48 protein-coding genes (1 of these 48 running past the window's edge) are annotated in these 57,671 nt (G+C 59.1%); 19 read left to right on the top strand and 29 right to left on the bottom strand.

Annotated features, from left to right (window positions below):
- The first annotated feature begins 330 nt into the window (after positions 1-330).
- Positions 331-1,632: a YXWGXW repeat-containing protein gene (locus ACNA0I_RS19400; RefSeq protein WP_415807675.1), complete on the top strand. Its 1,302-nt coding sequence runs from the start codon at positions 331-333 to the stop codon at positions 1,630-1,632.
- Between the two features lie 313 nt (positions 1,633-1,945).
- Positions 1,946-3,364: a short-chain fatty acid transporter gene (locus ACNA0I_RS19405; protein WP_415807676.1), complete on the top strand. Its 1,419-nt coding sequence runs from the start codon at positions 1,946-1,948 to the stop codon at positions 3,362-3,364.
- Positions 3,365-3,455: 91 nt separating this feature from the next.
- Here ACNA0I_RS19405 and ACNA0I_RS19410 read toward each other — a convergent pair whose 3' ends face one another.
- The 4 genes from ACNA0I_RS19410 to ACNA0I_RS19425 all read right to left on the bottom strand — a co-directional run bounded on the left by ACNA0I_RS19410 (position 3,456) and on the right by ACNA0I_RS19425 (position 7,713).
- Positions 3,456-4,004 (bottom strand): hypothetical protein, encoded by a 549-nt coding sequence (locus ACNA0I_RS19410; RefSeq protein WP_415807677.1) that lies wholly within the window; start codon positions 4,002-4,004, stop codon positions 3,456-3,458.
- Positions 4,005-4,204: 200 nt separating this feature from the next.
- The gene (kdgD, locus tag ACNA0I_RS19415) at positions 4,205-5,110 is read right to left on the bottom strand and encodes a 5-dehydro-4-deoxyglucarate dehydratase (protein WP_415807678.1); all 906 of its coding nucleotides are present in this window, start codon (positions 5,108-5,110) and stop codon (positions 4,205-4,207) included.
- Between the two features lie 63 nt (positions 5,111-5,173).
- Positions 5,174-5,929 carry a FadR/GntR family transcriptional regulator gene (locus tag ACNA0I_RS19420; protein WP_415807679.1) on the bottom strand — a complete coding sequence of 252 codons (756 nt, stop codon included), beginning with the start codon at positions 5,927-5,929 and terminating at the stop codon, positions 5,174-5,176.
- 230 nt (positions 5,930-6,159) lie between these two features.
- Positions 6,160-7,713, bottom strand: a complete 1,554-nt coding sequence (locus ACNA0I_RS19425; protein ID WP_415807680.1) for an argininosuccinate lyase — start codon at positions 7,711-7,713, stop codon at positions 6,160-6,162.
- A 390-nt stretch (positions 7,714-8,103) separates the two neighbouring features.
- Between ACNA0I_RS19425 and ACNA0I_RS19430 the strand changes: the two genes are divergently transcribed.
- Both ACNA0I_RS19430 and ACNA0I_RS19435 read left to right on the top strand, forming a co-directional pair.
- Positions 8,104-8,274, top strand: coding sequence for a hypothetical protein (locus ACNA0I_RS19430; protein WP_415807681.1), 171 nt, complete (start codon positions 8,104-8,106; stop codon positions 8,272-8,274).
- Positions 8,275-8,736: 462 nt separating this feature from the next.
- Positions 8,737-9,246, top strand: a complete 510-nt coding sequence (locus tag ACNA0I_RS19435) for a sensor histidine kinase (RefSeq protein WP_415807682.1) — start codon at positions 8,737-8,739, stop codon at positions 9,244-9,246.
- Here ACNA0I_RS19435 and ACNA0I_RS19440 read toward each other — a convergent pair.
- The 5 genes from ACNA0I_RS19440 to ACNA0I_RS19460 form a co-directional block, all read right to left on the bottom strand.
- A complete protein-coding gene (locus tag ACNA0I_RS19440) occupies positions 9,228-9,872 on the bottom strand; it encodes a UbiX family flavin prenyltransferase (protein WP_415807683.1) in 645 nt (214 codons plus the stop codon). The two genes, ACNA0I_RS19435 and ACNA0I_RS19440, sit on opposite strands and share 19 nt — an antisense overlap.
- An 81-nt stretch (positions 9,873-9,953) precedes the next feature.
- Positions 9,954-10,937 (bottom strand): Bug family tripartite tricarboxylate transporter substrate binding protein, encoded by a 984-nt coding sequence (locus ACNA0I_RS19445; RefSeq protein ID WP_415807684.1) that lies wholly within the window; start codon positions 10,935-10,937, stop codon positions 9,954-9,956.
- 69 nt (positions 10,938-11,006) lie between these two features.
- Positions 11,007-12,071: an isocitrate/isopropylmalate dehydrogenase family protein gene (locus ACNA0I_RS19450; RefSeq protein WP_415807685.1), complete on the bottom strand. Its 1,065-nt coding sequence runs from the start codon at positions 12,069-12,071 to the stop codon at positions 11,007-11,009.
- 116 nt (positions 12,072-12,187) lie between these two features.
- Entirely contained in the window at positions 12,188-12,607 is a 420-nt protein-coding gene (locus ACNA0I_RS19455; RefSeq protein ID WP_415807686.1) for a cupin domain-containing protein, read from the bottom strand.
- Positions 12,608-12,669: 62 nt separating this feature from the next.
- Positions 12,670-13,530 (bottom strand): amidohydrolase family protein, encoded by an 861-nt coding sequence (locus ACNA0I_RS19460; RefSeq protein WP_415807687.1) that lies wholly within the window; start codon positions 13,528-13,530, stop codon positions 12,670-12,672.
- A 225-nt stretch (positions 13,531-13,755) separates the two neighbouring features.
- Between ACNA0I_RS19460 and ACNA0I_RS19465 the strand changes: the two genes are divergently transcribed.
- Positions 13,756-14,634 carry a GntR family transcriptional regulator gene (locus tag ACNA0I_RS19465; protein WP_415807688.1) on the top strand — a complete coding sequence of 293 codons (879 nt, stop codon included), beginning with the start codon at positions 13,756-13,758 and terminating at the stop codon, positions 14,632-14,634.
- Between the two features lie 10 nt (positions 14,635-14,644).
- Here the strand turns inward: ACNA0I_RS19465 and ACNA0I_RS19470 are convergent, their stop codons facing one another.
- From ACNA0I_RS19470 to ACNA0I_RS19485, 4 genes are all read right to left on the bottom strand, one after another.
- Positions 14,645-15,652 carry a Bug family tripartite tricarboxylate transporter substrate binding protein gene (locus ACNA0I_RS19470; RefSeq protein ID WP_415807689.1) on the bottom strand — a complete coding sequence of 336 codons (1,008 nt, stop codon included), beginning with the start codon at positions 15,650-15,652 and terminating at the stop codon, positions 14,645-14,647.
- 70 nt (positions 15,653-15,722) lie between these two features.
- Entirely contained in the window at positions 15,723-17,060 is a 1,338-nt protein-coding gene (locus tag ACNA0I_RS19475; RefSeq protein WP_415807690.1) for an NAD(P)/FAD-dependent oxidoreductase, read from the bottom strand.
- A gap of 39 nt (positions 17,061-17,099) precedes the next feature.
- Positions 17,100-19,100: a hydantoinase B/oxoprolinase family protein gene (locus ACNA0I_RS19480; RefSeq protein ID WP_415807691.1), complete on the bottom strand. Its 2,001-nt coding sequence runs from the start codon at positions 19,098-19,100 to the stop codon at positions 17,100-17,102.
- A complete protein-coding gene (locus ACNA0I_RS19485; protein WP_415807692.1) occupies positions 19,097-21,160 on the bottom strand; it encodes a hydantoinase/oxoprolinase family protein in 2,064 nt (687 codons plus the stop codon). Before ACNA0I_RS19485 ends, ACNA0I_RS19480 begins: the two co-directional genes overlap by 4 nt.
- Before the next feature lie 140 nt (positions 21,161-21,300).
- Here ACNA0I_RS19485 and ACNA0I_RS19490 point away from each other — a divergent pair, with 140 nt between their 5' ends.
- The gene (locus tag ACNA0I_RS19490; protein WP_415807727.1) at positions 21,301-22,212 is read left to right on the top strand and encodes a LysR substrate-binding domain-containing protein; all 912 of its coding nucleotides are present in this window, start codon (positions 21,301-21,303) and stop codon (positions 22,210-22,212) included.
- A 534-nt stretch (positions 22,213-22,746) separates the two neighbouring features.
- Here the strand turns inward: ACNA0I_RS19490 and ACNA0I_RS19495 are convergent.
- Both ACNA0I_RS19495 and ACNA0I_RS19500 read right to left on the bottom strand, forming a co-directional pair.
- The gene (locus ACNA0I_RS19495; protein WP_415807693.1) at positions 22,747-23,622 is read right to left on the bottom strand and encodes a GNAT family N-acetyltransferase; all 876 of its coding nucleotides are present in this window, start codon (positions 23,620-23,622) and stop codon (positions 22,747-22,749) included.
- A gap of 135 nt (positions 23,623-23,757) precedes the next feature.
- Positions 23,758-24,336 (bottom strand): TetR/AcrR family transcriptional regulator, encoded by a 579-nt coding sequence (locus tag ACNA0I_RS19500; RefSeq protein ID WP_415807728.1) that lies wholly within the window; start codon positions 24,334-24,336, stop codon positions 23,758-23,760.
- A 264-nt stretch (positions 24,337-24,600) separates the two neighbouring features.
- Between ACNA0I_RS19500 and ACNA0I_RS19505 the strand changes: the two genes are divergently transcribed.
- From ACNA0I_RS19505 to ACNA0I_RS19515, 3 genes are read left to right on the top strand one after another with little or no spacing between them, the layout of a single operon-like run.
- The gene (locus tag ACNA0I_RS19505; protein WP_415807694.1) at positions 24,601-26,058 is read left to right on the top strand and encodes an efflux transporter outer membrane subunit; all 1,458 of its coding nucleotides are present in this window, start codon (positions 24,601-24,603) and stop codon (positions 26,056-26,058) included.
- A complete protein-coding gene (locus ACNA0I_RS19510; protein ID WP_415807695.1) occupies positions 26,055-27,674 on the top strand; it encodes an MFS transporter in 1,620 nt (539 codons plus the stop codon). Before ACNA0I_RS19505 ends, ACNA0I_RS19510 begins: the two co-directional genes overlap by 4 nt.
- A 21-nt stretch (positions 27,675-27,695) precedes the next feature.
- Positions 27,696-28,745 (top strand): HlyD family secretion protein, encoded by a 1,050-nt coding sequence (locus ACNA0I_RS19515; protein WP_415807696.1) that lies wholly within the window; start codon positions 27,696-27,698, stop codon positions 28,743-28,745.
- A gap of 116 nt (positions 28,746-28,861) precedes the next feature.
- Here the strand turns inward: ACNA0I_RS19515 and ACNA0I_RS19520 are convergent, their stop codons facing one another.
- From ACNA0I_RS19520 to ACNA0I_RS19540, 5 genes are read right to left on the bottom strand one after another with little or no spacing between them, the layout of a single operon-like run.
- Positions 28,862-30,385 carry an amidase gene (locus ACNA0I_RS19520; RefSeq protein ID WP_415807697.1) on the bottom strand — a complete coding sequence of 508 codons (1,524 nt, stop codon included), beginning with the start codon at positions 30,383-30,385 and terminating at the stop codon, positions 28,862-28,864.
- A 9-nt stretch (positions 30,386-30,394) separates the two neighbouring features.
- On the bottom strand, positions 30,395-31,375 hold the full coding sequence (locus tag ACNA0I_RS19525) for a Bug family tripartite tricarboxylate transporter substrate binding protein (RefSeq protein WP_415807698.1): 981 nt from the start codon (positions 31,373-31,375) through the stop codon (positions 30,395-30,397).
- 19 nt (positions 31,376-31,394) lie between these two features.
- Positions 31,395-32,723 carry a D-serine ammonia-lyase gene (locus tag ACNA0I_RS19530; protein ID WP_415807699.1) on the bottom strand — a complete coding sequence of 443 codons (1,329 nt, stop codon included), beginning with the start codon at positions 32,721-32,723 and terminating at the stop codon, positions 31,395-31,397.
- A gap of 9 nt (positions 32,724-32,732) precedes the next feature.
- Positions 32,733-33,710 (bottom strand): Bug family tripartite tricarboxylate transporter substrate binding protein, encoded by a 978-nt coding sequence (locus ACNA0I_RS19535; protein ID WP_415807700.1) that lies wholly within the window; start codon positions 33,708-33,710, stop codon positions 32,733-32,735.
- Positions 33,711-33,760: 50 nt separating this feature from the next.
- Entirely contained in the window at positions 33,761-34,897 is a 1,137-nt protein-coding gene (locus ACNA0I_RS19540; RefSeq protein WP_415807701.1) for an NAD(P)/FAD-dependent oxidoreductase, read from the bottom strand.
- Positions 34,898-35,086: 189 nt separating this feature from the next.
- Between ACNA0I_RS19540 and ACNA0I_RS19545 the strand changes: the two genes are divergently transcribed.
- Positions 35,087-35,677 (top strand): helix-turn-helix domain-containing protein, encoded by a 591-nt coding sequence (locus tag ACNA0I_RS19545; RefSeq protein ID WP_415807702.1) that lies wholly within the window; start codon positions 35,087-35,089, stop codon positions 35,675-35,677.
- A 67-nt stretch (positions 35,678-35,744) separates the two neighbouring features.
- Here ACNA0I_RS19545 and ACNA0I_RS19550 read toward each other — a convergent pair whose 3' ends face one another.
- The 3 genes from ACNA0I_RS19550 to ACNA0I_RS19560 all read right to left on the bottom strand — a co-directional run bounded on the left by ACNA0I_RS19550 (position 35,745) and on the right by ACNA0I_RS19560 (position 38,263).
- A complete protein-coding gene (locus ACNA0I_RS19550; RefSeq protein WP_415807703.1) occupies positions 35,745-36,752 on the bottom strand; it encodes a zinc-binding alcohol dehydrogenase family protein in 1,008 nt (335 codons plus the stop codon).
- A 118-nt stretch (positions 36,753-36,870) separates the two neighbouring features.
- The gene (locus ACNA0I_RS19555) at positions 36,871-37,389 is read right to left on the bottom strand and encodes a lipocalin-like domain-containing protein (RefSeq protein ID WP_415807704.1); all 519 of its coding nucleotides are present in this window, start codon (positions 37,387-37,389) and stop codon (positions 36,871-36,873) included.
- Between the two features lie 43 nt (positions 37,390-37,432).
- Positions 37,433-38,263: an SDR family oxidoreductase gene (locus ACNA0I_RS19560; protein WP_415807705.1), complete on the bottom strand. Its 831-nt coding sequence runs from the start codon at positions 38,261-38,263 to the stop codon at positions 37,433-37,435.
- Positions 38,264-38,363: 100 nt separating this feature from the next.
- Between ACNA0I_RS19560 and ACNA0I_RS19565 the strand changes: the two genes are divergently transcribed.
- The 4 genes from ACNA0I_RS19565 to ACNA0I_RS19580 all read left to right on the top strand — a co-directional run bounded on the left by ACNA0I_RS19565 (position 38,364) and on the right by ACNA0I_RS19580 (position 42,942).
- Positions 38,364-39,254 carry a LysR family transcriptional regulator gene (locus ACNA0I_RS19565; protein WP_415807706.1) on the top strand — a complete coding sequence of 297 codons (891 nt, stop codon included), beginning with the start codon at positions 38,364-38,366 and terminating at the stop codon, positions 39,252-39,254.
- 89 nt (positions 39,255-39,343) lie between these two features.
- Complete coding sequence (locus ACNA0I_RS19570; protein ID WP_415807707.1) at positions 39,344-40,363, top strand: ABC transporter substrate-binding protein; 1,020 nt, start codon at positions 39,344-39,346, stop codon at positions 40,361-40,363.
- A gap of 135 nt (positions 40,364-40,498) precedes the next feature.
- On the top strand, positions 40,499-41,893 hold the full coding sequence (locus ACNA0I_RS19575) for an HdeD family acid-resistance protein (protein WP_415807708.1): 1,395 nt from the start codon (positions 40,499-40,501) through the stop codon (positions 41,891-41,893).
- Between the two features lie 62 nt (positions 41,894-41,955).
- A complete protein-coding gene (locus tag ACNA0I_RS19580; protein WP_415807709.1) occupies positions 41,956-42,942 on the top strand; it encodes an Lnb N-terminal periplasmic domain-containing protein in 987 nt (328 codons plus the stop codon).
- A gap of 17 nt (positions 42,943-42,959) precedes the next feature.
- On the opposite strand, the gene ACNA0I_RS19585 is transcribed toward ACNA0I_RS19580, so the two are convergent.
- On the bottom strand, positions 42,960-44,087 hold the full coding sequence (locus ACNA0I_RS19585; protein WP_415807710.1) for a metallophosphoesterase: 1,128 nt from the start codon (positions 44,085-44,087) through the stop codon (positions 42,960-42,962).
- Between the two features lie 387 nt (positions 44,088-44,474).
- Between ACNA0I_RS19585 and ACNA0I_RS19590 the strand changes: the two genes are divergently transcribed.
- On the top strand, positions 44,475-45,488 hold the full coding sequence (locus ACNA0I_RS19590) for a LysR family transcriptional regulator (protein WP_415807711.1): 1,014 nt from the start codon (positions 44,475-44,477) through the stop codon (positions 45,486-45,488).
- On the opposite strand, the gene ACNA0I_RS19595 is transcribed toward ACNA0I_RS19590, so the two are convergent.
- Genes ACNA0I_RS19595 through ACNA0I_RS19610 form a run of 4 tightly spaced genes read right to left on the bottom strand, consistent with a single transcriptional unit; the run spans position 45,450 to position 52,193 of the window.
- Positions 45,450-45,758: a DUF2149 domain-containing protein gene (locus ACNA0I_RS19595; RefSeq protein ID WP_415807712.1), complete on the bottom strand. Its 309-nt coding sequence runs from the start codon at positions 45,756-45,758 to the stop codon at positions 45,450-45,452. The two genes, ACNA0I_RS19590 and ACNA0I_RS19595, sit on opposite strands and share 39 nt — an antisense overlap.
- On the bottom strand, positions 45,758-46,264 hold the full coding sequence (locus ACNA0I_RS19600; protein WP_415807713.1) for a MotA/TolQ/ExbB proton channel family protein: 507 nt from the start codon (positions 46,262-46,264) through the stop codon (positions 45,758-45,760). The genes ACNA0I_RS19595 and ACNA0I_RS19600 overlap by 1 nt, the downstream gene beginning before the upstream one ends.
- A 20-nt stretch (positions 46,265-46,284) precedes the next feature.
- Entirely contained in the window at positions 46,285-50,217 is a 3,933-nt protein-coding gene (gene cobN / locus ACNA0I_RS19605) for a cobaltochelatase subunit CobN (RefSeq protein ID WP_415807714.1), read from the bottom strand.
- Complete coding sequence (locus ACNA0I_RS19610; protein ID WP_415807715.1) at positions 50,217-52,193, bottom strand: TonB-dependent receptor domain-containing protein; 1,977 nt, start codon at positions 52,191-52,193, stop codon at positions 50,217-50,219. Before ACNA0I_RS19610 ends, cobN begins: the two co-directional genes overlap by 1 nt.
- 215 nt (positions 52,194-52,408) lie before the next feature.
- Here ACNA0I_RS19610 and ACNA0I_RS19615 point away from each other — a divergent pair, with 215 nt between their 5' ends.
- Both ACNA0I_RS19615 and ACNA0I_RS19620 read left to right on the top strand, forming a co-directional pair.
- Entirely contained in the window at positions 52,409-53,206 is a 798-nt protein-coding gene (locus tag ACNA0I_RS19615) for an alpha/beta fold hydrolase (RefSeq protein ID WP_415807716.1), read from the top strand.
- A gap of 154 nt (positions 53,207-53,360) precedes the next feature.
- A complete protein-coding gene (locus ACNA0I_RS19620) occupies positions 53,361-54,359 on the top strand; it encodes a Bug family tripartite tricarboxylate transporter substrate binding protein (protein ID WP_415807717.1) in 999 nt (332 codons plus the stop codon).
- A gap of 46 nt (positions 54,360-54,405) precedes the next feature.
- On the opposite strand, the gene ACNA0I_RS19625 is transcribed toward ACNA0I_RS19620, so the two are convergent.
- Positions 54,406-55,356: a LysR substrate-binding domain-containing protein gene (locus tag ACNA0I_RS19625; RefSeq protein WP_415807718.1), complete on the bottom strand. Its 951-nt coding sequence runs from the start codon at positions 55,354-55,356 to the stop codon at positions 54,406-54,408.
- A gap of 239 nt (positions 55,357-55,595) precedes the next feature.
- On the opposite strand from ACNA0I_RS19625, the gene ACNA0I_RS19630 reads away from it, so the two are divergent.
- Positions 55,596-57,452, top strand: a complete 1,857-nt coding sequence (locus tag ACNA0I_RS19630) for a CocE/NonD family hydrolase (protein ID WP_415807719.1) — start codon at positions 55,596-55,598, stop codon at positions 57,450-57,452.
- Positions 57,453-57,591: 139 nt separating this feature from the next.
- A protein-coding gene (locus ACNA0I_RS19635) for a cell division protein (RefSeq protein WP_415807720.1) crosses the window boundary here: on the top strand, positions 57,592-57,671 show its beginning. 418 nt of this gene lie beyond the right edge of the window; only the first 80 of its 498 coding nucleotides appear in the window; it begins with the start codon at positions 57,592-57,594; the stop codon falls past the right edge of the window.

A 57,671-nucleotide genomic window follows, 5' to 3' on the forward strand; every position in this document is an offset into this window, starting at 1 on the left:
ACTCCGTCACGAATATGTGCATTCGTCACGATTAAGTAATTTCTAAACGATTACAGAATCGAACGCAGCCCCTTGCTCTATGCCTAAATAGGCGCGTCTGTGCATTACCGGCACGACGTTAAAGGAGCTACCATCATGAGAACCCTCGCCATATTGTTCATCGCCGTCACCACGTTGGCAGGATGCATTGTGGTGCCGCATCACCACAGAGGCGGGCACGATCACTATCGTGGCGGTCGGGGCTATTATTCTCAACCGGGGCCCCCACCGTATTACTACCACTCTGGCCCTCGCTACTATAGATACTGATTTTCCCCACGGGAGATCATCATGAATACATTAAAACGACTATCCGCTGGCGTCTTGATATCGGGCTCGCTGCTCGCCACGCTGGCTGCACCGCTACCGGCCGCGGCGGCCGATGTCTCGATCAGCATCGGCGTCAACGCATGGGACGCGCCGCCACCACCGCTGCCCGTCTACGATCAGCCGATGATTCCCGGCCCAGGCTATATCTGGACGCCCGGCTATTGGGCGATTAATCATGGCGGGTATTACTGGGTGCCTGGCGCCTGGATCATGCCGCCTTTCATCGGCGCACTCTGGACGCCGGGTTATTGGGGTTTCGTCGGCAACCTCTATCGCTGGCATCCGGGTTACTGGGGCCGCCAGGTAGGCTATTACGGCGGCATCAATTATGGCTTTGGCTATATCGGCTCGGGATACCACGGCGGCTATTGGAAGAGCAATCGCTTTTACTACAACCGCGAGGTCAACCATATCGACGTGCATCGCGTCACGAACGTCTATAACCGCAAGGTCGTGGTCAACAACGTAGATAACCGTCGTATCAGCTACCACGGCGGCAGGGACGGCATTCAACGCCGCCCCACCGACAGAGAACGGCAAATCGACCGCGAACATCGTCGCACCGTCGAGGCGCGCGAACGCCAGAATCAGCGACGCGATGACGATCGCGATCATGCGCAACGCGGTGATCAGCGTCCGGGGCAACCAGGACGAGGCGACAACGATCACCGTCCGAACGGGCAGCCTGATCGGCGCGATTTTCAACAGAACCAGAATGCCAACCGTGGCGATGATGGACGACGTGCTCAAGAGCAACGTCAGCAACAGGAACGCCAGCAACGGCAGGATGAGCAGCGCCAGCAGCAAGCTCGTCAACAGCAACAGCGAGAACAACGCGAGCAACAAGGTCGCCAGCAGCGGCAGGAAGAACAACGCCAGCTGCAGGATCGTCAACAGCGGCAGAACGAACAACGTCAACAGCAAGCTCGCCAACAGCAGCAACGAAAGCAACGCGAGCAACAAGATCGCCAGCAACGGCAGCAAGAGCAGCGGCAGCAACAGGCGCGTCAACAGCAACAAGAGCAACGTCAACAACAAGCTCGTCAACAGCAACAAGAGCAACGTCAACAACAAGCTCGTCAACAGCAACAAGAGCAACGTCAGCAACAAGCTCGTCAACAGCAGCAAGCGCAGCGTCAGCAGCAGGCGCGTCAACAGCAGCAACAAGCGCAGCGTCAGCAGCAATCGCGCCAACAACAGGAGCGCCGAGGTGGTGGCGGCGGCGGTGGCGACCACGGAGGCGGTCGAGGCAACCGGGATTAGAACACCTGAATGACCTCAACCCCGGGGCAACCCCATGGCATATTCCTCCAGCAGATGACAGGCCCAGACGCTACGCAACTGGGCCTGTCGTCAATCAATCGGAATATTCGCGTCCTGATCAGCTTGGTCCATCTTTCTTGCGGACTTGCTCCACACCCTGCGAATCGTCCGTTATAGCGCTTTTGTCATATCCATCTCCAATACGCACATTACTTTCTGATGTACATTCGCGAAGCACAATTTCCGGGGCATGACCATCGCCCCTGCAATAAGCGTGCGGAAACACAGTAATTATGTAATTGGAGATGTTGGTATGGCTGTTTCAGTACAGGAAAGCCGGTCCGCCCGGTTCGCCATGCGTTGTGCCAGTTGGGCAGAACGCTGGTTCCCCGATTCCTGGGTATTCGCCACGGTTGCCGTCTTGATCGTCGTCGTAGCCGCGTTGGCGATGGGAGCTCCCGCTGCCGCTGCGGCCAAGGCATTCGGGGATGGATTCTGGAGCCTGATTCCGTTCACCATGCAGATGGCGTTCGTGGTGATCGGGGGCTATGTGGTGGCGAGCTCCAAACCCGCCTCGCGTTTGATCGACGTTCTGGCGAGAGTGCCCCGTAACGGCCGCTCTGCCGTTGCATGGGTGGCCTTCATCTCCATGCTGGCCTCGCTGCTGAACTGGGGATTGAGTCTGGTATTCGGCGGGCTGCTGGTTAAAGCGCTGGCTCGCCGCACGGACATCAAAATGGATTACCGTGCCGCCGGCGCCGCCGCCTATCTGGGCTTGGGCGCGGTGTGGGCGTTGGGCCTGTCATCATCGGCAGCACAATTGCAGGCCAACCCGGCCAGCTTGCCGCCGTCGATACTGGCCATCACCGGTGTGATTCCTTTTACCGAGACCATTTTCCTGTGGCAGTCGGGCGTCATGCTCCTGGCGCTGGTGATTGTTTCCATCATCGTGTCGTATATGACTGCCCCCGGCGACCAGAGCGCCAAAGACGCCGCAGCCTGCGGCATCGATCCGGTCGTGGTGGTGCCCGAGCTGCCCAAGCGCACGCGCCCGGGCGAATGGCTGGAATACAGCCCGTTCCTGATTCTCGTTCTGGTAGCCCTCGCGGGTGGATGGCTTTGGCACGAATTCGCGACCAAGCCCGCCATCCTCGCCATCTCGGGGCTGAACACCTATAACCTGCTGTTCCTGATGGCGGGCGCGCTGCTGCACTGGCGGCCGCGCAGCTTTCTGGACGCCGTCGCTCGCGCCGTGCCGACCACGACAGGTGTGCTGATTCAGTTCCCGTTGTACGGCTCCATCGCCGCCATCATGACGACAGTACAGGGCGCCGACGGATCCACCCTGGCCCACCACATTTCAGATTTCTTTGTACAGATCGCCTCGCACGATACCTATGCGTTGCTCATGGGTGTGTATTCGGCGATATTGGGGTTCTTCATTCCGTCAGGCGGCGGAAAGTGGATCATCGAGGCCCCGTACGTCATGCAAGTCGCCAACGATTTGCAGTATCACCTGGGCTGGGCGGTACAGATCTATAACGCTGCCGAGGCCTTGCCCAACCTGATCAACCCGTTCTATATGCTGCCGCTGCTAGGCGTACTGGGCCTGAAGGCGCGGGACCTGATCGGATTCACGTTCGTGCAGTTGCTGGTGCATATCCCGCTGGTGCTTGGCTTGCTATGGCTGCTCGGCGCAACGCTGAGCTATTTCCCGCCCATGCAGCCCTGACCGGGCCTCAAAAGCCGAAGCCGTGATGCACCCCAAGGGCATCACGGCTTTCGTCGGTTTGGACAAGACGTACGGCCGCCTTGTCCCAATTTTAGCGCCCCAGCATAGGCGTGTTGTGAGATTGCTGCGAGAAATAGGCTGCTGTAACGACTTGGTCCTCGTAATGTGAAATCGATGCTATCAAGCCCGATGCTGCACCTAAAAGCGCAGATCGGCCCATTCGAGTCGACGTATCACTTCCCGCCAAATACAGATCAGCAAAGAACGGAAGAACCCCGCCATAAGCCATCGCCTTGACGATCCCGACGCGAGCTACCGGGCCCATCAGCGATGCACCAACGACATAACCTGCGGTAGTCGCAACCGACCCCACAGCGGCAGAAGCGATATACATCCCCTCTGATCCGCCCACGGCAGGTCCCAGGGCGCTCGCACCACCAGCACTAGAGATCTCATGTAACGTGAGCTCACGCATAACTCCTCCACATTTCGCTAATAAGAAAAATTTAGCCTCGAAACCTCTGAGGAATACAAAGTCGTCGCACGACTGCGAACAACTGAGGCATTTTGAAATGGGCAGTGTAGGCGTATGAGTCCTATCGACGACGCGAACGCTCGCATCCCCATAAAAATCAGACATTGCTCCATCATTCCTTTGCACAAGGCCTCATCACAGCGATAGGATCTGATCATTCTTCGGCTAACACTGCTCCTGGTCGGTCAAGTGAAGGATTTGTCCCGCTCCAGCAGACATCCTCAGCCAGGCACACCACAAAAAAGCCCTCCGTTTTACGGGAGGGCTAGTTCGAGCCTGCATTACCACAGGCGGCTCATGTGGGCTTACTTGCCGGCGCGTTCGATCAGCGCCTTCAGTTGCGCTTTCTCTTCAGCCGTCAGGTTGGTCAACGGCGCACGAACCGGCCCCGGCTTGTGGCCGATCAATTCAACACCGGCCTTGATGATCGACACGGCATAACCCTTTTGGCGATCACGCAGTTGGGCGAACGGGAAGAAGAAATCGTCCAGGATCTTGGCCATGGTCGCATTGTCGTTGGCGTTCAAGGCGTTGTAGAAACGCAGAGCCAACTCGGGCACAAAGTTGAACACGGCCGACGAGTAGGTGCTCAGGCCCAGACCGTTGAAGCCCTGGGCGAACAATTCGTGCGTGGGCATACCGCCGATGTAAGACAGGCGATCGCCCAGCTTGGCCGTGATGTGGCGGACCAGATCGGTCTTGCCGGTGCCGTCCTTGAAGCCCACCAGGTTGGGGCAAGCATCGGCCAGACGAGCCACCGTGTCAGCCGTCGCCACCGAGTTGGCACGGTTGTAAATGATGACGCCCAGGCGGGTGGAATCGCACACGGCTTTGACGTGTTGATAGATCCCTTCTTGGGGCGCTTCCATCAGGTAGTGAGGCAGCAACAGCAGACCGTCGGCGCCAGCGTCTTCGGCACGGCGGGCGATGTCTTTGGCGATGGCGGTGCCATAGCCGCAACCGGAAATAATGGGGACATTGCCAGCAACCGACTTGGCGGCGCGGGTGACCTCGCCGATTTCCTCGGGGGTCAACGAGAACATTTCACCGGTGCCGCCCGCGGCAAACAGCGCGGCGGCGTCATAGCCCGACAACCAGCCTACGTGTTCCTGGTAGCTGTCCAGGTTCAAGCTGAAATCGTCTTTGAAGTGGGTGACGGGAAACGACAACAGTCCGGAGGCGATGCGGGTCTTGAGTTCTTGCGGTGTCATGTGATCCTCACTAGGTCATAATATGAATTCTGAACAAATCATATTATGAATTTTGAAAACAAGTCAATCGACTTCGACGGGTGTGGGGTGCGCACTACGCCGGGTCAGCAAACGATAGCGCTGGATCCCGATCAACAGGTGCCGTCGCATGGCGTCCCGCGCCCGGTCGACGTCACTGGCAAAAATCGCATCGGCGATTTCTTCGTGTTCGGCCAATATCGTGTGGTCCCGGCTGGGCAGCGGGTCGATGCCCCCCATTACCGTACGCAGCTTGACCCGCGGGATCATCCGGCGCCCGATGTGCTCTAGGAAGGTCTTGAACCGGCTGTTATTGGTAGCCGCAGCGATCGCCATATGAAAGCGAAAATCCGATTCATCGGTCGATTTTCCCTCGGCAATCAATTGTGCAAACTGATCCAATTCAGCCTGGATTGCCGCCTCTTGCGCCGGAGAGCTGCGAGCGGCTGCCAGACCGGCCGCCTCAACCTCGATACCGATGCGCAATTCCAGTTCCTCGATGATGTCCGAGATTTTGTCACTGGCGTGCGAAAACAGGGTCAGGGTTTCGTCCGACTGCTGCGGTCCCAGCACAAACACGCCCGCGCCCTGGCGGGACTCCAGCAAGCCATCGGCGCGCAGGGTCGCCACGGCCTCGCGGATCACGGTCCGGCTAAAGCCGAATTTCTCCACCAGGACTTGCTCGGTCGGCAGCTTGTCGCCCGGCGCGTAGATACCGCCTTCGATCTGGGCACGCAGCTCATCCGCGACCTGAGACGAAAGCGTCTTTTTCTTCGTCGGAGCGGGGGGGCTGGCTTTCAAGGTATTCTCCTGCAATGCGGCGTCGTAAGCCGTCATATTACTGGGAAAACCATGTCATATGACAAATTTCACATCAACGGAAATCACGAATTTTAGTTAACTAAAAACCCCGTCAGGCAGATGACGGGGCTCCCCCGCACTTCTCACCGAAATCTCTCCTGCGCCGCCATCCCCGTCCATGAGCAGAGCGGCTAACCCGCCTGGACGACGGGTGGCCACGCACCGCACAGTCACTGCGCCGGCGCAGTCGCTGCCAACTGGTCGAATTGCCGATCCAGATCCGCCAGGGAATTCTTGATGTGATCGCGACGCGCTTGTATCCACGCCGCCTGGGCCGTCAAACGCTCATTTGCCTCTTTCAGCATCCGTTGCATTTCCGCCGGCTGCGGGCCGCCCGAGGTGTGGCGGTTTTTCACGATCGCCACCGGATCCAGTGTCGAGCGAAACTCGGCTTCGCTCATCTGCAGCTCGGCAGGATAGTCTGTGCCCTTCACCGCCTCAGCATAGATCCGGCGAGCCTGTTCATACGGAAAATCCAGGGGCTTGATGTTATTGGTCTTGGCATAGTCCACTACCTCCGAGGCAAAGTGATGGCCAACCCGGAATGGCAGCTTGTATTTACGCATCAGCACATCGGCCAGTTCCTGGGATGCCGTCCAATCGCTGTTGAGCTCTTCCAACGCCCGTTCCGGGCTCACCACCAGGGCTTTCAAGACGCGATCCCAGCGCTTTAACACGACGATGGCGCTATCGACCATGGCGGCATTCTGCTTGTCGTCTTTCGGGTCACTCATGCCCGGTGTGATGTTATGCGTCTGCCAGACCGGCCCCATCGCCAATGTCACCGCCGTCGAGGCGTCGCTGCGCGTGCTGTTCAGCAAACCGGGATTGCGTTTCTGAGGCATCGCGCTGGATACATAGGTATTGCCGCTGCCCTCCTGCAACAGGATCCATGGTCGCGGCTGCGCGTACTGCGTCATCACGTCCTCGATAAAGTTGCCCGTATGCAAGGCGATGCTGGTGACGATAGCCCCCACTTCGACCGGTTGATCCATCGCCGATATCTGCGCCGCATCGTAGGCGTTGTCCACCACCGCCTCAAAGCCCAGGTACTGGGCCATACGTTTGCGATCCAGCGGCCAGCTCGTGCCATTAAGCACCGTCGTCCCCATGGGGGAACGGTCAATCCGCGCGTAGGCCTCGCGAATACGCTGCGCGTCACGATCCAGGCCCGCTGCATGGCCCAGCAAATAATGGCCGTAGCTATTGGGCTGCGCCGCCACACCGTTCGTATAGTTGGGCACGACGGTATCGGCGTGTTTAGCCGCCAGATTCACCAGCGTCGTCGAGGTGGCATTCAGTTGATCGGCCAGCTCCAGCAGTTTGTCGCGCAGGATCGCGCTACGGTAGGTCGCATGCATATCCTGGCTGGATCGTCCGGCATGCAATAGCGTGATGTCCTGCCCCGCCGCCTTGATCAACAGCGGCTCAAACGTAATCACGGTGGAGGGCCGTTTTGCGCCGGGCTGATTACCGTCGTTGATGACCTTGGCAACACCTGCAGCCAGGCGGGCGCCCAGCGCCTTATCCAGCAGTCCCTCGTCGGTATTGATCACCGCGGTGGCTTTGTTGATTTCCCCCAGCCAGAAAAAGGGATCGCGCGCGGGCGCTTTGTTGGTCGCCGCAGCCTCGGCTTTAGCGGGCGCCGGCTGCTGTGCCCAGACACCGCTACTGGCCAACGAAAAGATAAACGCGACACTCAAAATAACGGGGGTATGTCTCATCCTTTGCTCCAAGAATCCGCGTCGCTCCTACCGAGAGGGGAAGCGGCATAGCCGCAAGACCGCGGGATTGGTCTGATTTGAGTCCAATACTGGCTAAACGTCCAGGCATTAATTTAATGCGGATAGCATCTCGGGAACAGGCGCTCAGCGTGTCTACTGATTCCCGTCCAATCCAACGCCCGAGCAAGTCATTATGCTGGCAAAACTGGCTTCAACCCGCCCTATCCTCTTTGGGCGAGTCCCCCACTCTTGCCCGAATAGGTCTGTCTCACGTAAAATTCCCTATAACAAAACCCGCCAAGGCTCTGCGCACAAACGTACCCTCAAACCGGCGGGTTACTTTTTTGGGCCGCCAGGGCTCTCAATGCCGAACGCATTGACGGGCAGGCGATGAAACGCCCCTTTGGCAAACCTGCCACTACTCACGCTCAGCAGGTCATACAACTGCAACGCCGCGGCATGATCGTTGATGATCCGACAGCCGCTGCGTTTTCCCTGCAGCACCTCAATTACTATCGCTTGAGCGCTTATTGGCTCCCTTTCGAGGCCGATCACGCGTGAATTCACCATCACTCCACTACTGCCCCGCAAGAAACCCGCAGAACTCGCCCCCAGCTTCAACACGGCTCCCGCAAGCTCTACAACGCGTTAGCCTTTCTCTTGCATTGCATCGATCTGATCTCGCCCAGTCATTGTTGGCGAACACGTCTAAAACATCTCATCACCTCGCATGACGTCTCCATGTCGAGTATGGGGTTTCCTGCAAACTGGCACACTCTGCCTATATGGCAGGACAGAGGGGACTTCACCGCTGCATCGCTATCATCAACGGGCTAATACATTCCGACGGGGTGTTGATGCAAGGACCTGCCGCAAAGCCTTCAGGCAGCCCACAATCTGCAATCTCTGATCGATGCGTCGACCCAGCAATATGAAGCAAATGTGGATTTCTCGTCTGAAACGGAGCTTTTCCCATTTCATGGTGCAAAATTTCGCTTTATGCCTCTTTTCCCACGCCCGACTATGAAGCTCGGCATCACGTCCAAGTTGTTTCTGGCAGTCCTCGTCTCGTGCGCGATCGTGCTGCTGATCAACAACTTTGCCTCGCGTATCAGTTTCCAGCGCGGCTTCCTGGGCTATCTGAACGAACAAGGGGAAAGCCGCATGCTGTCGGTCATACCGCGCATCGCCCAAGCCTATCAAGCCCATGGCAGCTGGGATTTTCTGCGCACCGACAATCTGCAGCCCTGGTTTGAATTCATGCGCCCCGATCCCCTTCCGGATCAGCCCCGGCTCGCGCCGCCAGTGTCCGACCAAACGGGAGCCATCCTGCGTTTCGCGCTGCTGGATCGCGACTATTCATTCATCGTTGGCAATCCTGACGCCAATCGCAGCTCCATCCTGCGTCCGGTCAATGTGAACGGAGATACCGTGGGATGGATGGCCCTCGTGCCCTTTCAACAAGCGGTTTCGGCAGGCGATGTACGTTTCTACGAGTCCATCGACGGCGTAGGCTACCGTTTTGAGTCTTGATCGGCTTGATCGTCATCGTCATCGATATCGCCGATCTCCACCGCATTCGGCACCTCGCCCCAGCGCGGCATATTAGGCATGTCCAAGCCAAAACAATCCAGCGCGCGTCCCAACGATTGATCCACAATGTCCTCGATGGACTTGGGATTCGTATAAAACGCCGGGACAGGGGGATGGATGATCGCCCCCATCTCCGTTGCCGTCAGCATATTACGCAGATGACCTGCATGCAGCGGCGCCTCGCGCACCATCATCACCAGCGTACGGCGCTCTTTCAGCACCACGTCGGCTGCGCGCGTCAGCAGCGACGTCGTCACGCCGGTGGCGACCTCGGCCAGACTGCGTACCGAACACGGAGCAATCAGCATGCCCATCGTGCGAAATGAGCCGCTGGCGATTGCCGCTCCAACATCGTTAATGGGATACACGACATCTGCCAAGGCATGCAAATCTCGCCGGCTCAGCTGAGTTTCGTATTCGCGCGTCATTTCCCCGGCCCGCGACACCACCAAGTGAGTCTCGATGCCGAGCTCACGCAGCACTTGCAGCGCGCGTATACCGTAAACCACCCCGGTCGCACCGGTAATGCCGACAATCAGGCGGCGGGGGGAATTGGACTGCTTCATTATTCAGGGAGCCTTGGGGGAACGAGATTGCGCACGGACGAATCCAGATACTTTAACGTATTTGAAGTTCCCCGCTTCAGCCTAGTCTTTCGTCACCCCGGCACTCTGCACCACGGCGCGCCAGCGATCGGACTCCTGAGCGATAAATCGCCCGAATGCCTCCGGACTGCCTTTTACGGGCATCGATCCCAGTTGCGCCAGACGTTGCCGGGTTTCCGGTTCGTCCAGAATCAGATTCACCTGTTCGTTCAAGTAGGACACAATGGGCTTTGCCACCCCTGTCGGCGCCAACAATCCATACCAGACCGGTGCATTGAATTGCGGATACCCCGCCTGGGCAAACGTGGGCACGCCAGGCAATGCCTCCAGCGGCTGATCGCCCGTCACCGCCAGAACCTTCACCTTGCCGCCTGCGACTTGCGGCACTGCCGAGGGTGCGGTATCGAACATGGCCTGTATCTGCCCACCGATCAGATCCACCATCGCGGGGCCGCTGCCCTTATAGGGCACATGCTGCATATCGAGCGTGTTCTGCGATGCAAACAGATACCCTGCCAAATGCACGGAGGTCCCCGCGCCACCAGAGCCGTAGTTGACCTCGCCAGGATGCTGTTTGGCATACGTGGTAAACGTCTTGACGTCTTTGAAAGAACTGGTCGCGCTGACCAAAAGCACTGTCGGCGAGTTCGCGATATGGGCAATGGGAGTGAAGTCCTGCGTCACGTCATAACGCAGTTTCGGATACAGAGACGGGTTGATGGACAAAGTCACCTGGCCGAATAACAACGTGTAGCCATCGGCCGCCGCACGTGCAACGAACTCGTTGCCGATATTGGTACCTGCACCGGGACGATTTTCCACAATCACGCTGGCGCCTAGCCTGTCGTTCAAGCGCGAGGCGATATAACGCGCGATATTATCGCTGCCGCCTCCCGGAGAAAACGGCACGACCACCGTCACCGGGCGTGCCGGATACCCATCCGGCCCATTACCCGCCATCGCCACAACAGGCGCAACCATCCCCAGTGCAGCACATAGTGCCGCACGCAAACGTGCAATATTCATTGATGTCTCCTCACTCAACCGGCAGGTGGCTCGAACGGCCACCTTGACGGCGATATGCTTAGTTCAGAATCACAACTGTTTGGCCACTGCGGCGCCAAACGCTTGAGTCCCTATGCTGCCGCCAATATCCGGCGTACGCGTGGCCGGATCGTCCAACACCCGATCAACGGCGGTATGGATCGCCTGCGCGGCCTTTGCGTAGTTTTCCAATTGGCGGTGCTCGCCCACCCAATCCAACAGCATCGCCACTGACAGAATCATGGACGTAGGATTGGCCTTGTCCTGTCCCTGGATGTCGGGCGCCGAGCCATGTTGAGCCTGTGCGCAACATAGATCATCGCCTGCCATTACCGAACCCGCCAGGCCCAGGCTGCCCGACAGCTCGCTGGCCAGATCGGAAAGGATATCGCCATAAAAATTCTCGGCCACCAGTACGTCAAAGCGCTCCGGCGATTTCACCAGATGCGCGGTCGAAGCATCGACCAGCAGATCATCCAATGCCACCTCAGGAAACTCCGCTGCGACGTTGCGTACGCACTCCAGAAACAGCCCGTCCGTCATGTGAAAGCTATTTGCTTTGTGGATAGCGGTCACTTTTTTTCGGCGTTTCATCGCCAGCTCGAAAGCACGACGGGCAATACGCTCGCTGCAATGACGCGTGATCTTGCGCACGGACAATGCCATATCGGGCGACGGCATCATTTCGCCCCAACCGCGCGCCATATTCCTATCCGGATAGAAACCCTCGGTCGCCTCGCGCATGATCACCAGATCCATCTTGCGGCCCGCGCGCATATTGCTGGGGATACTCTCACGTGTACGCGCCGGCCGGACGTTGGCGTACAGATCCAGGCCCACGCGAAATGTGCCCGAAATATTGCGACCACCCTTTTCCGGGGCGGGATAGTCTGCATGCGATTGCGTGCCCAGAATAATGCCATCGTAGGCGCGCGCGCCCTGCAGCACCTCTTCACGCAGTGTCGTGCCATGTTTTTCCAGGCTGACAAAACCCACATCCTCGTACACGAAAGAGAGGTCCAGGCCATAGCGCTGATCAGCGGCCTTGAGCACGTTAACGGAGGCTTCGACAATTTCGGGCCCGATACCATCACCGGGCAGCACCAAGAATTTCATGTTCCTATCCTAAAAAATAACCGCTTATTTGTTGTGCTTGCAGCGTCATGCGCATCCTCACCCTGAACGAGCCAGGCACCGTGACCATTCACGCCGCCCAGGGCAGTTCCAGGTGATTAGCCTTGGCTGCCATGCTCCGCCGCAATGGGCCGCGTTTCGCCGCTGTCTACCAATGTGCGAGTGGCATTCTGCGAGCCGTAAATCCACAGAATCTTCATAGGCTCGGTCTGCGATGCATTACGAAATCGATGCGGCACCCCTGGCGGAATAAACGTGACGTCCTGCGCCTTGACCACGAACTCCTCGCCATCGATGTCAAAGATCGCATTCCCCTCGACCAGCATCACACTTTCCTCGCAGTTGTGATGATGAAAAGGAATCTGCGCGCCGCCCTGAAACTCGGTATAGCCGGTAATGAACGCAGTCGCACCGACGTCGCGCGTGACCAGCGGCGTCGTGCTCGCACCACCGCCTCGGTCATGTTTTTGAACCGTTTCCGGTTGGATCAGCACCGCATTGGAGCTTGTCTTGATCATGAGTACATTCCTTTAAAAAACAACCCGTGCATGACGCTTACCTGCACGGACACATAGCCAAATCAAAGATCGAAGCCATAGAGACGCGCAGGGTTGTCGACCATCAACGCGTTGAATTGCTGCGGGTCCGAGACCCACTTGCGTAACAACATCAGCATGGCCGCCACGTCCACCTCTCGGAACGGCTCGATCTCCGGCACTGCGCCCTTGCGCTGGCCATTCCCGCCGGTATGCGGCCAATCGGATGCCCATACCAGGCGATCCGGCGCGATCTCCAGGCACTCGCGCACCATGGACGCCAAGTCAGCGTACTCGGCCACCTGCGACACCCGATACGGCGCCGAAAGCTTCATCCACACATGACGGCAGGGCAATAGCAAGGCCAGCGTTTTCATCGATGCAGCACCGCCGCCAAAATGATCCAGTACGACAGGCACTTTCGCATTCCGCAACACCGGCGCCAACACAGCCAACGTATCGCTATCGACGTGCAATTGCACATGCCAGCCACGCCCGCTGATCCGATCTGCTGCCGACTGAAAGCTCTGAATCAACACCGACGGATCCATGGCGGCATGCACATGAAAATTCAAACGCACGCCTCTTACCCCTTGGTCCTGCAACGCATCCAGCTCCGATTCAGGCACGGTGGCGGGATCCACGACAGCAACGCCACGAGCCCGCTCCACGCCCAACGTTCGCAATGCCTGGCACATGGCGCGGTTATCCAGTCCGTAGCAACTGGGCTGCACCAGCACTGCTCGCTCAATGCCCAGCGAGGACTGCCACTGCCGTAACGCCTGGACTGGTGCCGCCGCGGGGGTATAAGCCCTGCCGGCGTCATAGGGATAGCGCTCGGGGCAAAACACATGCACGTGGCAGTCACAGGCATGGGCTGGCAAAACGGTCACAACAGAGGACATGTGAACTGCCTAATCAAGGGAAGCGTCTCGGCTGAGCGCTCCGGGGTATCGGCCCTGGAAACAATCGAGTGGTCTTTTGTTAAAATAAAGTACCATTCATTCAAACCCCGGCGCAAGCAAATTTTGAAACCGAACCATCGCCCCGGACGAACCCGGCATCGTCAAACGTGCGCCTCTCGCTGGCACTGAGATACGATAGGCAGGCATTCCCTTTCCATTGAGCGCATGTCCCAATCCCTTCAGTCTCAACTCGCCACCGATATCCTTCAGCGGATCAATGCTCAGTCGATGCCGGCAGGGACACGTTTGTCCGAACGCAGTCTGGCCGAGGCACTGCGGGTGTCTCGATCCCCGGTGCGCACGGCGCTGCGGCAATTAGCCGACCAGGCATTGATCGATCCCCATCCCGACGGCGGATTCGTAGTTGGCGCAGGCGCGCTCCAGGTCAAACCCACGGCCCTGATCAGCACGTCCGACCAGGAAGACCTCTACCTGCGCATTGCGCAGGAACGGCTCGATGGCAAGCTGCCCGCGCGAGTATCTGAAAATGAATTGATGCGCCGCTACGAGGTCACGCGCAGCCAGCTCACCGACATACTGCGCCGCATTTCAAACGAAGGCTGGATGGAACGGTTGCCCGGCCATGGCTGGGCCTTTACCGAGGTCATGACGTCGTCGGTCGCTTATGCGGACAGTTATCGATACCGCATCCTGGTCGAGCCGGCCGCGATTCTGGAACCTACGTTTCGCATCGACGAAGCTGGGCTGAAACAATGCCGCCAGGAACAACAATCCCTGGTCAACAGCGAAGTGCATCATGTATCGCCAGCGCAGATTTTCGACGCCAACACGCGGCTGCACGAAACCATTGCGGCGTGCTGCGGCAACACTTTTATTCTGGATTCACTGCGGCGCATCAACCGCGTTCGCCGGTTGATGGAATACCGTAAAGCCGTGGACCGGCAACAGGCGTTGCGCCGTTGCGAGGAACACCTGGTGTTGATTGATCTGCTGCTGGCGGGGCAACTGGAAAAAGCCTCCAGCATGATGCGCACCCATCTGCGGGACGCTGCCCGCGAAAAGCGGGCAGTGGTATCGGCGTAGCGGAAAAGCTTTAAACGTGGATGCCCGCGACCTGGACCAATTTCTTCCAGCGCTGGCTTTCCTGGGCCATGAACGCAGCCGTCTCTGCCTGGGACATCTTTGGCATGAGCGGCGTGCCCTGGCGTTCGAAATTTTCCACCAGTTGCTTATTATCCCGTGCGGCCTCGAAAGCCTGTCCCAAGCGGTCCACGATACTTTGCGGCGTCCCTGTCGGCGCCCACAAGCCGTTCCACGTCACAATCGTGAAGTCTTTCTTCAACAGCTCGCTCAGCGTCGGGATATCGGGAGCTACCGAAAGCCGTTCGCCATTGGTCGTGGCAATCGCCCGCAAACGTCCAGACTGCACCAGTGGCCCCACCACGGACCATGGATCCACCGCATACGTCAACCGGCCGCCGATGACATCCGCCATCACCCCCTGCGAGCCTTGTTTGTAAGGCACGTGCAACAGATCGGGATACCCCAATTCCGCCGCCAGGCTTTTGCAGATGATGTGGCTGGACGTCCCCACACCGTTCGAGGCATAGCTGTCGGTCTGCGGGTTCGCCTTGATATGGGCTGCCAAGTCATCCAAGGTATGGATCTTGCTCTCGGCCGAGACCACCACAAACACCGGCACACTGATCGTGACTGCAATCGGCGCAAAATCCCGCGCAGGATCATAAGGCAGGTCGGCATACACGAACGGCGCGATGACATAAGGTGTCGCCGCGCTATACAACAGGGAATAGCCATCCGGCTCGGCGCGTGCGATGACATTGGCGCCCAGATTGCCGCCTGCTCCCGCGCGGTTTTCAACCACGACGGAAGCGCCTTTTATGGCTTTCGCGACCACCTCCGCGTAAACGCGCGCTGCAATATCGGTACTGCTGCCTGCTGAAAATGGCACCACGAATTTGATCGGACGGTCTGGATAGTTCGCTGCATTAGCGGGATTGGCCAGGGCCAAACGCCCGCCCCCCAAAACCGCAGGTGCAGCGGCAAGTGTGCCCAAAAACGCTCTTCGGCTATAACGCATCGTTGTATTCCCCTTGTTGACGTGATCACTGCTAAAAACCGAGCTGCTGCACCATGGCGGCAGCGGTCATTCAATACAGAATGCTGGGTTGCAAGCGCCGTCCGTCTATCAAGCGCTCATACGAAAAATCATCCAACGCTATCTCGGCACGCCCATGTACCATCCATTGCGCCAGACTTCGCCCCGCTCCCAATGACGAGCTGAAGCCATGGCCGCTAAAGCCGGTACATAGAAACAAGCCAGGCAAACGCGAAACCTCTGAAATGATGGGAATGCCATCCGGCGTGTTGTCGATCATTCCCCCCCAGGCCTTATCAATCAGATTCGGTCCCATGCCTGAAAACAAAGCCGCCGCGTCCTCATAAGCACTTCTGACCAGATTCATATCGGGCTTCGGATCGAGAATCCGGTGGCGGGTATAAGGCGACTGGTTCAAATAGAAATAGCGAAACTCATCCCAGAGCTGGGCAAAGAATTTGCGCCCCAGAGAAACATTGACGTTCGCCTTTCTGGCTTGATACAGCGACCGGAACGTCATCCCGTAACGCAGCAGATCGGGCACCACGTGCATGGTGCCGCGTCCGCTCTTGGCCAGAGTCAGACCGCCATCCTCCCGATCACGAAATGAGAACTGCGTCGCACGGGCGGGCGAGCGGCCGCCGGTGTCGAACTGCAGGCTCTTCGATGCCGACGAATGTACCTGCAGGATCGGCAGCCGCAGCCGATGCTTCCTGCAAAACATGGAGGACCATGCACCGCCAGCCAAGACCACTTGCTTCGCTCGCACGATGCCCTTTTCTGTCTGGACGCCCGCAATACGGCCGCCCTCGATCAGCAACTCATTTACGGCGCACTGCTGAACGATTTTTGCGCCCTGCTCCTGCGTATGCTTGGCTAACAACGGAATCGCCCGAGACGGCTCGGCATAGCCATCCCGCTCGGTGAGTATCCCTCCGATCCAGGCGGACTTTCCCCACGCATGCGTAGCGTTGGCTTCGCGCGCGCTCAACATCTTGGACGGAACACCGCGCGCGGACGCCGCGCCATGCCATCGTTCCCAGGTTTGCAGTTCCTTGGGGTTATCGGTCACGAACACTACGCCGGTCTCGCGAAATCCCACATCCGCACCGATGTCGGATTTCAGATGACGCCACAGATCCACACTGAGCTTTGCCATCTCCAACTCGCGGATATCCCGCCCGAGTGTGCGGCACCAGCCCCAATTTCTACTGCTTTGTTCCGCCGCGACCCATCCCTTCTCGATCACTGCGACGCTGGCGCCCAATCGCGTCAGTTCATAGGCCGTCGCGATCCCCGCCGCTCCCGCTCCGATCACCACGACATCTGCCGATGGCGGTGGCGACTGAGCCGTATCCACGCGCAAGAGCGCTTGCTTCAGTTGTTGCATGACAATGGCTGCCTGATAGAGTTCTTGGTCGCTCAGACATCACGCGTCTGCGGCTTGCAATTGGGGATAGGCCCTCTGCATCTGCTCGAATATCTCGTCGATCAGTTCAGGCCGTGTGTCGCTGGCGTCTTGCCGCACTCGCTGGTCCACCGCGTCAAAGATCTTTATCTTGAGAAAATGCCGCCAGATCGGCGCCACACCTGCCAGATGCTGAGTCAGCTTCGCATATCGGGCCGGTGTCCATACCGATTCGAACGCCGTTCTGCCATCGCCGTAGTCATAGTGCGCGCCGTTCGGAGCCTGATCGGCAGATAGCTGAGCGCGCAGCGCTTTGGTTTCGTCCCGGCGAACTTCGTCACCGTCGATCACCACGCCGTACTGCTGACGGGCGTTACCGACCGACACATAACCGCAACGCACATCGTGCAGCACTTGCTGAGGATCCCGCTCAAAGGGCGAGCCATAGCCGCCGCCTCCGCAGCCATCCAATCGAATCACATCACCGGGTTGGCATTGAATAAAATCGTTGACGCCCAGATCCTCTTCGTGCGGCGTGCCAGGATTGCGTGTGAATTTCGACACCGTACCGGCCTTACCCCCTAGCACTCCCCAGGACGCAAAGCGCGAGCGATCGCGGTTGCGTGCCGTGACCGCCGAGTTGGGCGTAAAGACCTGAAACTCCATCGAGGTACCCAGTCCTCCGCGATATTTTCCAGGCCCGCCGCTATCGGGGACCATGCCATAGCGAGTAATCCGGATCGGCACCTCGGTCTCATTGATCTCTACCGGCGTATTACGCAAGAACGCTACAATCGCGCCCGACGCATCGACTCCATCGCTCCACGGGTCTCCGCCCGCACCACCGCCTACAGGCCCGATAGCAGCAATGATGTTCTTACCCGAGCGATCCGTGGTCTTGACGTTCACGATGCTCATGCCACCAGCCGGAGACGCAGGCAAGCGATCTGGCACAACCTGGGAAAACACACCCATCGTGGCGTATTGCACGACCTTGCATGTCAAACTGCGCATTCCTACAGCGGCTGGCGGCAAAGGATTGACTACCGACCCCTCCGGCAAAATGCATCGGGCGACGCGCAACATCCCCGCATTGAGCAAGATGTCCGGATTCAAGGAATACAGTACGTAGTTCAGGCCCACCAAGGCCAACACATGACGCTCTTTGCCGCCGGTGGGCATATTCAGCGATGAATTCAACTGAGGGTCGCTACCCGAAAAATCGAACTCCAGACTGCCATCCCGGATACGCAGCGTAATCGCAACGCGCAAAGGCTTGCCGTTCAACGAATCTTCGTCGGCATATTCTGCAAAGAAGTATTCGCCGTCCGGCATGGACCGCACGATGGCGCGCGCCTGCTCCTCGGAATAATCCAGCATGGCCTCTACGCCATCCTGGAACGTCTCCAGTCCGAATCGCTCGATGATCTCGAGAATGCGCCGCTCGCCGGTCATCAGCATGGCGATCTGCGCCTGCAAGTCACCGCGGTTCTGCTCGGGCGAACGCACGTTGATTTCCATCATGCGCATCAACTCATTATTGAGTTCGCCACGGCGCACGATCTTGGTCGGCGGAAAACGGATGCCTTCTTGCTGCACCTCGGTCAGGGTACGCGACAACGAGGCAGGAACAGCGCCTCCCATATCGGTATTATGAATATGCCCCCCAACAAAGCATACAATCTTGCCCTGGTAATACACGGGCTTCCACATCATGATGTCGGGCGTATGCGTCGCGACGAAGCCACTGTAGGCATCGTTCGTCATGCAGATATCGCCCGGCTCGTAGCTGTCAATCATCTGGATCACGCTGCCAAAATCCAATCCTGGGTACCAGGTGGCTCCCAATGTCTTCGGTGACGCAAACGTCTGCCCTGCCAGATTCATGATCGTGCAGGAAAAGTCCTCCGTTTCCTTCACAAATGCCGAATGAGCCGTACGCATCAAGGTATGCGCCATGCTCTCAGCAGCCGCAACGCAGTAGTTGGCAAAAATCTGCAGTACCGTTTTATCGAAATTCATTTGATCCTCGCCCGATTCAGTTCAAGCGCTGTAAGCTCGAGATTCCCGTAGACATCCACCTGCGCGTCAAAGCCGGGCAGCACGCATGTTGTGCAATCGTCCTGCGCCACGATCGCCGGCCCGCTGAACGTCTGTCCGGCGAGCAATTTGTCCCGCCGATAAAGCGGCACATCCCGATACTCGCCTTCCATCCAGACTTGCAACGTGGACTCGGTTGTCGGCGTTCCCGAGCCTTTGGCGATATGGCGCAATTCCGGCTTGGGAGTTCTATACGTAATCACCAGGCGTATCGCGACGATCTGAACGTCGGCGCTCGCATCACCATGCCCGTACAGACGTTCATGCTCTTGATGAAAGGCATGGCTCAATTCATCGATCCGGCCTTGCTCCAGCCATGCGCGCTGAATAGGCGTATCGATCTCGAACGACTGGCCGCGGTATCGCATATCCGCAGAGACATCGATCTCGGCGCCGCTATCGCTGCCGACCTCGGCGACGAGCCATTCGCGCGCCCGCGTCTCCAGTGCCTGGACCGCAGTCGCCAGACCAGGCAGCGTCCCCGCATTCAGATCGCAATACGTGGTCTGAACGAAGTCGTTCTTCACATCGGCAATCAACCCGCCCAGAGCGCTCAGCACTCCCGGCGTCGTAGGCACCAGCAGTTTCTGTACCTTGAGCGCCTTTGCGAGATAGCAGGCCAGCATCGGGCCCGCACCGCCAAAAGGCATCAGGTTGAACACCCGCGGGTCGATACCGAACCGCGAGATCACTCGGCTGACTCCAGCATACATGCTCGATACGGACACGTTGACGATGGCTTCGGCAGTGCGCAGCACGTCCGTTCCCAAACGCTCGGCCAATGGCGCAATTGCCCGACGCGCGGCATCGACATCGACTTTGACGGCGTTGTAGCCCAACTGCTGCGAGCCGATCACACCCATCACGGCAAACGCGTCCGTGATGGTGGGCTGAGTCCCGCCCTTGCCATAGCACACGGGCCCCGGGGTCGAGCCTGCACTTTGCGGCCCCACCTTCAACACGCCCAGATCGTCGACCCAGGCAATGGAGCCGCCGCCATCGCCCACAGACGATACGGAAACCGAAGGAATATGAATCTGAAAATCGCCGATGTATTCGCCCGTCGCGAACTGCGGTTTGCCATCCACGATCAACGCGATATCAGCGGTAGTCCCGCCGATATCCAGGCTCATGCAGTTGGGGATATTGCACAACTTGGCGATATACGCTGCGCCAATCACCCCAGAGGCCGTGCCGGATAGAATCATCTGGACGCAGTTCGCTTTGCCGTGCTCCGCACTCATGACGCCGCCATTGGACTTCGTCACTTTCAGGTCGACAGGAACACCGCTCTCGCGCAATGCCCCCTGCAAGCTCTCCAGATAATGCGACACGCGCGGCTGCACATAACCGCCGATGACCGCTGTCAAGGTACGCTCGTATTCCCGGATGATCGGCCAGACTTCGTGCGAGCACGACACAAACATACCCGGCAACGCACGCTGCAAGATCGCCTTGACCTCGATTTCGTGGGCAGGATTACGATAAGCATGCAATAGGGAAATCACGATCCCTTCGCAGCCCGCCTCGCGCAAGGATTCTGCCACAGCCAACACGCTGGCCTCATCGACGGGCGACACCACGCGTCCGTCTGCGGCCATCCGCTCGTCGACCCCGAACACCCGGTCACGGGAAATCAACGGCACGGGGCGTTTGGACATCAGGTGGTACATGTCCGGGATCTTCAGGCGGCCGATATCAAGCACGTCCTCGAAATTGCGCGTCGTAATCAGCGCCAGCTTCAATCCGCGGCGCTGCACCACGGCATTCACGCCCACGGTCGTGCCATGTGTGAAATACGACACCTGCGCAGGATCAATGGCATACCGCGCCTTCAGTTGCTCGATACCGGCCAACACCTCGCTGCCTGGCGCGTCGGGGCGGGAAAATACTTTCAAGGTCTGGATGGTCCGCGTCGACTCATCCAACACGGCGAAATCCGCAAAGGATCCACCGATATCCACGCCTATCCGAAGGCTCATTGGGCACTCCTCAAAATTGGGGGTCAGATTCGAGCAGCCCCCCGATCAGCTGCATCAATGTGCCCATGGTAGGGATTCGCATCCCATATGACTAATTGAATTATCATCAGATGTCATGCAAAAATGATATGACCCTTTCCATGCTGAATTTCCGCCAGATCGAAACATTCAGAGCCGTCATGCTGACGCGGTCCATGACCCAGGCGGCCAAAGACCTAAACACGACCCAGCCCAACGTCAGCCGGGTCATCGCCCAATTGGAAAGCCGCATCGGTCTGCGCTTGTTTGAACGCATCGCGGGCAAACTCATCCCCACACGGGAAGGCGAGGTTTTCTTTCGTGATGTCGAATTGACGTTCGCAGGCCTGCGCAGCCTGGAGCGATCTGCGGCGACATTGCGTACGCGCGGGACAGGACATTTGCGCATCTCGGCCGTGCCGTCTCCTGCCCTGGTGACCGTACCCGAGGCCATCCGGCTGTTCGCGGAAAAATTCCCCGACGTCACGGTATCGTTGCATGTGGCGGACTCCATCACGGTCTGCCAATGGACCGCTGCAGGTTATAGCGACATCGGCGTCGCGTCCGATATTTTCAGCAACCCGGGCATCGGCCATCACGTGGCCAGCAAATCGCTGGGCGTCTGCATCGTATCGACCAAGCATCCCCTGGCCACGAAACGCCGCCCGCTGACCCCCAAAGACCTGGCGGGCGAACGATTTCTCTCGCTGTCACCGAACGACGCCATGCGCAAGGTGATCGACGCCGTGTTCGCCGCGGCAGGCGATCAGCGGCGCCTATCCTACGAATCGCATTTTGCCGCCGCGATCTGCCATATGGTGGATCTGAATCTAGGCGTCAGCATCGCCAATCCCGATGTCGCCGACAGCTTTCGGTCCTTGAATATTGCGATCAAACCGTTTGCGCCGGATATCGTGTTCTCAACATATCTCGTGTACCCGTCGGGAAATCCGCTCAGCCTGTTGGCCAAGACTTTTTGCGAGTGCTACCAGACCGTAGCGACCCGCCGGCGATTACTGAGAGATTCGCCCTGAGCAGCCTCGCGGAGGCACCCAGCCTGGTCAATGACAAGCAAGAGATCTTTCGCATTACGACTTACATATCATCCGCACGCTCTATGCATCATCACCGCATGCATCAACTATCGCCAAGCAGGTCTTCCAAACTGGCACCGCGCCACCCCGCCCCATGCCCGGACCGATCGCCATTTTCGGGGGTGCAGGGCACCCGAAAATGGCAGCCCTGCAAGATCTTCCTCTTTGCCAACACGGCNGCANAAAAATGCCAAGCAAAACAACCGTGCCAGCGATGTCATGAGCTTGAGTTACTGCGAGTCGAGCCGAGGCAATCGGGCCGTGAGGGCTTCACAAAGCCGGTCCGGCGCGCGGGCGCCGGACACCGTGTTCGCTCGTCTCGTCCGCGCCTTCGCGCTCCCTTCGACATCCGCTCCACTCGGCTTTGAGGCGCCCTCACGGCCCGATTGCCTCGGCTCGACGTCCATAAGCACGCTAACGTCGCCGACACCGAAGCCCCCCCAAACTGCCTCGCCATATATCTTCAACACTTGCCTAACCCAATGCCTGTGCCGCCAAGGCATAAGCATGAAACTTCCCATCGCCCGCGGCAGGCGCACCGCAGACCATCCGTGTGCCTGTATCGACCCGCATCAACCCCGCCGTGGCCAGCCAGCTGGCAATACCCATCTCAGGTGGAATATCAATGCGTACGAATCGGCCCGCGCAGACAGCTAGCCAATGCGCGATCAATACACGCGCTGCCTTTTCATCAACGGCGACGACAGGCCCGATCAATTCGCCACGCCCAAATGGACGCAACATCGAAAACCCGATCATTTCGTCATGCTCTTGCAGTACCACGCCCTGCCCTTGATCGAGCAATGCTTGCATTAGCGGGCGGCGCGACAGCCCCGATGCCCGCCGGTCCAATTCGGCCAGGGCATCCAGATCATCACGTATCGCAGGACGTAGAGACCAACCCGCCGGTAGCGTCTCAAGCTGCTTGTCGATCGCCACGCCCTGATGCTGGCTGATCTGCCCCACCGGTTGAAAACCATGCCGGGCGTACACGCCTGCGCCATGCGGCGTCGCATGCAACAGCGCTGCAGGCGCCGACAAGGTATTCAATATGCGCGCCACCAATTGGCTTGCAATACCTCGCCCCCGATACGCCTCAGAAACAATAATCATCCCCAACGTAGCGTATGACCCAAAATCCCAATGCATGGCGACGCCAATCAGCTGATCGCCGTCGAGCACCGCTACGCCACTACCCAGCGGATAGATGAATTGCCAATCCTCCAGCCGGTGCGGCCACCGGGCGGCTTGCGACAACCCCCATGCCTGCGCCAGGTCCTCCGGCCGCAGCGCCCGAAACACCATTCCACCCCAAACGGGGCCTTCACCAGATTCAGTTTGCTCTTGCACAATGCGCTCCCATTCCAAAATGGGCAATTCTTTGCACGGAAACTGCCATATTATTGCGACAATTGAACGAGGCCATCAACCGCGTCACGCTCTACAAAGTGCTGGGTGGCAGCGCGGACGCGTCATCGACCGTGGCTAACGCGGACCAAACGCCTTAAAGAAAGTCTCCAACGCCAAATTGGCCCAGCGCTTGCGCTGGGCCGCTGTCGGCGGGCGATCGGACAACAACAAGCTTTGCAGTTGAATGTGTCCACGGACCAGGCTGAAAAAGACCGCAGAGGCCTCTTTGGCAGTCATTGCGCCTAGATCCAACTCTTTGGCTTGCACCGCCCGCTCTAGATGTTCGGCCACGATCGTGCAATAGACCTTGGGGCCTTTCTCGTAAAAAGTGCGCGCCAGCTCTGGAAAGCGGATCGCTTCCGCTGCCGCCACGCGGAACAGAGCCAGGCCCGACGGCGCCAATCCAAAATCCAGGTATGCGTTTGCCAGGTCGGCCAACACCGCCCGGATACCTCCCGACATCGACCGCCCGGCTCTGAGCGCGTCCATATGCATGGCGCATTGCCGTTCGATCACCGCAGCAAACAAGGCCTCTTTGGTAGGGTAGTGCGCATAAACCGTGGCTTTGGACACACCCGCGGCCTGCTGAATCATGTCCGTCGTCGCCGCAGAAAAACCGTGCGTCAAAAAAACATCGCGCGCAGCATCAAGCACCGCCAATGCCTTGCCCGTTGGACACGGAGACGATTCCGAGGACTTGAAACCGCTGCCAGGGCCAGGCTGTGCGCCGTTTGTTCCTCGTGCAGCCCCCGCGTTCCTCGACTGGCCCGCAGCGGATTCAGATTGGTGATCGGCCTTTTTCATCTGCGTATGTGTACCGTTCGGTTTAAAAAATGATTGACCTGTCTCTCGACAAAGAATACCATACTGTACCGAGAGGTTTAGTTCAATCCGCAAAGTTTTCGTACGGCTTATCCCATGTCTATCGTCACCTACTTCGGCAGCCGGGCAGCGCCAATTCTGGCCTTGGCGTTGCTTGCCGGCTGCGCCGTCGGCCCGGATTTCCAGGCACCGCACGCGGCGCTTGACGGCATGCAGCTCCAGCCTAAAGCGGGGCACGCTCGACAAACACTATCGGCGGACCCCGTACCCCGAGACTGGTGGCACTTGCTGAACGATCCGGTGTTGGACAGCCTGATCGCCCGAGCTTGGGAAGGTAACCTCGACATACAAACTGCCGCGCTGCGCGTACAGCAGAGCCGCGCGCGCTCTGGCATCATCATGTCCAGCCTGTTTCCGCGCATCGGGCTGGACGCCGGCGTGACGCGCCAGGCGCTGAGTGAAAACGGGCCGATGGTCGCCCTCGGGGCTCCTACGGCTGCGACCGATCTGTGGCAGGCAGGTTTTGATGCCAGTTGGGAAATCGATATCTGGGGCAGATTGCGCCGGCAACGCGAGCAGTCCCTCGCCTCGCTCGAGGCCTCGGTCTATGAAGAACGCGGCGTACAAGTCTCCTTGTCCGCGGAAATCGCCCGGCAATACCTCGCGCTGCGCGGCGTGCAGACACGCCTGGCTATCGCGCTGCAAAACCAGGATATCGCAACCCATCTTGTCCGACTGACGCAGAGCCGCCAGAAAAATGGCGTCGCAACGCGTTTTGACGTCGCCTCGTCCCTGTCTCAACAGGCGTCCGTCGATGCGTTGATTCCACAATTGCGCGATGAGCAGAATGTCCTGCTCAATGCGCTGGCGCTGCTGGTCGGCGAACCACCTCGCAGTCTGGATGCTCAATTGGAGCAAGCCCGCGCGCTGCCCAACGCCGCTGTACAGCTGCCCGTTGGACTACCCTCTGAACTGGCCCTGCGCCGTCCCGACATCCAACGTGCCCAGGCTGATCTGCACGCGGCCACCGCTGCAATCGGCGTGGCCAAGGCGGACTTTTATCCCCGTATATCCCTGATCGGCAGCTTTGGCACTCAGGCTTTTGATCGTGATGACCTGGGCTTATGGAGCTCTACGAATTTCTCTATCGGCCCAGCCATTCATTTGCCGATTTTCGAAGGCGGCCGCCTGACACGCACGCTGGAGCTCACCGAACTGAAGCAGAAAGAGGCCGCCATTAGCTATCGTCGAACCGTGCTGCAAGCCTGGCACGAAGTCGACAATGCCTTCAACGCTCTCGTCGCGCAACAACAGCGGCAGACCGCATTGCAGCGCGCCATGACCGAAAGCCGAGAGGCGCTGGACGCCGCAGAAAGTGCCTATCGTGCCGGGGCGACAGACTACGTCACAGTCCTGACCGCTCAGCGCAACCTTTTAGCGAGCGAATTGGAGCTCAGCAATGCGACTACGGGTAGCGCCGTGGCGATCGTCTATCTCTACAAAGCGCTAGGTGGCGGCTGGGCACCGCAGGCAGAGACCAAGGCACAATCATGACCTCGACCACGGCCTCTCTTGCCGCGCCGCCAGCCTCAGGCAATATTGCTGCGGCGGCGGCATCGACCAGCGCACCGTCAATCGCCGGCGCTCCGTCTCCGAACAACATTCCCGCAGCGGCCAGCCATAACGCCAACACACTCACCCCGCGCCTGGCTGTTGGGTTGACCGGCATATTCCTGGCCGCCATGATCGCTGGCATCAATAACCGGGTAGGTTCGTTGGCCCTGGCCGATCTGCGTGGCGCCAGCGGCTTTGGCCTGGACGATGGATCCTGGATCACCACCGTCTATAGCGCTGGCGAACTGCTTGCCATGCCGATCGCGGGCTGGTTTGCGATCACGCTCAGTTTGCGCCGTTTTCATCTGATGATGCTGGGAACCTGCAGCGCGATTGCCTGCTTACTACCGTTCGTGCACGACATGAGCTTGTTGTTGATCCTGCGCGCGCTGCAGGGGTTGACCGCCGGTTCCCTGATCCCCTTGTTGATGATGGCCGCACTGAGATTCCTGCCGCCATCGATCCGGTTGTATGCACTGGCGCTGTACTCGATGACAGCGACCTTTGCGCCCAACGTGTCTACATGGTTGGCCGGACTATGGACCGACCAATTGCTTGATCTGCGGATGGTGTATTGGCAGATCATCCCTGCAGGCCTGGTTGCAGGCCTATTGGTCGCCTGGGGTGTGCCGCAAGACATGCCCAAACCCGAGCGCTTTAGTCAGGCGAACTGGTTCGGGTTGATTTTCGGCGCCCTCGGCCTGGGGCTCGTGGCCGTCGGTCTGGATCAGGGAAATCGACTCGAATGGTTCTCCTCCCCATTGATCAGCACCTGCCTTGTCGTAGGCATACTGCTGGTGGCGTACTACCTGTTTACGGAATGGCACCATCCTGCACCGTTCATCAAACTGCAATTGCTGGGCCGGCGTAACCTGGGACTGGGCTTCACGATTTTCTTTTCCTTGTTGGTCATCTTCCTGTCCGGATCATTGCTGCCTTCACTGCACCTGGGCCACGCCTGGAATTATCGTGCGCAGCAAAGCGCTCCCATCGGCTTGATGATCGGGCTTCCCCAACTCATTGTCGCTCCCGCGGTGTCGCTGCTGCTATACCGCAAATGGGTAGACGCCCGTGCCGTCATGGCGCTAGGGCTCGCATGTCTATCCTTGTCTTGCGTGATAGGCGCACACCTGACATCCGAATGGATGTGGATGGAATTCATCTGGGCCCAGAGCCTGCAAGCCATCGGCCAACCGTTGGCGGTCGTGGCGCTGCTGTTTCTGTCGACCAGTGTGGTTCAACCTATGGAAGGCCCCTATGTCTCAGGCATGGTCAATCTCCTGCGCGCCTTGGGGACATTGGCAGGCTCCGCGGTGATCAGCCGCCTGATCGAACTGCGCACGCGCTTTCACAGCGAAATGCTGCTGGATCACGCCGCGCGGGCGCAGACTCCCGCACCGGCTGACTTGGCATCCGCGATCGCCGGCCAAGCTGCCGTGCTGTCCGTCGCCGACGCTTATTGGACGCTGGCGGTCTTCGCAGCCATCTTGATTCCGCTGGTATTCGCCCTCCAATACATCCCCTCGCCGACAGTGGCGATGCATTCGAAACACTGATTCAAAGCACTGAGAACCATCATGGCATTGAGCAAGAAAACCAAAGCCGTATCCGGCGGCGTATTGATAGCCGCCGCCGTCATCGCGGCCATCCTGATCAACCGTCCCGAAGCCGCCGCGTCGTCTCAATCGACGGACGATGCCTATATCCGGGCCGATATCACCTCCGTCGCCCCTCAGGTCGCAGGGCTGGTTACCCAGGTTCTGGCCGAAGAAAACGACACCGTCAAAGCCGGCCAGTTACTCGCTCGCATTGACGATCGTGATTACGAATTAGCCGTGCGCAGCGCCAAGGCCACGCTCGCCAGCGCACAAGCCAGCGTCGACGCATTAAAGGCGCAGGCCACGGTGCAGCAATCGGTCATCCATCAAGCCAGCTCGACGTTAGACGCCGACCAAGCCAATCTCAAACTGGCTCGTGCCGATTTCAACCGCTATAGCAACCTCGCAGCAGATGGTTCAGGCACCATTCAAGCTCGCCAGCAGGCCCAGGCCCGTCTGCGCGTACAAGAAGCCCAGCACGAGAAAAACCGTGCCATTCACCAAGCCGAAACCGAACGCCTGACCATTTTGCAGGCCGATCTGCAACGCGCCGCTGCCACCGTCGAACAAGCCAAAGCGGCTGTCGCACAAGCCGAGCTCAACCTGTCCTATACCCATATCAAGGCCCCGATCACGGGCGTGATCGGCCACAAGAACATCCGGGTCGGCAATTTCGCAAAAGTCGGCGAATCGCTCGTCACCGTGGTCCCGCTGGCGGACATCTACGTAGAAGCCAACTTCCGCGAAACCCAGCTGGCAAAGATGCGCGCAGGCCAGCCTGTCACCCTGACTGTCGACGCGCTGCCCGGACAAACATTTTCCGGCAAAGTGCAAAGCGTAGGTCCCGCCAGCGGCGTCAGCTATTCCGCCATCGCGCCTCACAACGCGACGGGCAACTTCACGAAAATCGTGCAACGCTTGCCCGTGCGTATTGCGCTGGATCCTGACCAAGAAAACACCAGCCTGCTGCGCGTAGGCATGTCGGTACAACCGGAAGTCGACGTCAGCAGCTCAAGCTCAGGATCGTGATCCGAGTCCTCCGGGGCATGAGTTTGNCGCGGCTGGGCAGCCGCGGCAAACGTCTCAAGAACCCGTCCCGCCTCCACCAGGCCACACCTTCGACCTGCACCTTCCAAAAAAAACCATCACACCGCCGATACAGCCCCGCCCTGCCCCTGTCCATCCAACACGGGCGGCGCCGTCACAATCGACGTCAACGCCGGTTCGGCAACCTGCAATGCCGCCAGATTCGGACGCGGGCGGCGCAGCGCCTCGATGCGCGAGAACGCCTGCTCCATCGCGTACGACGCTCCCAGCACCTCACTATCGCCCCGGAACGGCCCCACGATCTGCAAACCGAACGGCATTCCATGTCCGTCCAGACCGCAAGGCAAGGACAAGGCAGGATGCGTGGTCAAGGTCACCACGTACGTCAGCGCCAGCCAACGGTAGTAGTTTTCCTGCTTTTCGCCGTTGATCGTATCCGCATACAAGCTCGTCCACGGGAACGGCGACACCGGCGTGGTCGGCGACAGGATCAAATCGTAGTCGGCGTAAACCTCCTGGAAACGCTTCAGGATACGTGTCTGTTCGGCTTGCGCCCACGCGCTATCCTTCAGGCTCATCGCCGCGCCCATCTCATAATTCGCGCGAGGATTGGGCCCCAGGCTGGCGGGGTCCCGCTCATAGGCCTCGCGCATCCCCGCCACGAATGCCTCGGCGCGCAACACATCAAAACAACGATGAGCATCACCGAGGTCCAACTCGATCGGATCGCAGGCCGCAAACAAATGCTTCATCGCCGCGATCTTTGTACGGAACGTGGCACGAATGCCATCATCCACCGCGCACACGCCGAAATCCTCGGTATACGCCACGCGCAACGAGCCCAGGTCGACCGACTCCGGTCGCAGGAACGACAACGGATCCAGAGGATAGCTCAACGGATCGCCCGCATCCATCCCGGCCGAGGCTGCCATCTGCAGACAAGCCTCTTCGACGGTGCGCCCCATCGGGCCCACGACTGAAATCGGCGTCCAGCCCAGCAACTTGCGCACACTGGGCACCACGCCAGGTGAGGGACGGAATCCCACCACACCGCACTTGGCAGCGGGAATACGCAACGATCCGCCCGTGTCCGAGCCTGTGCAGACCGGCAACATATCGCATGCCAACGCCGCAGCGGATCCGCCCGAGGACCCACCCGCATTCAGATTCGGATTGAATGGATTCCCCGTCGCACCCCATACAACGTTGCGCGAGTTCGCTCCCGCCCCCATCTCGGGCACGTTGGTCTTGGCCGTCACGATCGCGCCCGCGCGGCGCAAACGCGCGATCAGCTCGACATCGTGCTCTGGCACATGATCCCGATAGATCGGCGAACCAAACGTCGTCAGCAACCCCGCGGTAGGCTCCAGGTCTTTCACCCCCATTGGCAAGCCATGCAACAAGCCCAGCATGTCCCCCGCCATCACTGCGCGCTCGGCGGCGCGAGCCTCTTCGCGCGCACGCGCATAGGCCTTGGCCGTCACCGCGTTGACGTACGGGTTCACCGCTTCGATACGCGCGATGCAGGCCTCCAGCAACTCGACTGGCGACAACTGCCGCGCGCCGATCATTTGCCGCAGCGTAACGGCCGAAAGAGAAACCAGGGAATCATCCAGTGCCATGAGAGAACCTTAATCAAGCTTGATATGAGCGCGCTCTGCAATGTCGCGCATGATCGGCAATTCTTTTTGAATCAGTGCCTCGCCGTCCGCGGCACTGCCGTAGTCCGGTTCGAACCCCTGGGCCTCCAGATTTTTCTGAACCTCGGGGTTCGACACCGCGGTCTGCAGCGCCGCCTCCAATTTGGTCTTGACCGCTGCCGGCAAGCCACGCGGCGCAACCACCATGAACCACGTATCCATCTCGGGCCCAGCATACCCCTGTTCTACAAACGTAGGAAGGTCCGGAAAAAACTTGGAACGTTTCGGACTGGACAAAGCAATCGCCCGCACAGTGCCCTGCTTGACCTGCGGGATCGCAGCCGACACCGTATCGAACGTAAACGGGATCTGCCCGCCGATCAAATCCGTCATCGCGGGCGCACTGCCTTTATAGGGAATATGCGCCATCTGCAATCCGGCCTCGGCCAAAAACGCCTCGCCGACAAACTGCGACGTGGTCCCCGTGCCGTACGAACCATAAGGCGGCTGCTTGTTCGCGGGGTCTTTTACATACGCCACGAACTCTTTCAGGTTATGCACTGGCACCTTGGGATTCGCCAATAGCACCAGGCCTGTACGCCCCACGATGCCCAACGGCTCGAAACTCTTGACCGGATCGTAGGGCATGTTGGTGCGAATCGCGGGATTGACCGTGAACGTCGTGCCCGAACTGACCAACAAGGTATATCCATCCGGCGCGGCCTTGGCCGCATAGCTGGCGCCGATCACCGTGCCCGCGCCACCCTTGTTTTCCACCACGACGCTCTGCCCCAGCACATCGCCCAAGGCCTTGGCCATGACGCGGCCCATCGTATCGGTAGAGCCGCCCGGCGGGAATGGCACGACCAGCGTGATGGAACGAGAGGGGTAAGGCTCTTGCGCCACGGCGGATGGCATTCCTACTGCCATGCAGGACATGGCGAGGCTCATCGCCAGTAAAGCTTTTTTCATGCATTGCTCCGATAGTGAATCAACGGCGATTCAGGAAACGCGCATATTCTTCGTCGGGCACAAACAGCCCGCCGGTGGTCCATACCAGATGTGTTGATTGCGGCATCTGCGCCAGCAAGCCTTGTCCGGCTAGATAGGATTGGCCGGCACTGCTCAGACAGATATGCTGAGGACCGGCGAAACCCGCCGCCGCGGAAGGTTCAATCCGTATGCCTTCGGTATCGTGCAGACGAATCAGGTCGTCAAACAAGGTCTGATCCGCCACCGTATAGACTCCAGACAACATCCCCCCCACCGCGCCATATGCCAGTTCAGAGGCGCGCGGTACTGCCAACCCATCAGCCTCGGTACGATTGTGCAAGCCGACGTCATACACCGAAGGCGCTGCCGGCAGGCCGGGCAACTGACCATGGCCCGCCATCATGCGCACCAGAAAACACGGCGATTGCACGGGCTCGGCAAAAAAACAATGCACATGCTCACCCAGCACCTGCCGCAAACCATAAGCAATCCCGCCAGGCGCACCACCCACGCCGCAGGGCAGATAAACAAATAAGGGATGCTGCGCATCCACGCGAATCTGTGCAGCATCGAGCTGTGCACGCAAATGCAGCGCCGCGGCGGCATACCCCATAAACAGCGAGGCCGAACGTTCATCATCGACAAAATAGCCATGAGGATCGGCCTGTACCTGCGCCCGGCCCGCCGCAACAGCGCGCTCGTAATCGCCGCTATGCTCGACGACCTCGACGCCACGTGCCCGCAGGCGGGCTTTTTTCCAGGCCTTCGCATCCGCAGACATATGCACTGCAGCACGGAAACCCAGCGCTGACGCCATCACGCCGATTGACAGCCCCAGATTGCCAGTGGACCCCACCGCAACTTGATAACGTGCGAAGCATGCCCGCGCGGCGGGCGTGGCCAATTTCCGGTAATCGTCGCCAGATTGAATCAGCCCCTCTCGCAACGCCACGGACTCCGCAAATTCCAGAACCTCGTGAATGCCGCCGCGCGCCTTGATCGATCCAGCCACTGGCAACGCATGATCCGCCTTGAGCCACAATCGCCCCTGCGTCTCGGGCAAACCCAAAGCCGCCTGCATTTTCGGCGTACGCAGCAACGGCGACTCGATCATCCCGCCGATGTCGCGCAACTCGGGAAAGAGCTCCGCCAGCAATGGCGTAAATCGATCAAACCGTGCCTGCGCAGCCGCGATCTGATCCGTCGTCAATCCTGTGTCTGCGGGCGCGTCCACACGACAATCCCCAGGCCCGGGACGTAACCACAGCACGGGTTCGGCATTACGCAGCGTTTGTAAAAACTCAGGCGTCACAATATTCGATGGCATAACCGGCACTCACTGCGCCTGAATATTGGCGCGCTTGGCAATTTCCGCAAAACGCGGAGTTTCTTCTGCAATGGTCTTGCGCAGCGACTCTGCGGACTCGAACGAGGCCTCAACGCCAGCGGTACGCAACTGATCCAGCGTGGCGGGATCCTTCAGCGCGGTTTCCATCGCCTGGCTCAACGTATGCTGCACGTCTTCGGGCAGGCCTTTCGGCGCAAACAAGGCGATCCACGTATCCACGTTAAACCCAGGATATCCGCTTTCCGCCAATGTGGGCACATCGGGCAAAAAGCTCGATCGCTTTGCCGTTGTCACGGCCAGTGCCTTGATTTTTCCCGCCTTTACCTGCGGCATGGCAGCCACCACGGTATCGAACATCACCGGAACCTGGCCGCCAATCAAGTCCGTCATCCCAGGCGCGCTGCCCTTATAAGGGATATGCATCATCTTGATGCCCGCAGCCTCTTGAAACTGCTCGGCCACAAAATGCGAGACTGTCCCGATGCCGAAAGACGCATAGGCGATACTGTCGGGCTTGGCCTTTGCAGCGCTCACCAGATCAGCCAGATTGGAGTACGGTGTTTTCGGGTTCGCCACGATCGCCATGGCCGTTCGCCCGAGAACACCCAAGGGCACGAAATCCTCTTTGGGCGAATAAGGCAACGAAGGATAAATCGCGGGATTGATGGTGAATGTCGTCCCGGAACTCAGCAGCAGCGTATAGCCATCCGGACTCGCTTTAGCGACAAACTGCGCGCCGAGAATCGTGCCTGCTCCCGCCTTGTTTTCCACCACGACCGTCTGCTTCAATGCGTCGCTCATCGCCTTGGCCAGAATACGGCCAGCCACATCGCCAGCGCCCCCCGGCGAATAGGGAATGATCAACTGAATGGGCCGCTCGGGATAGGCCGCCACGCTGAGTGGAGTGGCAGCCATCGCCGCTACGCCGATGGCCAAAGCGCCACATATCGTTGATAAGGTCTTCATGGTTTCCCCTTGTGCTTGATCAGCCGCGTATCGGCGGGCTTATTTAAGAATCAACGCAGACGCGCAGGTGCAATGACCGCGGCCTGTACGCCGTGGGCCAACAACGTATCGGGTACCGGCTGATTCAACAACAACGCCGCCGCCAGCTCGGATACCCCGGCGGCCGATTGAATCCCGTAGCCGCCTTGCGCAGCCAACCAGAAAAATCCGGGCATTGCATCATCCCACCCGACGACCAGATCGCCATCACGCACAAACGAACGCAACCCGGCCCATGTATGACGCGGGCGTCGAATCGTGAGAGTGGTGGCCTCTTCGATGTGATAAATGCCTGTCGCCACGTCCAGTTCCTCGGGCATGACGTCGTGGGCGGCCACCGGGTCGGCATTCGCCGGTGAACCCAGCAGCTGTCCGGCATCCGGTTTGAAATAAAACTGCTCGTCCAGATCCGACACCGTAGGCCACTGCGAACAATCCACGCCCTCCGGACCGGCAAAGGTAAATGCGGTGCGTCGGCGCGGCTCCAATCCGATAGGCTGCACGCCGAAATGAGCCGCCACGTGATCCGCCCACGCACCCGCAGCATTGACCACGTGCGCCGCACGTACCGTCTGCCCATCGGCCAGCGTCAAGGTCCAATGCCCCGCATCCCGCACTGCAGAGGCCACCTCGGCCTTGCAACGCAGCACTCCGCCCTGCTGACGCATGGCCTTCAGGAATCCTTGGTGCAATCCGTGCACATCCAGATCCTGCGCCTCGGGCTCGAACATCGCGCCGATCAAACGGTCCGCGCGTAAACATGGCACTCTGGACATCGCGTCATCGACGCTGAGGAGGCTGACATTGGGCGCGGCTTTGACGGTCTCTTCGTAGACCTGTTGCAGCAATGCTTCCTGGCCGGTCTTGCCCAGGTATAGGCACCCACGGGACGACAGAATCGGATGTTCGGCAAACCCCTCGGGCGGCTGCTCGTAAAACGCCCGGCTGGCGCGCGTCAATGCCTGAATCTGCGGTGTCCCGTAGGCCTCCATGAACATGGCGGCCGAACGGCCGGTGGAATGGTAGCCAGGCTGTTCCTCCCGCTCCAGCACCACCACCCGGGCGTGGCGGGATAACCGATACGCCACCGAGGCCCCGGCGATTCCGCCACCGACCACGGCAAAGTCAAATACATCAGATTCGTTCATAGCGGGACTGCGCTTCCATAATTCTCATTTAAGAGAATTCTCTTATGTGACAAAATTACAGTCAATCAGTAGTTACCTTATACGGTGCGGAACGAGTTTTGCGTAGCATGTAGCGCCACCCATATCATCCTGTCTGCACTCCCAAGCAGCCGCGCCCCGCCGGCGTTGCACATTTTCGAGGTATCGCGCTTGACTCAGCCCTCTGCCCCCTCTTCGCCGGATACGGCGCGCGTACGCATGGGTCAACAGTTGCGCGCCGCCCGCAAAGCCTGTGCCCTGACCCTGAAGCAATTGTCCGCCGTCTCCGGCGTGGCCCTGTCTACCCTGTCCAAGATGGAATTGGGCCAGGTTTCCGTCAGCTACGAGAAATTCACCGCCGTTGCGCGTGCGCTGAACATCGACATTTCTCAGTTGCTGTCTGACCCGGACGCACACCATGGCACCGTTCCAACGCGGGCCTCGACCACTCAGTCACCGGACTACGACACGGGCAACTACAGCTATCGATTGCTCGCCGGCGACTATCCCCAACGCACCATGACGCCCATGTACGGGCGCATCATGGCTCGCCGCATTGAGGATTTTGACGGCTTCATCCGACACGCGGGCCAGGAATTCATCGTGGTCTTGTCTGGCAAAGTCCGTATCTGTTTCGAGTCGGGTGAGAACCTGACGCTCAGCAAACATGAGTCTGCCTATTTCGATAGCGGACAAGGCCACATATACCTGTCATTGAGTGCCCGCGATGCGGAGATCATGGTGGTGATGACGCCGGCTTGATGGCACTGTCGGTTCAATGGGGAAAGTCAGTAAAGCCGCCGTGACTCAAGCCGATTGAACCGGGCGTTCAGAAGCCCTCCAGCACGATCTTTCCGCGAGACCGGCCGCTCTCGATCAACGTATGTGCCTGGCGCAGATTCTCTGCGTTGATCTGGCCCAGATGCTCCCCGAGCGTGGTGCGCAATGTGCCGTCATCGATCAGCCTCGCCACGTTGGTCAAGATCTCGTGTTGACGCACCATGTCCGGGGTTTCGAACAAAGCGCGCGTGAACATCAGTTCCCAGTGAAACGAAATGGCCTTGCGTTTGAGCGGCATGACGTCCAGCGTCTCTGGATCGTCGATCACGCCCAGCTTGCCTTGCGGCGCCAAGGCTTCGATCAATTGCGGATAATGGCTGCCCGTGTGCGTCAGGCTGGCCACGTAGCGTACTTGAGGCACGCCTATGGCTCGCAATCCCTCTAACAGCGGCTGCGTATGATCAATCACATCATGCGCACCCAGATCACGGATCCACTGGCTTGTCTCTGGCCTCGAAGCGGTGCCGATGACCCGCAATTTGGTCAACTTCGCGGCAAGCTGCGTCAATATCGAGCCAACGCCGCCAGCTGCGCCCACGATCAATAACGCATCGCCGTTACCGCCGCCCTCCTCGACACCCAGCCGGTCGAACAATAGCTCCCAGGCTGTCAACGAGGTCAGCGGCAGTGCTGCCGCAGCGTCGTCCGCGAGCGTGCGAGGCTTTTTGGCAGCGATACGCTCGTCAACCAAGCCATATTCGGCGTACGAGCCAGGCCGCGCGATAGAGCCCGCGTAATAGACTTCGTCACCCGGCTGAAACAGGGACACGTCGCTCCCGATGGCTTCGACTACACCTACGGCATCCCAGCCCAGAATACGCGGCTTGTCGGTCGGCGCGCCGGCACGTACTTTGGTATCGACCGGGTTGACCGCAATCGCCCGAATCTTGACCAGCAAATCACGAGGGCCCGGTGTGGGCTGAGGCAAATCCATTTCGAACAGGGATTTCGGATCGCTGGCCGGCAAACCGTGCTGGGTATACACAATGGCTTTCATGATGAGTGTCCGGATCAAAGGTCAAATCAAACCGGCGGCGGGGAAACTGCCGTCAGCGCATAACCGAATCTTCCATCATTTTCATGTCCCGACAAAGTAGAAAAAGCCAACAGGACTTTTAATTCGTGGGATTTCGCACCCGTTCGAATTCGATCGTGACCCGCGACCCTTCGGGGCGCTGGAAACGCTCGGACATGCGGTCGCCCTTCACGACGAGGCTGAGCTCCTTGCTCGTGCGCGTGCTTCCCACCCAATTGGGAAAGGTCGAGCCGAGGACGCGATTGCCGCTGAACTCTCCGTGCTCGTCTACGCTATAGGTGCCGAAAAAGCCGATACTGCTCGCCATAGCGGCGCGGTTCTCGGCATCGGTGCCCTGACCGCGCGCGCTGGAGGCGAATCGCGGCGTCGAACCATCGGTGAGGACTTCGACGAAATGCATGTCGGGAGTGAACACCAGCATGCCTTGCGGTTGCTCGCCGTAGACCGGACGCGTCTTGCCATCCTCCTCGATCTGCGCCGACACGACCCGCCAGGTGCCCTGCACCTTGTTGGGCGATGAGGACTGGGCTTGCGCGCTCGTCGCGGTAATGGCAGCAGCCGCGATGGCCGCCGCGAAATAGGCTCTCATCAATGGCATCGTCTGCTCCCCCTGTCGACGCGGCGCATGGTCGGCCGCGGCCTCATGCTGACTCCATGACGGACAAGGCGACCGCCCTTTGCGACTGCAAGGTTTCCAGTCGTTGCTGCAGGGCGCTGCCCACCTTGTCGTAGGTCGAACTGCCCAGGGCCAGCCGCAGCGGGGGATGTTCGGCATCGATGGCGTCGACCATGGCGTCGACCGTCTTGCCCGCGTCCCCGAACGCCGCAAAGCTGCCGGACGTGATCGATCGCCGGACTTCGTCGGCCGGCGTCCCGGCGTAGCAATCCATGATCGGCGCGTTGTCCAGCGCCGCGCTGAAGTTCGTGCGCGTGGGGCCCGGCTGGACGATGATGAAATCGATGCCGAAGGGCACGACCTCTTGTGACACGGCTTCGACGAAGCCCTCAATGCCCCATTTGGTGGCGTGATAGAGACTGAAACCCGGATACGCGATCTGGCCGCCCTCGGAAGACACCTGCACGATGCGCCCGCCACCCTGCTCTCGCAGCTTCGGCAGCACAGCGCGGATCAACTGGATCGAGCCCATCAGGTTGGTCGCGAGCTGGCGGTCGATCTGCGCGTCGCTCAGCTCTTCGGCGGCGCCGAACAATCCGTAGGCCGCGTTGCTGACCACCACGTCGATACGGCCCATGGCGCTGAACGCCTGCTCCACGCGCTCACGAATCTCCGTGGCGTCGGTGATTTCCAGTTTGAGGACCAGAAGCCGTTCGCCGTGCAGGGATTGGAGTTCGTCCAGTACGCCGTCGCGGCGCACGGTCGCCACCACGCGGTCCTTGCGCGCCAACAGGCGTTCGGTCAACAGCCTGCCCAGTCCTGTCGAGGCGCCGGTGATAAACCAAGTTTTGCTCATGTTCGTTCCTTGTTTGAGTGCCATGGACACCATGGTACGGAGCCTCGATTAGTTAGGGAATACCGTACTGATTGCATGAATAGATGAGTAAAATGAACCAATGAAGACACCTTCGATTTCCGATCTGCATGCCTTCATGGCGGTGGCCTCGCATAAAAGCTTTCGCCGCGCGGCCGACGTGCTGGGCGTCTCGCACTCCGCTCTCAGCCATGCCATGCGAGGTCTCGAAAGCAACCTGGGGGTGCGCCTGCTGAACCGCACCACGCGCAGCGTTTCTTTGACGCAGGACGGCGAACGGCTGTTGGCGCGTCTGTCGCCCATTCTGAGCGACCTGAGCACGGCGTTGAGCGAAGCCGCCGCCGCCGCAGGCCAACCCAGCGGCGTAGTCCGTGTCAACGGCAGCGAAGGCGCCATCCGGATGCTGCTGCAGATCGCGGTGCCGCGCCTGCGGGAACGCTATCCGAAAGTCGAACTGGATCTCTCGGTCGAAGGCCAGTTGATTGACGTGGTCGGGCGCGGCTTCGATGCCGGCATCCGCCTGGGCGAGGCGGTGCCCAAGGACATGGTCGCGGTTCGCCTGGGGCCGTCGCTGCGTTTTCTTCCCGTCGCCGCCCCGGGGTACCTGAAGTCGCATCCCGCGCCCCGCACCCCCGACGATCTGATGACGCACGAATGCATTCGCCAGCGCCTGCCCAGCGGCAAGCGATATCGCTGGGAATTCAAGAAGCACGACCAGGAACTCGCCATCGACGTGCCGGGCGGGATGACACTGGACAATAACCAGCTCATGGTGGAGGCGGCCGCGCAGGGCCTGGGCATTGCATTCGTGCCGGAGCCTTACGCCGCGCCCTATTTCGGCGCCAAGCGGTTGCTCCCCTTGCTTGAGGACTGGTGCCCGGACATACCAGGACTGTTCCTCTATTTTCCTAGCAACCGCCACGTGCCTCCCGCGCTGCGCGCGCTGATCGACGTGGTGAAGCAGTCACAGTGATGCGTCAGGCAGAACGGGACAACGCAGCCCAAAAATCGCCATCTGCTACCATCGCCCCCTTTGCCACGGAAGACAGGGAACATCGATTAATGACTCAATATCTGCGCATCAAACCCATTTTGGCCGCTGTCAGCGTCGCGATCGGGACGGTAATGAGCGTCAATGCTCATGCACAATCTCCCACCTGCGAACTCGACAGACCGATGAAATTCGGCGGGATGAATTGGGAATCGAATCAGATATTGGTCAACGTCGAACGCTACATCGTCGAACACGGCTACGGCTGCCAGACCCAAGTCGAACAGGGCGACACCTTGCCCATGTTTGCCGCACTACAACGCGGTGACGTCGATATCAATAGCGAAATCTGGATCACCCAGATGCAAGAGCCCTGGGACGAAGCCATCGCGGCAGGCAAGATCAAAGCCGTCGGCACCGTCTTTACCGGGACCGATGGCTGGTACGTGCCTCGTTATACCGCCGAAAAATTTCCGCAATTGCGCAGCGCCACCGATCTCAAAGGCCTGCATGAGACCTTCATCGACAATGAGGATCCCGGTAAAGGACGCATCTACGGCTGCGCGGCGGGCTGGACCTGCGGCACCATCAATGCCAATCTGCTGAAGGCCTTCAACCTGCAAGACGAATACCTGGTGTACTCACCCGGCAACGCTGCCGCGCAGCGCGCCGCAATCACCTCGGCCTATAAGCGCAAAAAGGACATCGTGTTCTATTACTGGACACCTACCTCGCTCGTCGGCTCGCTGGACCTGGTCAAACTGAAAATGCCGCCGGTGGATGAGAAAGCGTTGGCATGCATCACCGACCCAAAATGCGAAAACCCTCGACCCACAGGCCTGGCCGAGTATCCCGTCGTGACAGCGGTCAACAGCCAATTTGCGCAGCGCGCGCCGCAGCTGACCGCCTTTCTCGCCAAGGTCAACGTACCCGAAGAAAAGCTGACGGCCACATTGGGGCACATGGAAAATGAGGGCCTGGAACTCGAAGAAGCCTCTCTCTATTTCTTGCAGACCTATCCGGATATCTGGACAAATTGGGTACCGGCCGATGTTGCGCAACGCGTACAAGACAAGCTATCGAGCTCATAAAACGTAGACGGCGCTGGCATACGGGCGAGGGACGAATGTCTCCGCACTGCGACACGCTCGCCCGCCTTCGCCTATGACGCATGCCCATTAGCATGTAAGATTTCCCCATGTTTTCACACTGGGGCGCTGAAGACCATGGGTAAGCTGGTTCTATTGCTGTTAGGTTTGGACTACCTGCACAAACGCGCAAGAGCCCTCGTCATCACAGGTTATCTATTGGTATTGGTGGGGGTGGTCGTCCTGATCGACGCCACGGATGGTGTCGCCTATTTCCCGCTAGAACTCTTTGCCATATTGTTCATCATCGACGGCGTCTCCACTTTGCTCATTGCGCAATCCGGCGTGGGCGGCCAACGTGTCTTGCGCTACGCCAAGGGCATTTTCGTATTATTAGCCGGCATGTTGGTATTGGCTGGCCATCATCACGGTCATTTTGTCCTGTCGATGATTTTCGGCCTGCTGTTCCTGGCCGACGGGCTGATGCAGAGCATCTCTGCCTACGTCGTGCGATATCGCCGATGGCGTTATGTGCTCGCATCGGGCATTGCCGAAATCCTGCTCGCGATTTTCTTTTTCCAGCCCTATCCCACGCATTATGTCGGCACCGTTCCGTACTGCATCGCGCTGTTCCTGATATTTGCCGGTTTGAAACTGGTGGCCCTGGCTCGCCGCGTCCGCAGCCTGAAATCCAATCCAGCCCTGGCGACAAATACCCACCCCGATTTCATGCCGACCAAGGTCACCAATCCCAGGCCCACTACTTATGACGGCCCGCCAGCAGATTCCGACCATGCCCTGACGGTACACATCTGGACCCCCTCGGGATCCGCCAAAACGGAAACCCGCAATTATCTTTTGGTGAATCGCTATATCGCCGCCGTCGACGTCAACGGCGTGGTGTCCACCGGCCATGCGGCGCTGGAGTCTCCCGAAGGCGTATACGTCAGTCTCTATCCCGCTCAGGAAATCGATCACTCTCCCGAGCAGTTCGGCAATCTACTGCGGGCAACAGATGCCAACAACGTTCCTGGCACGTTCCAACCGGACTATGCCACCGAGTCCAAGGCCTGGTGCCCATCGACCGTGCAAGTCCGCATACGCAACTACGATCCCGCAAAGCTGCAAGCGTTCTGGGACGAGTACCGGCAAAACACCACCTATAACCTGACATACCGTAATTGCTCGACTTCCGTCGCGAGAGCATTGGAGGCTGCAGTGGACGGAGCCGTAGGGCACTTGCATGGTCCCGATGCCGGATGGACCGTATTGCTGCGTCTGCTGATCACCCCTGAACTCTGGGTAGCCGCCCAGATCCGCAAGCGCGCGCTGACGATGGCCTGGACGCCAGGCCTGATGCTGGACTACGCGCGCGCAGTGAGCATGCTGGCCGATCCGCGTCCGTTTGGATGGTGGAAAGTCTCGCAGTCGGCAATTCGAAAGATCGCCGCCATGCGAGCCGGCTGGCGCGCTCAGGATCGTGAAGCAACCTCGCAGCATACAGAAACGCGAGCCTCTCGCGAAACATCGTAAGCATCCATGGCCACTTCGGCACCCCACACAAAAATCCTGCCGTGAAACGGAAAACAAAAGCCATGCTCTTACACACTGTGATTGTGCTTGCGGTGTTGGCCGTAGCATTCTGGGGAGCGCTCGCGCTGTGGTTTCAGGCTCCGCTACGCATTATTTTCGTTGCCGCGTGGACCGTGCTGGCAATCGCAGCGATCGTGGGCGTAATACGGGGAACCTATCTCCCCCTCGCCCTGTTCGCAGCCGCATGGATCGTGATGCAGGCATGGTGGTGGCTAGGCGTGCGCCCCTCGAATACGCGGGAATGGATGCCGGAGGTGGCCGAGCAAACTCACGGATCCGTCAATGGCAACCTGGTCACACTGCACAACGTGCGCAATTTCGAATGGCGCTCGCGAACCGACTACGATCCGCGCTGGGAAACACGCACCTATGACCTGAGCAAGCTGCAATCTGTCGATATGGCGCTGTCATACTGGGGCCGTCCAGCCATTGCCCATACCATGGTGTCGTTTGGTTTCTCCGATGGACAGCATGTGATTTTTTCGGTCGAGATCCGCCGCAAACTAGGCGATAAATTTTCCGAAATCGGAGGTTTTTTCCGTCAATATGAATTGGCGGTGCTCGCCTCTACCGAAGAAGACAGCCTGCGCGTACGCACCAACGTGCGCGGCGAGGAAGGCTACCTATATCGAATACAAATGTCCCCGGATGCCGCCCGTGCGCTGTTCCTGTCATACCTGGACACGGCCAACCAGTTACGAGATCGCCCCCGTTTCTACAATACCGTCACGGCCAACTGCACCACCATCATTTATCAGCTGACCAAACAGATCGTACCTGGCCTGCCCCTGGATCGCCGGCTATTGCTATCTGGTTACCTACCCGAATACATGTACGAACTGGACGCGCTGTCGGGGGCCGACAGCATCGAGGCCTATCGACGCGCCGGCCACTACACCCAGCGCGCACTGGACAACAAGGACATCGCGACTTTCTCGCAGGATATACGAAGAGGTGTCCCGGGCGTTGCCGAATCGGCAGCGCACTGACACCGCTCCCATACCCGCTACGAGCGCCGCCGCAACGTAATTTCCGTAATTTCCGAGGGGCGCCCGATACGCTGTGGAAAGCCGGGCCACAGCCCAGCGCCATTGCTTACATACAACGACATGCCATCGACATCGTAGAGACCTGAAACGAATCCGGCATTAAAGCGCGCCACCAGCAAATCGAATCCACGAATATGGCCGCCATGGGTGTGGCCCGACAGTTGCAGGTCCACGCCTTGCGCGCGATTACTTCTGGCATTGCCAGGACGGTGATCCATCAGGATGACAGGCACGCCTTGCGGTCTGCCGGCCAATGCTTTGGCTACATCAGGGCCGATCTGGCCATAACGGGAGCCGACCTGATCAGGCACACCCGCGATGACCAGCTCGCCCGCACCCTCACGAATCACGGTGTACTCATTCTCCAGAACGGTGATACCCAGCCGGCGAAAGACCTCTATCCATTGAGAATAGGCGGCGTAATATTCATGATTGCCCGCGACGGCATACACGCCGTCCTTGGCAGCCAATCGTCCCAAGGGCGGAATATCGTTTGCGCGCGTCGATGGCGTGCCATCCACCAGATCCCCGGAGATCAAGATCAAATCGGGATTCAGCGCATTCGCCTGGTCCACCACGGCATCTAGCCAGGGGCGATCCAGAAGACGACTAACGTGTAGATCCGTCAGATGCACAATGCGATAGCCATCGAACTCCGCAGCCAATCCCGCGACAGGCAACTCCATCCTGCGTATGTCAGGCACACGAACGGCCTGTGATGTTCCCCATGCGCCGAGCGTCAGAGCCGACACCGCCATGAAATGGGGCAACTTGTGCGCAGCCAACAACCGGCTTCCGACAGGCCTGGAAACCAGATATAGCAGCCCGCCAAGCACATCCCTGATCAGCAGGAAGCATGCCAGCAGGATCAGCGCGCCATAGGCGACACCAAACCCGATGATGAGCCAACGCGGACTTTCCGGTGACGCCATGGTTCCGGCTACCTGGCTGACCAGCCATTGATGCTCTGCCACGATCAAGACAGCCACTGACAGAACGGCCTTTGCCATCAGGCCCAGCTTCAGTCGCCATACATAACGCCACGCCACGTAAAAACCGATCAGACCCGCTGCCAACAGAAACACTTGCGTCTATCCCGTAGAAAAGTGAGCAATCCGAGAGCCAAACTGCCCGAGGCAGGCGAGTCTACAAGACCATCTCAGTCGCTCTACTGACCGACGGCTGACAGTTTTGTCAGAATGGCCCAAAGCCGTCCTTTGCTTGAACGCGTCGTAGTGCCGGCCAGGTATGACTCCCGGGCCGGGAATCAACTGGATATCAATTTTCTTGACATCTCTGTCAGCTTTCTGACCGCGAATCGTCAGTTTGATGTCACCGCTCTGACAGCGGCAGCGCTCTACAGTGACACCCATCAGCAGCTGGGCTATTGGTCCTCGATCGTTGCTGACATCAATGCTGCCGCGCAATTTCATTGCGTATATCCGTCATCGACCTCAAAAAGGGCTAATGTCATGGAACGAACCGGATCAGGTTTCGACTTTAACTTCAACGACATTGCGGTTTTCGTGCAAGTTGCGAAACAACGCAGCATCTCCCGCACCGCGGAGCAGACAGGGATGCCCGCATCGACCGTATCGCGCCGTCTGAGCATGCTGGAGGAACGCCTAGGCGTACAGCTCCTGTCGCGTACGACAAGGCGCATCCTGCTGACAGAAGCCGGAAAGCTCTATTACGAACACTGCCATCAACTCATTGAGCAGGCGCAGGACGCTCAAGACGTATTGCTGGACCATGGCGCACAGCCACGCGGCACCCTCAAGGTATTGCTACCTGACATGCTGGACGCCATTGAACTGCCCGCTTTCATTCCGCAGTTTGCGCGCGCCTGGCCTGAACTGCAGTTTCGCTATGACTATCACCACGGCCCGCAGTGGGAACAGCATCGCGATTTTGACGTCGCGTTGCGTTGGGGGACACAGATCAACAGCGATCTTGTGGCACGCAGTATCGCTCAGGTCGAATTCGGACTCTATGCCTCTGAACACTACCTCAAAAAGCGGGGCATGCCCAAGCATCCCAGTGAATTGACGCTGCATGACTGCGTTTACGCCGACCTATGTAAAGAGCTCGTCAGCTGGAGCTTTCGCAGCACGGGACAACCGCTCGTCATCGAGCCTCAAAGCCGTCTCGGCCTCAGTGACATGAACCTGGCGCATCGTCTCGCATGCGAAGGCGCCGGCATCGTAGCCCTGCCACTTTCGACAAAAATCGACGAATCATTGATACCGGTTCTACCCACGTGGCGGCTTGCTCCGATCACGCTATATGCCATGTATTCGAGCCGCACGCCGCCCGCCCGTGTCCGGGTTTTTATCGATGCGCTGATCGAGCACGCCAAAACACGGCATGCAGGCGTGCCGAAATCGAAATTTTCCCTAAAGCCCACGCAAGGCCCCTCCCAGCCGGATCACCATCTCGTTGGCAAGTCAGCGCTCCGGCACATAGATCATGCGTCCGTCCTCTAAACGGTACGTCACGCCCGCCCGGGCGCCCTGCCCTTGTCCGACCTCACCACTGGATTCATATCGCGTCAACTCCTGGCCCTCTTTGATCGTGATACGCATATCCGATTCGCCAGGATTCTCTACCACGACGACCTTGTCTTGTGAAAACGGGCTCAATGGGTTCTCGGCAATCACCACCATCAAGACACCAATGATCACCAGGAACAAGTCAATCAGATTGACGACAGACAGCATGGGATCATTGGCCTCGTCATCATCCAGGAAGCGCATCACGATCCTCCCTTGTCTTGCCGCTGACGCTCGAGGTCGCGCAAATCCTGCAATAACCAACGCCGGCGTATCGTCAGGATAAAGAAGCAGATGCTCGCTGCCAACAGCGCCAGGATCACAGCGGAAAACGCAGCGACCATATTGCGGCCCACGCTTGCGCCGTCGTTATTGCCCAACGCCAGCAATGCCGGGCCCATGGGAATCATGGTGGCAATCAGGCCCAGCATCGGCGCAGAGCGTGACACAATGCGCAGCCATTCGAGCTGCCGCATGATCCACAACTCAATGTCGTCACTGGTCATCCGATCACCATATGCTGCCCTATCGGCAAACACAAACAATGCCCGAGGATGAGAGGACATCCGCCGCTGCCAGGCCTCGACGGCAAACGCTCCCAGCATGTACAAGGCATAACCCAAGGCCGCAGCGATCAACAGCATCACCGGGGCCAAGAAGACACGCGACACGGCATATAGCAGCGTTTCGATTTCTGCAAAGAAAGACATAAACCCTCTGAGATGATGTGTTATTGCGTAGCGTGGCTGACATGCCGGCTACGCAATCCCTGACGCAATGCGCCGCTACCGAGCAAAATCAGCATCAGCAGCAATACCCACCGGGGCGAAGCATCCTCGGAAACCGCAGCGGGCTCGACGGGCTCCAAGACTTGCCCTTGAACAGACTGCGGCGACTGCGCAGCTGGCGAGTCGGGCTGGCTCGGTTTTGCCGCTGGACCGGCATCCGATGCAGCGCGTGCATCCAGGCCGAACCCCTGGGCCATATCTGCGATGTACTGCCGTGTCACCTCGGCGCCGGTATCGACGTCGAACCGCTGCGCCAACTCCTGCCAACGCTCTGCCAACGCTCGGCGCGTCTGCTCCGAAGCGTCCCAGTACCCTTTTCGAATCGCTTCCGCCATACGCTCCAGCACCTGGGCCTGTGCCGTCGGATTGTGTTGTTCGAACCATTCCCCGGTTCCCAGCGCTCGCGTATCGCTGACGTAGGTATCGAACAACGCCTGCCATTGATCGTCGCGCACCGTACTGGCATCCGCCGCCTGCCAGCCAAACAGGTTGTTCGTGACGTTCAGCACCTGCAACGTGCCCGAATATCCCTCTTTCTGCATGGAATCTATCCACAGTGGATTCAAGTAACGCTCGCGCAATTCGGCAGACAAGAAGCGTGCGAGCCCCGTCGTCCGGATCTCACCGTCGCGCAAGTCAGAGATCATCAGTTGAGGCGCCTGCCCGTCGAGATGCCGGATCGCAGCCGATAGTCCACCCAGAAACTCGAACGGGTGATCCGTGGAAAGCACGCCATGCACTGTCGACGAACGTGACATGATGACTGCCTGTGTTCCTCGCAACTGCGCGGCAAACACATTGGTTTGTGCCGGACTCTCACCCCACCCCTCGGCGCCATAGGCATATTGGCTGCTGAGCAAGAACTGTTTGCCCAGCGCTGCGTCAGCGTCCCATTGAGTCGAGTCCAGCGCCAGATGCGGCACACCCGTTCCGTACTCGCCGGGCGCATTGCTGAAAATGCGATAACGGGCCGCCACGGCTGCTGCGTCAGCAGAAAGGCCCGCCTCGCTCAGCGCGGCGGCAGTACGCTGATTGTTGAGCGCAATCGGATTACCGGGTTCGCGCAACGCGGCCAGTCTTGTCAGTGCGTCATCCAGCAGTCGCATGAAACTGTCGAACTGGTCACGATATACCCCCGTGACCTGCACCACCACATCAACCCTGGGACGGCCCAATTCTGCCCCGGGGATGATGTCCAATGAAACAACCCTTCCACCACTATCCCAAACCGGCCGCAAGCCCAGTGCGTGCAGGACCTGAGCCTCGGTCACCCCTAGATGCCGAGTCGCCTCGGATGCCCATAGACTGAATGCGAGCTTTTGCGGCCGGGCTCCAGCGTGTTCATGTTGGAACGCCTGGACCAGTTGCTCATAGGCAGTGGCAGCGGTTTCGTAGGCTGCTTGCGTAGGCACCTTGTCTGCCTCGAAGGCATACAAATTGCGCCCACTGCGTACGTCCGGATTACGTATGGGATCTCCGCCCGCACCCGGAACAACAAAGCGCCCTGCCAGACCTGCCAGCAACATGTCATTCTCTTGCGTGTCTTGCAGATGCGCATCCAACTCGCGAGCGCGCTGCTCGAATGCCGCCAGCGAGGACGGCATCTCATTTCCGGCGGGGTTCAGCATCTGCGCTACGGCGCGATAAGCGGGACTATCCTGCAAGCCTTGCTCACCCGCAAAACGTTCGTCCTGGTCGATATCCAATGCGTCGTACAAAGGCCGGCCCAATTGCTGCATCACCGTGCTGATACGATGCTCGGCCTGTGGCGCCTGCCCGAACGTGTGCAATCCCAGGGGCACGGCGCGGCGGGCCAGTTCATGCAAATGATCATGCAACTGCTGCAGAAATTCACTGAAATCCTGTTCGGCCTGCTGCGCAGTCCATCCCAGATCGTCGTTCAGATGCGCCGCAACCGCAGCACTGCGGATCTGATGGCTGACCTGCTCACGCACTGCCCCCTCGTCGAGCTGCTGGTACTCGTGTATCCACTGATGCAAATCGCGCAATTGATCGTACAGACCCGCTGGCGAAAAAGGCGGCGTCTGATGGCTGACGATGACAGCACGTCCCCGGCGCTTCGCCTGAATAGCTTCGCTCACGTTGTCCTGGATGTATGGATAAAACACAGGCAAACTGCCCACACTGAGCCAGGGGTAATCAGTCGCCGCCAATCCGCGATCCTTGCCGGGCAACCATTCCTGTGTGCCATGCGTACCTAGATGAATCAATGCATGTGCCGCGTACTGCTGCTGCAAATACAGATAGGCCGCCATATAGAGATGGTCGGGAGCACTGCTCAGGTCGTGATAGTGGTTCCCTGCGCCAAAGGTCCGCGGCATTTGCGGCATCACCACCAAATGCCCGAGCTGCCAACGCGGAATCACAAAATAGCGCTTGCCCTTTATTTCTCGTACTGCCTGATGCTGTGCGGGAACGCCGACTCGCCGCAACTCGTCCTGGCGCGCAACCGGCAACACCGACAGCCACTGTTCATAATCCTCCAACGGATAGAGCGCTGCTAGATCGTCATCCAGCAGCGACTCTAGCGGCACGGTGCCATATAAAGCGCCCAGCATACGCTGCGCGGTTTCAATGACTTCGGTTTCAACAACTGGCTTTCCCACCGCGTATCCCTGCGCTGCCAACGCGGCCTGGATAGACACGATACTTCTGGGAATATTCAAGTGCGAAGCACCCAGGCTTTTTTCACCAGCGGGATAATTCCAGAACTTCAATGCCAGTTTTTTCTGAGGCTCTGGTGTGTGGCGCAACGCGACGAGGCTGCGCAACTTTCCCATCAAGGCATCGACTTGTGCAGGCAACAGATCGCTGATACCCGCAGTGCTCGCAGACAAGACGAGCGGGTCGCTGATTCCCCAGCCTTCGGGGCCAGCCAAGAACACCGCCGTCGTGCGCGAACCGATACCGCTGGTCGTATCTGGCCACGCGCTCGCCTCCCCCTCGCGAAATCTCAGCGTCTGCAGAACCGGCACATCGAGAGCCAGAAAATCCCGGCTACGCGCCGCGCCGTCTTGCAGATGAGTCAGATTGACGAGGACATCGATGCTGCTCTTTTTCAACGCCCCGGCCAACCCGGCCGGATTCTGACTATCGAACCAAAAGACGATCGGCAGCAGACCCTCTGCCTCGCTGCGCCGTATCAGCTGGTCCACCTCGCGGGTGAGCAGATCGGCGACCACCCCTTGATGAATGAGAAAGGCAATGCGCCCCGCGGAAGACGGATCGCCTACGGGCGTGGACACCGCGGCCTGCGCGACGGAGGTGTACCAGTGCAGATAGGCATCGATATTGTCAAAGACGCGCGGCGCATCCGGATGATAAAAACCCGTAGCAGGTAGCCGCACAGGCGGATCCAACAGCGGCAACGACGGTTCGGCACGTTCGCTCAGCGCCTTGGCCAACGCAAAAAAATGAGCGAAATTCTCTGCTCCGCCAGCTGTATAAAGCGCTGCCATCGCCTTGCCGTATTGCGGTGGCAATTGTTCCCAGCCCGGCTTGCCGCCGCCGATGATCAGACGAGGACGAATGGTGCTTGGCGACAGTGCTTGCAAGTGCCGCTGTACGGCTGCGCGGTCACTGGGCCTAGGGACATCCCATATCAGCAATGCTGCCTGTTCAATGGCACGCTCCAGTACGGCGGGCGTAGCCTGCTCGACATTCAGATGCTGCAGCGTCACGGATTGCTGGGTAGCGAGCGACTGCAAACGCTGAAACTTCTCTGCGGAAACAAACCCCGTATGCAACACCTGTATGACGGCCCTGTCTTGCGCGACAGACAGCGTCGGCAGCATCGCAGCACATATCGCCAGAGCCAGCCAACGCCACACGGCGTGTTGATATAAGCAGGCCATCAGAATCTCGCCGTCAGACCGGCAAAATAACGCCGTCCCTCGTCGGCACGACCGTAGATATCGGCGTCGTCATTGGCAAGCCGCTCATCGGTCAGGTTTTCAATACCTGCATGCAAGCTCAAATGGCTATTGACGTCATAATCCAGGTACCAATGCAACAAGGTATAGCCCGGACGATCGCTTTCCGTGGCAGAGCGATATTGCGAACCGATATATTCCGTCCGAATCCGTGTATCCAGCCTGTCTGTCACAGCCCAGGTCAATGTCGCATTGGCGCGATGCCTGGAACGATCCGCCAAGCGCTCTCCGGTCGTTCGATCCTCAGCATCGAGGTACGTATAGTTGGCATCCAGGCGTACGTTGCGCAGCACGTCGACCCCGGCAGTCAGCTCCAGCCCCTGCAGTCTCGCTTTGGACACGTTCTCGTACTCGAGACACACTCGTCCTGGTACGTAGCAGGTCGGCTGCCGCACCGTCTCGATCAGGTTTCTCACGTCGTTATGAAACAGCGTCACGCCGGCAGACCAACGCGGCTGTTCATAGGACAGCCCGAGCTCATATGAACGGTTGGTTTCCGGTTGCAGTTGCGGGTTGCCACGAACGATCCCTCGTCCTCCCATGGCCGCTCTGGACTCATAGTCCGGTGACAATTGCTTGAGCGTTGGCGCCTTGAACCCCTGGCCAAAACCCGCCTTTACCGTCCACGCTGAGGTCGGGCGAAACATCAGGTAGGCCCGAGGGCTGGACTCCCAGCCAAAGTCCTCGTGGTGGTCAAAACGGCTGCTCAGCACCAATTCCCATTGTTCACTGAAGAGAATTTCGTCTTGGGCAAAAAACGCGTAATGATCCAAGGACGCCACGCCGCGCTGATTGACAGATGGGTCCTCCAACCGTTCGCGCCGCGTTTCGGCGCCGAGTGTCAGCTTGTGCATCTGGCCTAGCGCAAAACCCACACGCCCATCCAACACCGTATCGGTGAAACGATTGGGACCTGTCGCATCACCACCGTCGCTGCGCCACGCGTGGCGATCAAGCGTCGAACGATACAACCGGATCTGGCTGTCGCCCCAGCTCCAGTCGCCCGTGTGAGATATCGCATATCGACGACGATTGACCTTGTTCTCCGACCCGTAGATCGAGTTGTCGGTATTGCTGCGATAGGCCTCCAGGTCTTCGTGCCCCGCATCGACTGACACATCAATGCGTTGCTGCGCGTCGGGCGTCCAGCTCAGGCCCACATGCCCCGACGCGGCGCGCCGTTCGTCCAACGCCGTCAACGCCGTATTGGCGGCATCGTGCAGCGGCGCCCGGCGATTGAATTCACCCCACACGTTCAACCCCAGTGTCCCCGGTACGATGGGACCGCCGAGATAAAAGCCGCTCTTGTACTGATTGCCATCCAGACCATGATCATTCAAGACCGCGTAACTGCTGAACGAGCCCTGCCATTCGTCGGTAGCTTTGCGGGTAATGACATTGACCACGCCCCCCAAAGCCTCGGAACCGTACAGCGAGGACATGGGCCCTCGCACCACCTCAACCCGTTCGATCGCTTCGGTCGGTACCCAACCCAACTCGAAATCGGAATGAGAGATAGCGGAAGCCGAGGCATTGATACGCTGACCATCGACCAGCATCAGCGTGTGTTCTGCGCTCATGCCGCGAATCGAGATGCCTCGGCGCCCCAGACCGGCGTCCTCCAATCCCACTCCGACGGTATCTTGCACCGCGTCAGCCAGGTCCAGGACGGGCTGCCTACGCAACGCCTGGCCGTCGATCACGGTCACGCTCGCTGGCGCCTCGGCCTCACTGCGTTCCCAGGCGGTTGCCGTCACCACGACTGGCGACAGCGTGGACGGGTGCGCCGCCAGGCCTGGTTGACGCCGCTCTGCGTCGTCTTCCTCCGCCCATGCCGCCCCGCTCACGGTGGCGAGGACGATCAAGCAACTGGCTGCGACGTCGCGGCCTGCGTTCATTTTGCACATCGTTATTGGATTTCATTGCGCCGTATCTTCAGAGCCAGCGTTTGGGCTTTGATGAATACCGATCACGGCCGATTCAAAAAAACGGTATGTTATATCATATCAAAATTGGATGCGAAATCGGCCTCTCGAGCAGAGTCCGCGCTGCATGAAAAGCGGCAGTACTCAGAACTGATATGCTGCACAGATCTGTTCTGTGAAGAGCGCCCATGCAGACCGTCAGCACCCACGATACGTTTATCCCGACCCCTGGCGGCCGTCTGTTCGCCCGCAACTGGACACCCGACATATCCGGTGACGGCCACACGCCGATTGTCCTGCAGCACGACTCACTGGGATGTGTGGAACTGTGGCGGGACTTCCCCGAACAACTGGCCATCGCCACCGGCCGGCCGGTCATTGCCTATGACCGCCTGGGCTTTGGACGCTCGGATCCACATCCGGGTACGGTAGGTGTCGATCTCGTTGACGAGGAGGCACACGGGGATTTTCGTACGGTACTCGACACCCTGGGCGTCGACCGGTTTATCACCTTTGGCCACAGCATCGGCGGCGGAATGAGCATTGCCTGTGCTGCCCTGTATCCCGACGCATGTGTTGCCTTGATTACGGAATCCGCCCAAGTCTTTGCCGAAGCCCATACCTTGGAAGGCATCCGGCAGGCCAAAATCGCGTTTGCAGAGCCAGGGCAACTGGACCGGTTAAAGAAATACCATGGCGACAAAGCGGCCTGGGTGCTGGGCGCCTGGACAGAAACATGGCTATCGCCGGCCTTTGCCGACTGGAATCTGAACAACCATCTGAGCAAAGTGCGTTGCCCGGTATTGAGCCTGCACGGCGACAACGACGAATACGGCTCACTGGAACACATACACCGTATTCACGCCCAGACGGGGTCCACGACCGCGATTATGAAAGGGTGCGGGCATCTGCCTCACCGAGAAAAACCGCAAGCCGTGATAACGATCATTCGCGATTGGCTGCAAACGGCGAACATTCCCGGATAGTCCGTCGGCCATTTCCCCGCGCTCGCCGAGCCAAAGGAAAAACCTATACGCGCATAGGAAAGCGGTATTTGAATTGACATCATCCCGTCTCTAGCATCTGCGTAAACCCGCTTTATACAAAAACGCAGTAAATGCATTGACTCAGGGGAAAACAATGTTCAAATTCCGCTCAGCCCGCCGGGCTCATCTCCTATGCTCCTTGTTGGCCGCGGCAGCACCCTCTCTCGGGTCGGCCGCACAGGCCGCGCGACAGGCGTATCCCGACCATCCCGTCAGATTGGTCGTGCCGCAATCAGCAGGCTCAGGCGGTGACGTCGTCGCACGTCTGCTCGGGGAAAAACTGGGATCCCTGCTCGGCGCGTCCATCGTGGTCGAAAACAAACCTGGCGCCAATGGCATCGTCGCTATGTCGTATGTCGCGAAATCCCCTGCCGACGGCTACACGCTGCTGCTGACGGGCGTGTCACAGATGAGCTTTAATCCCGCTCTCTATCACTCGCTGCCCTACGACCCGGACAAAGACTTCACCTATGTCTCGCCCGTCGTCGACACGCCGTTTGTCTTGGTAGCAGGGAAAAACAGCCCGTATAAGACTCTTGCAGAGCTGCTGTCCGCAGCCAAGGCTGCCCCTGACACCGTGACATTTGCCAGTGCTGGCGCGGGCAACTCGACGCACTTGTCCACGGAGATGATTGCTGCGGGCGCGGGTATCAAACTCAAACATATTCCGTACAAAGGATCAGGTCCCGCCTTGAACGCTGTGATCGGTGGCCAAGTGGACCTCATGACCAGCGTAGTAGGTTCGGCCTTGCCGCAAATTCAGGGCGGCAATGTCATCCCTCTGGCTGTATTGGCCGAGCAGCGCGCCAGCGACCTGCCTGACGTTCCTACTCTCAAAGAAGCCGGGATCGAAGTCCCCCCCATGCCGGGCTGGTTCGCGATCGTCGGCCCGGTAGGGCTGGATCAAGCCGTGGTCGACAAACTGAATGCCGCCATTCAAGCCACTATTGCCGATCCCGTGATCAACAAAAAGCTGAAAGATCTGTACTTTATTCCTCTGTCCGGCACGGCCGACAACATCCGCACGCGAGCTCAGGCCGACGCGAAGGTATGGGGAGACTTCATCTCTCGTACCGGCATTCAGGTTGAGTAACACTCTCCTGGACTCCAGCGTTCACGGTTCGATGGTACGCCGCGAATTACATCCGAGCTGCGCGATGGCCAGCATCTGCCAGCCAAGTCACGCCCGCCCAACGTTTGGTCTGCACTAGATTGCGTGCGACCTCGATGAGCATCCGATGTATATGGGTGCAGACACCGCTTTTCTCGGCCGACAAGGACATGCACACCGAGACCCTGCGGTTAAAGCTCTGATCTGCAATCGGTGTGAACGCCACCTGATCGGCATCGGCCTCGGGACCGACCGCGGCCGATGCCGGCAACACTGTCCATCCCCGCCCTGCACGAGCCAGCGCGAGCAACACGGATACCGCGCTGGTTTCAGCGATGAGGTTCACAGAGAGAGCCTGCTCGGCAAGAGCACGCGCTGCCAACACACGTACCGAGTTGGGAAAACTCGGCAACACCAACGGCAACTCCGCCATTTGCTGCAGTGTAATCGCCTCGAGGCCCAGGTCTGGGCCGACGAGATAGAGGCTCTCCATCAACAACGGCGTTGTCGTCATCCGGGTGGGCTGCGGTTGCACGTCCATGGCCACGGCAATGTCCATCCGGTGCAGAGACACTGCCACCGCTAAATCGGCGCTGCTGCCCTCAATGATTTCAAGCAATACTTCCGGATAATGCTCTGCCACCGCCTCGATCAACGGCAACGCCAGCACACGCGATGTGCTGGTGGGCAACCCAATAGTGACATGCCCGGCGGGCGTATCCCGGCCGTGTTTAAGCGCGGACTTAGCCTCCTCGACTTGCCGCAACACCATTTTGGCGTGCCGGTACAGCAGTTTGCCCGCATCCGTGGCGCGCACACCAGCTGGCCCCCGCAACAACAATTGCGTCTCGAGCTCGTTCTCTAGATTGGCCACATGCTGGCTCAGCGAGGGCTGCGCAATATGCAACGTCTCGGCCGCTGCCGTGATGCTCTCCAGCTCAACAATACGGGTGAAATATCTGAGTTGTCGCAGGTCCATCGGAATTTCCTATTTCAGAATTCCATCATACTCAACGACAAAGGGCCGACTCACCATCTGTGAGAACTTTACAGCGTGGGCAGGCAATTATCTGATCAATGCTGCACATCGTTTTTTCCTATGCCCGCATCAGGATTGCATATTGGCGCCCCTAAAAAGCCCTGCCTAATATGAGGGCAACGCTGCGGCGGCCGATTCGTCATTACGGCCTCGCGTCACGCGCACCAACAGGATATTTGATGCAGTCCTACACCAAGAACGAAGACATTGCCTGGGTCGTTCCTCCCCAAGCCTATGCCGATGCACGGCCCGTCGATTATCGGCTGTCCGCCCCTCTGTCTCGTTATCTGACCATGCGCGACGGCTGCCGCTTGGCTGTCGATATCTATATTCCGGAAAGCAACTCAGCAGCTCCTGACGATCAAGCGCCCGGGCGTTTTCCCACCATCGTGCTTTTCACGCCCTACTATCGGCGCTTCAAGCTGAAATCCGGCGGCAGCGGCGAATGCGCACCGAATACCGCGAAGTTTCGTGATTACTTCGTGCCGCGCGGCTACGCCGTCGTCGTCATTGATGTGCGAGGCACCGGCGCCAGTTTTGGGACACGCGATAGTTTTCGATCACCCCGTGAGCGCGATGACAGCTACGAAGTCGTCGACTGGATTGCCGCCCAGCCGTGGTCCGATGGCGTGGTCGGCGCCACAGGGATTTCGTATCTCGGCGCGGCGTCGGACTTTCTCGCCAGCACTCGCCATCCGTCGGTAAAGGCAATAGCTCCGTTGTTTTCTGTTTGGGATACCTACACCGACAACTATTTCCCCGGTGGGATCCAACTGAAAGCCCTGACGCAGAGCTATGACGACTTGATGGTGGCGCTCGACCACGATCGCCGCGAGATGCTGCACAGGTTCGTCTACTATGCGAACCCCGATTTTGAAGGGCCGCAACCGGTCGATGAAGACCCCGACGGGGTGCTGTTGCAAGAAGCGATCCATCAGCATTTGGGCAATTTCCGCCAGACTGAATTCATGCCCGAATTCCGTTTTCGCGAAGACCCGCTGCCCTACGACCCTACGTTCAGTTCTGCCACGTTCAGCCCCTACAGCCTGGCGGCGCAAATTCCCGAGGACGTGGCGGTACTCTCCGTCTCGGGTTGGATGGACGGCGGCGGGTATATGAACGGCGCAATCTCACGCTACCTGACCTTGTCGAAGAATCCCCGGCACCTGTTGCTGGGGCCCTGGGACCATGGAGCCCGTATCGATATTTCTCCGTGGCGCACCACACAGATGGCGGATTTCCCGTGGCTCGCGGAAATCTTGCGGTTCTTTGATCATTATCTGCTCGGCATGCAGACCGGCCAGGAAAACGAGGATCCTATTCATTACTATGCCCTGCATGCAGAGCAGTGGCGCAGTGCGAAACAATGGCCTCCGTACAGCGCAGCGCAAACGCATACGAGCTATCTAGGTCCGAATCAGACGCTGGAAACTGCTCCCCTGGCAGCACCCATGCATCGTGACTACCAAGTCGATTTTTCGATCGGCACAGGCGCGGGCACACGCTACGAGCGCATCGCAGCGATCAATAGCATCGAGTATTACCCCGACTGGCAAGGCCGTACAGACGCGATGTGCAGCTTCACGTCCGAACCGTTGAAGGTACAGACGGAATTAGCAGGCCATGTGGTGGCCGACCTCTGGGTCAGCAGCAGCGAACCGGACGCAGCACTTTTTGTTTACCTGACCGAGATCGAAGCCGATGGAACAGAACGCTATGTCACGGAAGGCATTTTGCGCCTGCTGCATCGCAAAGTATCCCCATGCCCAGCCGGCTACCAGACGACATGGCCGTTCCGCTCTTTCCGCAAGGACGATGCCTCGCCCTTGACTCCGGGCCTGTTCGAACGCGTCACCATTCCCCTGCTACCTACAGCATGGCGATTTTCCGAGGGCAGCCGCATTCGTCTATCGATTGCAGGCGCAGACAAAGATCATTGCGGGCAAGTTCCGCATGGCAGGCCGCCTTTGCTGCAGATCGGAACTGGCGGGGAGCATGGGTCGAGCGTGAGCTTGCCCTTACGCGAAATAAAGTAAGTACATTCCGCACAGTCGGCATGGATGGGGCGCAGCTCGGTACGCCCCCCAAATCTTTCCGGCCCATCTGATCAAGCACTGAGCAGCGTCTAATCGGTACACTTGCGTTATTAAAAGAACGCTCGCGGATCCGAATACGATGTTTCCTCCCCACGACCTTCGGCGTATGCTGGTTGGGTGGCTGTACGCAGCCACCCTGGTGCACCTGCTCGTCGGCCT

This window comes from Bordetella muralis (assembly GCF_965139205.1).
Taxonomy (GTDB): Bacteria; Pseudomonadota; Gammaproteobacteria; order Burkholderiales; family Burkholderiaceae_B; genus Bordetella_A; species Bordetella_A muralis.

Coding starts and splice junctions, on each gene's coding strand:
- ACNA0I_RS19400 (WP_415807675.1), top strand. CDS start 331: ATGAATACATTAAAACGACTATCCGCTGGCGTCTTGATATCGGGCTCG.
- ACNA0I_RS19405 (WP_415807676.1), top strand. CDS start 1,946: ATGGCTGTTTCAGTACAGGAAAGCCGGTCCGCCCGGTTCGCCATGCGT.
- ACNA0I_RS19410 (WP_415807677.1), bottom strand. CDS start 4,004: ATGTCTGATTTTTATGGGGATGCGAGCGTTCGCGTCGTCGATAGGACT.
- kdgD (WP_415807678.1), bottom strand. CDS start 5,110: ATGACACCGCAAGAACTCAAGACCCGCATCGCCTCCGGACTGTTGTCG.
- ACNA0I_RS19425 (WP_415807680.1), bottom strand. CDS start 7,713: ATGAGACATACCCCCGTTATTTTGAGTGTCGCGTTTATCTTTTCGTTG.
- ACNA0I_RS19430 (WP_415807681.1), top strand. CDS start 8,104: ATGAAACGCCCCTTTGGCAAACCTGCCACTACTCACGCTCAGCAGGTC.
- ACNA0I_RS19435 (WP_415807682.1), top strand. CDS start 8,737: ATGAAGCTCGGCATCACGTCCAAGTTGTTTCTGGCAGTCCTCGTCTCG.
- ACNA0I_RS19440 (WP_415807683.1), bottom strand. CDS start 9,872: ATGAAGCAGTCCAATTCCCCCCGCCGCCTGATTGTCGGCATTACCGGT.
- ACNA0I_RS19445 (WP_415807684.1), bottom strand. CDS start 10,937: ATGAATATTGCACGTTTGCGTGCGGCACTATGTGCTGCACTGGGGATG.
- ACNA0I_RS19450 (WP_415807685.1), bottom strand. CDS start 12,071: ATGAAATTCTTGGTGCTGCCCGGTGATGGTATCGGGCCCGAAATTGTC.
- ACNA0I_RS19455 (WP_415807686.1), bottom strand. CDS start 12,607: ATGATCAAGACAAGCTCCAATGCGGTGCTGATCCAACCGGAAACGGTT.
- ACNA0I_RS19460 (WP_415807687.1), bottom strand. CDS start 13,530: ATGTCCTCTGTTGTGACCGTTTTGCCAGCCCATGCCTGTGACTGCCAC.
- ACNA0I_RS19465 (WP_415807688.1), top strand. CDS start 13,756: ATGTCCCAATCCCTTCAGTCTCAACTCGCCACCGATATCCTTCAGCGG.
- ACNA0I_RS19470 (WP_415807689.1), bottom strand. CDS start 15,652: ATGCGTTATAGCCGAAGAGCGTTTTTGGGCACACTTGCCGCTGCACCT.
- ACNA0I_RS19475 (WP_415807690.1), bottom strand. CDS start 17,060: ATGCAACAACTGAAGCAAGCGCTCTTGCGCGTGGATACGGCTCAGTCG.
- ACNA0I_RS19480 (WP_415807691.1), bottom strand. CDS start 19,100: ATGAATTTCGATAAAACGGTACTGCAGATTTTTGCCAACTACTGCGTT.
- ACNA0I_RS19485 (WP_415807692.1), bottom strand. CDS start 21,160: ATGAGCCTTCGGATAGGCGTGGATATCGGTGGATCCTTTGCGGATTTC.
- ACNA0I_RS19490 (WP_415807727.1), top strand. CDS start 21,301: ATGCTGAATTTCCGCCAGATCGAAACATTCAGAGCCGTCATGCTGACG.
- ACNA0I_RS19505 (WP_415807694.1), top strand. CDS start 24,601: ATGTCTATCGTCACCTACTTCGGCAGCCGGGCAGCGCCAATTCTGGCC.
- ACNA0I_RS19510 (WP_415807695.1), top strand. CDS start 26,055: ATGACCTCGACCACGGCCTCTCTTGCCGCGCCGCCAGCCTCAGGCAAT.
- ACNA0I_RS19515 (WP_415807696.1), top strand. CDS start 27,696: ATGGCATTGAGCAAGAAAACCAAAGCCGTATCCGGCGGCGTATTGATA.
- ACNA0I_RS19520 (WP_415807697.1), bottom strand. CDS start 30,385: ATGGCACTGGATGATTCCCTGGTTTCTCTTTCGGCCGTTACGCTGCGG.
- ACNA0I_RS19525 (WP_415807698.1), bottom strand. CDS start 31,375: ATGAAAAAAGCTTTACTGGCGATGAGCCTCGCCATGTCCTGCATGGCA.
- ACNA0I_RS19530 (WP_415807699.1), bottom strand. CDS start 32,723: ATGCCATCGAATATTGTGACGCCTGAGTTTTTACAAACGCTGCGTAAT.
- ACNA0I_RS19535 (WP_415807700.1), bottom strand. CDS start 33,710: ATGAAGACCTTATCAACGATATGTGGCGCTTTGGCCATCGGCGTAGCG.
- ACNA0I_RS19540 (WP_415807701.1), bottom strand. CDS start 34,897: ATGAACGAATCTGATGTATTTGACTTTGCCGTGGTCGGTGGCGGAATC.
- ACNA0I_RS19550 (WP_415807703.1), bottom strand. CDS start 36,752: ATGAAAGCCATTGTGTATACCCAGCACGGTTTGCCGGCCAGCGATCCG.
- ACNA0I_RS19555 (WP_415807704.1), bottom strand. CDS start 37,389: ATGCCATTGATGAGAGCCTATTTCGCGGCGGCCATCGCGGCTGCTGCC.
- ACNA0I_RS19560 (WP_415807705.1), bottom strand. CDS start 38,263: ATGAGCAAAACTTGGTTTATCACCGGCGCCTCGACAGGACTGGGCAGG.
- ACNA0I_RS19565 (WP_415807706.1), top strand. CDS start 38,364: ATGAAGACACCTTCGATTTCCGATCTGCATGCCTTCATGGCGGTGGCC.
- ACNA0I_RS19570 (WP_415807707.1), top strand. CDS start 39,344: ATGACTCAATATCTGCGCATCAAACCCATTTTGGCCGCTGTCAGCGTC.
- ACNA0I_RS19575 (WP_415807708.1), top strand. CDS start 40,499: ATGGGTAAGCTGGTTCTATTGCTGTTAGGTTTGGACTACCTGCACAAA.
- ACNA0I_RS19580 (WP_415807709.1), top strand. CDS start 41,956: ATGCTCTTACACACTGTGATTGTGCTTGCGGTGTTGGCCGTAGCATTC.
- ACNA0I_RS19590 (WP_415807711.1), top strand. CDS start 44,475: ATGGAACGAACCGGATCAGGTTTCGACTTTAACTTCAACGACATTGCG.
- ACNA0I_RS19595 (WP_415807712.1), bottom strand. CDS start 45,758: ATGCGCTTCCTGGATGATGACGAGGCCAATGATCCCATGCTGTCTGTC.
- ACNA0I_RS19600 (WP_415807713.1), bottom strand. CDS start 46,264: ATGTCTTTCTTTGCAGAAATCGAAACGCTGCTATATGCCGTGTCGCGT.
- cobN (WP_415807714.1), bottom strand. CDS start 50,217: ATGGCCTGCTTATATCAACACGCCGTGTGGCGTTGGCTGGCTCTGGCG.
- ACNA0I_RS19610 (WP_415807715.1), bottom strand. CDS start 52,193: ATGAACGCAGGCCGCGACGTCGCAGCCAGTTGCTTGATCGTCCTCGCC.
- ACNA0I_RS19615 (WP_415807716.1), top strand. CDS start 52,409: ATGCAGACCGTCAGCACCCACGATACGTTTATCCCGACCCCTGGCGGC.
- ACNA0I_RS19620 (WP_415807717.1), top strand. CDS start 53,361: ATGTTCAAATTCCGCTCAGCCCGCCGGGCTCATCTCCTATGCTCCTTG.
- ACNA0I_RS19625 (WP_415807718.1), bottom strand. CDS start 55,356: ATGGACCTGCGACAACTCAGATATTTCACCCGTATTGTTGAGCTGGAG.
- ACNA0I_RS19630 (WP_415807719.1), top strand. CDS start 55,596: ATGCAGTCCTACACCAAGAACGAAGACATTGCCTGGGTCGTTCCTCCC.